Here is a 41,947-nt window from a genome sequence, read left to right as displayed (position 1 = left end):
GGCCGATATTTCATTTATCCATAATAGTACCAGCCATTTGCGATTGAACCGTATATCTCGCGCTCATCAAAAAAAGGCAGGGCCTTTGCCCTGCCTTTGCTGTTTATGCAATAATTTTCATTTTCCATAACAAGAAGAATGCGGCAACGAAGAAAATGGCGGTCGCTATCCAAATTGCTTGTTTGGCAGATTTGTTTGTTCCAATCGTGCTGCATAGTACGGCGACCAAGAAGCTGATTCCACCCAGCGTAATGAAATTGTAAAGAGCAAATTCGGCACTGCTGCTTTCTCTGGAAAATAAGCCGATGTTTGTCGTTAAAAAGGAAAACAGGGCAACAAACACAGTTAAAATCACGAGGACGTTTGCATAGATGCTATGCTCCATGTTCTTTAGATCCTCGGTCTTCTTCTCAATCTCTTCTACTTGCTCCTTGTAGATTTCTGTATAATCGGCAAGCCCTTTGAAGTCGATCTCGCTTTGGAATGTCCCGTGATACGGCTCGTCAGGCTCTCCGCTTAACTGTTCGAAGACGATCATGGCGTATTTCTGCCCCTCGGACAGTTTGATTTCTCCGTTCGATACGTTTCTCAGCCGAAAGAACACCTTTGTAAAATGCCCGGGCTGATATACGGGCGATTCCAGCGATAGCCCCTGCCTTATTCTGCTGTTTTTCAGATAAACTCGCCCCAGCAGATTATCGGGCAGCCTAACCGCTTCTTTCGAAGCAACAAACACAGATTCCCCCGGCTTTAACGTAGCGGAACATTCCTCTTTCTGGTTAACCGCGAAATACTCCGTCCTCAAGTCGTACCCGATATTTGTAAGGCAATTTGCATCAAAGTTCTCGATAAGGCTATTGCTTTCCACCATCCTTGCGATGTCGTGATCTACAAGTACCATGGCAGTCTCCTCCTTTGAATAGTCGGATTCTACACCCTTTTTTGCAGCTTGTAAATAGGCGTTATTCAAAAAAACGGCGGTATGGACAGAATTCATACCGCCGCTTTGCCTTATCTCAGTCATCCAGCGTCGGCAGGCTCAGGCCTCGCGGCCCCGCCCTTTACTGTTCCGTTGTCTTGAAGTAATATTTTACATATTCCCGTTCGAGCAATTTGAAGTCGCAGCACACCCTTGTGAGAAACGGATTGCGCCCGCCTGTTGCGCCGTCGTATGTCTTTCTTGCGTGTCGGTATACGTCCTCTTTGTGGTCGTTGCAGAATTCCAGTTGATTCCGCAGCAGGTTCTTGTAGCGCTCGTCCGGCTCTTTTTCGATATCGAACGGGACGAGGAAAAAATCTTTCGCCGGAACCATATTGTTGAATCCGAGAATGCCATATTTCCCGCCGTCAATGCGCATAATATGTACATTGCTTTTCAGCTTTTCGTGGTTCGGCTTCGGCGATTCCATCGGGACGAAGTATTTGTGCCCGTTGATTTCCAGAACAACGCCGATGTAGGGGCGGCGTTCCCTTTTGTTAAACTGCACGCGGTGGTCCTTTTCGTGCAGAAATTCGATAAATCCGTCTCTGATTCTATATATTCTCAGCTTTTCCATGGCAATCTCTTTCTGTAAAAAAGCGGGGCAACTTGCGTTGACCCGCTTTTTAGCTCCTCACTTAAGGCAGAGGCTCTCCTCTTTTTTGGCTCCCCACTCAAGGTAGGGGTTCTCCTCTTTTTTAGCTCCTCACTTAAGGCAGAGGTTTTCCTCTTTGGGGGCGGCAAGAACTGGCGACCGGGTATTGTTCTTGTCAGCAGAGCGTCGCCCATGGGTCCCACTCTGTACTGTTATTATATGCGATTGTTTCAAAAAGTCAACATTTTGCGAACATTTCTTTTCCCAGTTGTTGCCAGTTACGGCCAGTTACGGCCAGTTGTAGCCGTTTTCGGACAAAAGGGCGAGGCCTCACGGCCCCGCCCTTCTCTTAATTCCACGGCATCTCGCCAAGGTCCTTCTCGCTGTACCCTCTGCTGAGATAGAGCAAGTCTTTCTGCTTCCGGCTCAGCGGCAGCTTATTGATCGCCTCGACGACCTTTTCTTTCTTGCTTCCGCTGACGGGATTTCCGTTCTCGTCCTTGTCGGCTTCCAGATCGGCCGTCGCGTCGTTGAAGTCTCTGATGGTCTCGTATGCTTTCTTGCGGCTCATGCCGCTGTCGACGAGCTCCTGGTAGAGCGTCGTCTGCGATGCGCTCAGCGCCTTGCCGCCTTCCGCCCAATACACGCGCGATTCGTTCAGCGCATTCTTCCCGAAAAGCGCCGCGCGCAGAGCTTCAAACGGATCTTCCATCGGCGGCTCCACCGGATATTGTAGGCGCTTGCTGCCGCCTGTGCCCTGATAGGACCCGCCGCGCGCCAGCGCTTCAATGCCCTGCGCCGTCTTCTCAAGCTGGCGGCCGCCCGGAAGCGTGTCGCCCGCGAGGCCCATTAACTGGCGGCCGACCTCGCTCCAAAAGTCGCCCGGACTGTCGAATTTTCCGGTTACCTGCTTTTTGAGCGTTTTGCCGATTCCCGTCGCCGTGCCCCACAGGTCCGGCATTGGCAGCGTCTCGTCGCCGAGACCCAGCAGGCCCGCCACGTTGCGCACATACGGTACATCGTTGCTGATGTTGTATAGCGTATCTTCCGCCGCCGACCAGCCGTCAAACTCGTCGTTCATGTCGTTTGGATCGGTGTCGAAAAGGCGCTCGCCGAAGATGTTTTCGGTCACATCGTCGGTGATCATCTTGAGCATGTCGCTCGAAGTCAATCCGTTGCCGGACGCAACGGCGTTCAGCCCCATGCCGAGGACGTCAAATGGCGCAGGCGTTCCGCCGTAGGCATCCTCATCCAGTCGGTTGAGCAGGAAAGCGAGCAGCATATAGGCAATGACGTCGCTTGCGAGCTTTTTTTTGGCCTTATCCTTACCGATCTTCGCGGCCATTTCCTTGAAGCCGGGGCCGAGCCTGTCCTGCGTGACGTGCTCGAATGTGTTCGCCGCCTCGACCTGGAACATGTTCAGCATTTGTGCGATAAGGTTTTTCGACTGGAACGTCAGCGGCACCGAGCCTTTCGAGCGCGTACCCATGATATCACGCGCCCAGCGGTCCGCCGCTTTCATCGCCTCCTTCGGGCTCTTGCCCGCGTCCAGCTCCATACGGTACTTGCCGCGCACGGCGATCGTGCTGACGAGAGTATCGACCTTTTCCAGCGGGCTGAATAGCTTTTCTATCGCTTTTTCACCCTTGGTGCTCTGGATATAGTCAATGCTGCTCTTCTCCGTCAGGAAGTCGCTCTCCCCGCGAAACGCGCTCATGCCGGTCGTCTTTCCTCTCATGATGTCGCCCACAGCGCGCCACGTATATTTTTGACCGAGTTCGGTTGCGATCATCGGCAGCTGCGCCGTCTGGTTCAGTGCCGACGAGAGGTTTCCTGCCACGTTCGCGCGGGCGAACATGCGGTTGAGCTTCTTCGCGCCGTTCAGCGCTTCGCGCCCGACTTCTCGCTCCATTGCGCGGTCCTCGAAGAGTTGCTTGCCCGCGAGCTTGTTCGCGTAGTCATCCATCCACGAAACAAGGTCGCTGAATTCGGTCGCGTCCTCGATGCTGCGGTACTTCTCGTCCGTATACTGTTCCATCAGGTTTGTCAGGTCCTCATAGCTCAGGAAGGTATCACCCGTGATCTTCTTTTTATCGCGCAAGTATTCTTCCTTCACATCCGCCGGAGCGTAGCGCATGGCCTCCATTTGGTCGATGTCCGCCTTCATCTCTTCCGGTGCGAATGTCGACCTCAGGTAGTTTGCCATCTGGCGCACGCGCATGATGTCGTCCGTGTGATACAGCACGTCGCTCGCATAGTCCACGTATGTCTCGAAGCCCTTGACGATATCGTAGTCCGTCTCATTGCCTCTGCGGTGCTGGAAGAACGGATTGTACCGCTTGTTCGGCTTGAAGGATTTCGTCAGACCTGCGATGCTCGTCGGCAGCTTGCCTACGCCAGAGCCGAGGTCGACGCCGATTGCCTTGAGCGCGCTCTCGAGCTTTCCGTTTGCCTCGCTCGTCTGGAAGTGCGGCGCGTAGCCTTTGATAAAGCCGATGGGCTCGTACCCGTGCGCTACAAGGAAGTCGTTGATCGCGGCATAGAGTTTGTCGTAGAGCTCTGTGTATTTCTCGATCGCGTTCTCAACCTTCGTGCGGTCGACGTTCTTTGCCGCCGCGTAGTCATCCTGCGTTTGCAGCCAGTCGGCATACTGCCGCGCCAGATCGCGCGAACCTTTGTCGAGGCTGAAATCCCGCGCGGCGTCTTTCATCTCCGCGCCGTTTTTCAGGTTTTCCGCCGCCGCTCTGATGCTTTCCGCCGCACCGGACTTTTCAACCAGCTCCTCGACGGTTCGTCCCTCTTTCAATCTCTGCGCAAAGGCGCTCTCGTCCTTGTTCAGCCCGCTTTTCTTGCCGTCCGCACCCTCGAAGGCACGAACCTCGTCAAACATGCGGTTGATGAAGCGCTTGCGCTCCTGCTCGTTCTCGTAGACCGGCTCGAAAACGGCCTCGTTGATCTGCTGGCCCTGCTTCCAGCCAAAAAGAGCGCGCATAATGCGCTGCGGCGTGCGATGGTAAAGCACAAGTCCTTTACTTGGGTCGAAGAGCTTGTTCAGGCCCTTTCGGTTGATCTCCGGCGCTTCTGTGCCGATGAGCTCGCGCGCCTGCTCGCGCAGTGCGTCGTTGATCTCGATGCGCTGCTGCTGCAAGAGCCCCGTCTTCGTCGCCTTTTGTGCCGTGTAATAGTCCACGAGCTCAAGCACGCGCGACTTTTTCACGCTGCGAGGGATATCTGCCATCGAGCGCTCGCCGTTTACAATGTCTCGCGCGATGGTCTTTTCCTGCCGCGTCGCGCCCAAGCGCTGCTCGGCGCGCTTCGTTGCGTTCTGGATGCTCTTTGCCGCCTTGTCATTGGCGATAAGCTGTTCTGCATTATGGTAAATGCCTGCGCTGTTCGCAATCTTCACTCCCAACTCGTCGAGCGCTTTTGTGCCCTTGAATTCGTCACGGCTCTTGACGCGCAGCCGCTCAGCCCGATCCGCCGCGCGCTGCTTGTCCAGCGCATCGAGATAGGCATCGTAGCTGTCGAAGCCGGATGGCTTGATGTTGTTCGTTGCCGCCGTCCGTGCGCGTTCGAGCTTTGTCTTCCACTCCGCAGGGATTGATCTATAATCTCCACGTTTACCGTCTCGCTCCGCCTTTTCATAGGATTGTTCCTGCTGTTCGGTCGGCTCGCCGCCTTCATCTTCCGCCGAGAAACGCACGTTCTTGATGCTGTTGATCTTATCAAGGCGGTCTGCGTCGTCTCCCGCGCGGTACTCCACGACGTTCATGCCCGCATCGCGCATCTCGCTCAAGAGGTCACCCGGCGCATCATCCGGCGCGACAACAGCAAGCGCTTCATCGAAGCCGACGACGCGCTGCGGCTTCGCCTCGTAGTACCCCGTCGGGATATTGGCTGCGCGGTCAATGAGCGCAAGGATGCTCTTGGCGTGCCCGTCGGATATGGCATAACCTTCCTTGCGGAACGCCGCCTTCACCGCCGCCGCAGTCTTCTTGCCTTTGGCCGCCTCTGCAATGATGCGGCTCAGGTTCTGCTCTTCCTCGAAGGTGTTGTCGAACCGGTGTTTTGTGGTACGCAGCAGATCGTCCGTCACCCGGTCAAGGTAGATGCCGAGGTCTCGCAGCGCCTTCTCGTGTTCCTCTTCGCTCACCGTGCGCAGTCTCGCCTCGTCCGCGTGCATCTCGTCCACGTTCCGATATTCCTGCGTGGCCGTCGCCGCCAGCGTCTCCGGCGTGATGCCGTATACATTTGCGCCCTTGGCCGCGGCCATATTCATTGCCTTCACGATGTTCTCGGCCGTGTAGTCCCAATGCGTCTCCGCAAAGCTGCGCCTGCCGCGGTCCGTCACGGCGTCCTTGCCGTTGTAGATGCCGCGCTCACCCAGCAGCCCCTCCAGCTGTGGCTGCACCCAGTCTTTCACCGTCCGCAGCGCATCGTTCCAGCTTCCGCCCGGTGCGATCATCTCCATCATCTTGGCCGCCGTGGCTTCCTTGTCGATCTCGCCCGCGCTTCCGCCGCTCTCATAGAACTCCTGCGTGCTCCGGATGAAGTCCTCCACCCGGTTAGGGAACACGTTGTTCTTCATGTAGTAGTCGATGCGCTTCTCCTTGGATTCCGGTCTGCGGTTCAGGAAGTTGGCGTGTTCCTCTGCATAGACCTCCCGGATGGCCTGTTCCGCCGGTTTCATCTCTTCCGCCGTCAGGCGCTCGCCGGTCATCAGCTTCACCGCCAGTCGCGCCACTTCCTGTTCGCCCACCGTGTCAAGGTATCTCCGGATGGTCGCGTTGCTGAAGAAACGGTCGAACTGCTTGTCACGGTACACCGGTTCAAGGCTCTTGCCCTCGCTCTGAAGGAATGCCGCCTGCACCTCCGGATGGTTCGCCAGCTTGTCGGCGATCTCTTCCGGCTCCCATCTGGTCTCATTCTCCAATCCGATCTTGCCCAGCGTGCCGCTGCCTTGGAAAACGCCGCCCGCAAACTGGCTGGACAGGTTCTTGATGTTCTCATCGAACGCCCGCCGCGCCTCGTAGTTTACGCCGCGCTCCACTATGGCGTTATCGTGCGTCGGCGTCCATGCGTCGCCGCCGTAGACCTTGTTCTTGCTGCTTCTCTGCGGGTCGATGGTCTCGCGCGGGAAGACGGCGGAATACTCGCCATAGTTTGTGTGCCCGTCTTTCGCCTTGACAATGGCAATAGAGGGCGCGGGCCATGCGCCGATGTCGAGCGTACGTCGCAGCTTCTCCTCGGTCATGTTGTGCATGGCGACGAGCGTCTTCGTCTCCTCGACCGGCTCATCCAACGAAAAGCGCGTCTTCGGCTTGACGTTCCCGCCGCCGTCTGATACACTGCTGTCATCGAGCTTAGCCTTTGCTCGCAGCTCCGAGGACTTTAATACTCGGTTGCCAGGCGGCATTTGGCTTGGCTCGTTTTCTTCGCCCATGATCTGCCTGTGGATCTCGTCGCCCAACGTCGGCGACTTGACATTTTCGCTTTCATCTGCTATTCTCTTTTCGGAGAAATTGCGTGATGTTGAGCGAGCCCCTCCGGTAACGGCTGAGGGCACGACGCCGCCGGTAATTTCTCCGGCTTTTGCCTCGGATTGAGTATCACCCGCCGTCGGCTCCTGATAACGGGAGCGCTGGCTATCGCCAGCAGCGGTATGCTCGCCGGGGCTTTTTGCTTTGTCGACCAGCCGAATGTTATTGATGTCGTACAAGATCTTGCGGTCCCGTCCATCTGCAATGTTCAGCGTTGCCTCGTAAATATTTCCGGATCGGTCTTGCAGATATGTCTTTCTGTATTCCCATCCGTTTTCATCCATCCACTGATGATTATGTTCATCGGTGGAATTTTCATATCTGGACGTCGTTAGCGCTTCATCCAGGTGGACGACTGCAAGGCTGCGGATATTGTCTCCCGTGCTTCTCGCCAGCTTGTCGATAACCTTGTGGCTGTTTTTCGCGCCGTCTTTCTGCACGCGGTCGTTTGTGCGGGCAAGATAGATCGTTTCTGGCTTTCCGGCTGCATCGTATGCCGTCAGCTCCATTCCTGCCATATTGTTATAGACGTATTGGCCGAGCGTCTTGCCCCAGTCTCTCGGGCGGATTCCATCGAAGAGGTTAGTGTCGAGCATGACGCCCTTGCCGTATGTACCGTTTTCCCCTTCGACCTCTTCGAGCACGCTGAACTTCTCAGGCGGCCCTCTCCTGCGTTCCGTCGCCGCCGCGGTCTCGCGGCCCTGCTCCGCCGCGCTCGTCGCGCGTTCTCTCTGTAAGGTGCTTTTGCTTTCCTGCCCACTCTGCGACAGTGCGTCTTCTGCCTCTCGGTTGAATCGGCTCGCCTTTTCGTCATACTGGTCGATCTCGGCATAGGCGTCGCCCATGATCTCTTCCCATACGTATAGCTCGATATCGCTCTCGCTCATTCCCGCGTAGTTGTCGGTCAGCGCTGCGTAGCGCTCGAAGTAAGCGTCGTACACCTTGCCCCACTCTTCGCTGCTATACCGGCTCTGAACGTCGCGCATAAACGTCCTGACGTTCTCGCGCCTTGCCACTTCGGCCAGATAATGCGCTGTTTCATGCTCGATCGTCTCGCTCACGCTGCGCTGCACTGAACCGGCATTGACGAAAATCTCGCCCGTGTCGGCGTTGAACGCGCCGAAAATTCTGCCGGTTTTCCCGTCCTTTTCAACCTTGATGACGCCCAGCAGCGCCGTCACTTTTTTCACGCCCTTGGACTTTGCCCAGTCCGCCGCGCCGATAAGCTCCTGGTCCCAGTCCGCCTCGTCAAAGATGGTGACGGTGTTATCGCCGCTTGCGCCGTTCGGCACGTTGGCCTCCCGCGGGCTGATGAATTGTGAGATACCGGATGCCGCAAGCCGCTGTTGTACCGTTAGCGCGTTTCCGTCTTCTCCGCCGACGTTCCGTACTTCTCGAGGAATGCGCTCAGATTCTCTTCCGTTACCCCGGCGCTCTCCCCGTTCGGCAGCTCCATCAGATAGTGCACGCGCTGCGTTTGCCTCGCCTGGTGTGCCTCTTTCGGCAGCGTCGGCAAACTCAGTCCCCGCGGCATCGTTCCGTGTTTCTTGTCCTGCATTGTCAATTCCTCCGTTCTGCCCCTCCGGCATGTCATAGATCGGGAGCTCTTCGTGTGTCCGCTCGCTCATGTCCGCGCCGGGGATGGCTTTCTTTGCTGCAATGTATGCTTCGTTCGGCGCGATGCGCTGTCCGTGGATATCAGTATACCCGTTTGTCAGCATGTCGTCCAGCAGCAGCTCCACGCGCTTCGCCGCCGCGAAGTTTTCCTGCCCGTGGTTGTGGATGATCGCACTCAGCGAGCGGTCGATGTCATCGTAGCGCACGCCCTCGTCATCCAGCAGCCGTGCGATGCGCTCGCTCACGCCGCGCTTGGTGCGGATGTATTCGTCGTCGCCCGCCTCGCGGCTCGTCCGGCGGATGAGCTCGCCGCCCTTCTGGGCGAAGCTCATCTCCTCCTGCAAGACCGCCGCCGCGTCCGCGTAATAGCTGTGCAGCTCGGGGTGGTCGAACTGGAAGGCGTTCACGCTCCGCTCGCCCACGCTCGCGCTGTCGCGCCGGTCGATGTGCTGATCCTCATTCACGCGATAGATATTGTGCTCTGCATCCACGGCCAGCGTGCCGTCGTTGATCTTCTGAGATACCTGCTGCACGTTCTCCTGCGTCGTGTACTTGTCGAGCGCGACGCGCTTGCCCGCGTCCAGCGCGTCCGCTTTGCCCTCTGCCACGCCCTGTGCGGCGTTCTGCTGTGTTGGCGTCAAATGACCCTCGCCCGTGCCCTGCGCGCTCTCAGGCGTCACCGCAGACTGTGCGGGCATGGTGTTCTGCTGCCGGGCGGTTGGCGTGGCCGCAGGCGTGCTGTTCTGCATCACCGCCGCGGCACCCGGCGCGCGCGGAGAGATCGGCGCTGTCGTTTCCGGCGTTGCCGTCTTCTCCTGTGCCGCTGTGGTGTTCGGTTTGGTGCCCTCAATCTTTGGCATCTCCGTGTGGCTGTCGTAGTAACCGCGGTTCCTGATGGCGTCCACGCCGCCGCCCAGCCCGCCGAGAATGCCTCCGACAAGGAAGTCGTTCAGCACTTCCGCCGCTTCCAGCTCGCTATAGCTCCCGCCAACCGTCCTTCCGTTATAGATCGTCTGCAAGGCAGGCTGTACAAGGTCTTCAAGGACCTCTTCGCCGCCTTCTTCAAGGAACGACAGTACGAGCTTTCCCGCCGCGCTGTTGTTCAGTCCCTTCACGCTTCGTTCAATGACGTTATCCAAGAAGCCCTTGCCGAACATCTTCTTGAACGGCGTCGCCGCATTGCCGATTTTCTCCGTCGCCACGCTCAGCGCGCCGCTTAATGTGCCGTATCGGACCTGCTGCTCGTGTGTCGCGCCCTGTCGGCGCGCCTCTTGCGCGCTACTGCCCGCGCCGCGAATGAACATCGGGATAAGCGCGACCCCGCCTGTCAGGGCGCTCGCCGCAGCATCCGCGCCCATTTGCGCGCCCGCGACACTCGCATCGATGGCGAGCTGCCCGACCTTGCCGAGCCCGCTTTTCGCCTTTTCGATGTTCCTCGCGCCACTGTCGGCCATTTTGTCGGCCGCCTTATAAATTTCATTTGCAGCCTGATCTGCAACGCCGCCCTCGTTATACGCTTGCCGGTATGCCGCCTTTCTGGCTTCCAGCGTCTCGATGACGGTGCGTGCAGTCTCGCGCTCGCTTTCCGTTGCACTCGGATCGGACAAAACGCTTTTCTGTGCGGCGATGTCCTGGTCCCACAAGGCGATTTCTTTCTCCATGTCTGCGCGCTGCTGCATGTTCGCGCCGATCTGCCGCTCGCCCGCAATGTTCGCAAGCCCCGCGCCGTAGGTCTTCGCCGCGCCCTTGAGCGTATTGCCGACACGCTCGCCGAGCGTCTGTTTTTTCGGCTCTTCTGCGGCCTTTTTCATTGCCTCTGGGCTCTGGTACTTCTTCGCGCTCTGCTGCTGTAAGGCGTCCTGCATCAGCCCTTGCATGATGGCGCTCTGTACGTCCGGCGTCACGACATTCTCCTGCTGGCGGAACATCGGGCTCGACGCGCGGCGATCCGTCGCCGACGCTTTCAAAATGGCCTCGTCCAGTGCCTTTTGATATGGCGTTGTCTGAATGAAGCCCTGTTTTTTTATGCCGTTCGGAAACGCAATGCTGACGCCTCCGCCGGTCTTCTTGTTAGGGGAAACCGGCGCAGTTTTCCCCTGCGCCGGTTTATTGTTGAATGTTACCTTAACCACTGATGCTTCCTCCGTAGCTCTCGACGAGCGCCCTGACCTTCTGCTTCTGCTCATTGCTTAGCTTGTCCCAGAAGGATTGAATTCCGCCGATGGCGTTATCTGTCTTGCCCTGCTCGAGCATCGTGCGCAAACTGCTCATGGCCGCGTTGAAATAGGCTCCGTTATAGTCGCCGTCATACATCCATGCATGGTTGGGGTTGTAGCCGTAGGCATTTTTTAAATACTCATCGTTGTACCCGGCATCATAAAATGCCTGACGAACTTCTGCGCTGAAAATGCCCTGCTTTGCCATGTCTTTGGCCGTGCTCAGCTTCATCGAACTTTCGTTGCCCCCATCGTTTCCGCCGGACCGCCTCGTGGTCCCGCCGCTTCTGCCGCTCGTCTTCGCCGCGGCCTGCGCCGCCTGCTGCTTGTAGTAGTTCTCGAGCGCCTTGACGTACTCGCTCTCGTACCCGCTCTTGCCGATGAGCCCCGCGCTCGGCGACACGCCCGCTTGCAGCATCGCGTCAACCTGCGACCGGCTGAGCTCCTGGTCCTGCTGCTGCTTTTCCCTGATCTCGTCCAGCACGCCGAGATAGCGGTTGTACTCCGTGTTGTCCTGCCCCTGCAAACCGCCGAGGTAGTCCTGCAAGCGGCCGTACTCGCCGAGGTAGTTGTTGTAGTCGAAGTTCCTGTCGGTGTTGAACTGGTTCAGCCGGTCGAGATACTTTGCGTAGTCCAGCTGCTCCTGCTGGTTCACCGCGTTCAGGTCGCTCAGCTTCATCTGGTAGTCCTTGAGATACCGCTCGTATGCCTGCTGATAGAGCGTCGGGATCACGTCGGAGAGCTTCGTCGCGTAGTAGTCGCCCGCCTGCGTCGCCGCGTTCACGGCGAACGAGCTCGGCCGCCCGCCGCTCGCGGCGCTTGCTTTCGCCAGTGCGTCCGCCGTCGCCCGCTCGCCCTCGCGCAGATACGTCTTTTTGTAGCTGCTGTACTGCGGATCCGTCTCCTTGCTCCACGAGAACGGATCTCGCTTGAGCGCCGCGTCCAAAAGCTCCTGCTGCTTCTGCTGGAAGCGGTTTTCGTAGCTCGGCGCGCTGTCGTATGTAAACGGCTTGAACGAGCCGATCTTGTCGAGCGTCTCGTCGATCTTCGGCGCGTACTTGCCGTCGCTCACGTACTGGCTGCCATCCGCGCCGGCAGTGTAGTTGCCGTAGCTGCTGCGCAGCTGGTTCGCCTTGGCGTTGATGAGCGCGCGCTGCTCCGCCGTCGTCGCGCCTGCGTACTGCTTCTTGAGGTCGAGCACGCTCATGCCGAACTCAGGGTACTTTTTCGCAAGGTCGAGATCGTACTGCGAAAAATTCACATTGCTGCCGCTTGCCGCCTTTTGAAAGTCATCGTATGTATACGCCATTTTCTTCTCCTCTCTGCTTGAATTTTCACTGTGGGCCGCGCGTGCTCTTGAGCTCGCTGCCCGCGTAATACTCGCGGTTCATCGAATAGACGCGGCACTCGCCCTTGCCCTCGATGCGGATGCGGTAATGGTCCGCGCGCCGCGGCACGATGGGCAGGTAATAGCTGCGCTTTCGTTCCGGTTTCAGCGTTTGCCCGGCCTGCACCCACTTCCCGTCGGAATCAAACTGCATCAGCACCTTTGCTTCGGCCCCCGCCGCGACCTCGATGCGCACCCACAGCTTGGCGATGCTCTTCTTCACGCCGTCGTAGCTTGTTGACTGGCTCGAGCCCTTTTCCGTGAAGTCGCCCGTCTCAGCGAACCACGTGAAGTCTTCCTCGTCCGTGCAGCCCTCCGGCGCGTCGAGGATGTTGCCCGTCAGCGCGATCTCGCCCTCCGCCGTCAGGAAATAGGTGTTCCCCTGATAACGGCAGAAGTGCGTCGCGTGCGTCTTGTCCTCGATGTGCCACATGCCCTTGCGCGTGTCGTAGACGTATAGCTTCCAGTCCCCCGCCTCATCCTGCGCGCTCAGGTAGTATTTGAGGCCGTCGCTCCCCGCGCGTCCGTTCCGCAGCCTCGTCATGCCGAAGGCGTCGTGCAGGCTTTGCGGGATGCCGCCCGAGTAGATCATCACGCCGGAATTGGAGAGGTACAGCAGCCGCTCGCCCGCGATGGCGAGGCTTCCGCCGCAGCCCTTGGCGACGCCCAGCGTGGCCGAGCCCATCACCTCAAAGTTGGACGGAATACTGCCGTACACCTTGTAGATGTGGTCCTCCTTGAAGAACACCGGATAGCCGAGGAAACTCACGCACCCCGTGAAGTCACCCGCGCTGCCCGTGTCCACGGCGTAGCTGTCGGTCTCAAGGCCCTCGAACACGTTCCAGTTGAAGGGGTCGCCGAGCTTGCTTGCGTAGATCGTCCGGCCGTCGCAGCCCCACAGCCGGTTTTCGTTCTCACACAGGTATTCTAAGTCCGGCACCGTGCGCCGAACCGTCAAGTTTCCTGTCTCCGTGTACTCTGTCGTGCCGTTATCGCCGTCCAGCTTGAAGACGTTTTCGTAGAAATACATCTTGTCGCCGTCAATCTCGCGGATCACCGGCGTCTTGTTGTTCTCCGTGTGCTTCGTGCAGCCGGAGATCGTCACCGCGTCACCCGCCTTGAAGTAGTCGCTCCATGCGACGCCGCTGCACTGAATGGTGTTCGCCTCCGCGGCCTCTTCATAGAGTTTGCCGTTCGTGAACGTCAGGCTATTGCCGCTCCACGTGCTCTCAAGGCTGCCGAACTCGCCTGATACCGTGTTGTAATACGCCTTGTCCGGCAGGATGATGATATAGGCCCCGATGGCGGCGAAGCGCTTCTCGCCCGCCGTCACGTCGCCTTTTTTCGCGCCGCCGTAGTAGAAGGCCGTGCCCTCCACCCACGCCAGCGCGTCCCACGCAAAAAGCCCGCCCGGACTGACAAGATTCTTGTAAATTTTGCGTTTTGCGCGCGTCGAAAGCACAGGATAATAGTCACTCGTCAGGTTTTGCATGTCCCACAGCCCGCCGTCCCCTGCACCCAGGTTGTGGTCAAGGCCGTAGAATTGCAGCTGCCCGCGCTTGCCGATGCCGTCGGCATACGGGACCTCCGGCAGCTTCATTTGGCCTCACCGGCCTTTTTCGGCTCTGCCGCCTGCTTGTCCTGCGCGTTGCCCTGCGTCGGCTCTTCCGCCGCATCGCAGATCGTCACGATATTGCGAAGCGACTGGCGCACCGCTGCCACCACATCGACGGCGTCGCCGTTGACGTTCAAAATGCCGATCAGGCGCATCGCGTGCGCCGCTTCCTGCTTGATCTTTTCATTCATGCTCTTTACCTCCAATTGGGTTGCGAATAGCTCCCGTAATTGTTGACCGGTCGAACCGATAGCCAATTTGTGTTGTAATACGTCCCAATGTTAACGATCGCGCGGTATCTCTTCCAGTTCGGATAGGCATACGTCCCGACATTGATGACCGCCTTCGCGCTGCTTCCGCCGCCACCGCCGCCGCTGTACGTTGTGACGGTACCCTCGTCGTAGTAATCCGATACGATCCAGTCGCCGCCCCAATAATAGAGGTTACACACCCACTCGTATGTCGTCCCCGGCGATAGCCCCGTGATCGTGCCGACGAATGTGCTCTCCCCGCCGCCGACCTCGCTCGAATCGAACGAGAACGTCCCGACGCCCGTGATGCGGATGTCGATTGAGCGCTTATACGTGTAATCATCCGAGCCGCCAGTAAACCGTGCGTAGACGCTGAGCTGTGTCCCGTCTCCGTCGACCGGTGACAGCGTACAATAAAAGCTCGCCATGCCTTACTCCTCGATGAAAAACACCGTGCCATACGGCGCGTGGCTCGGCGGCGAAGCGCCGAATGTGTAGTTGCCGCTCAGCACCAGATAGCCGCCGCCGAGCGAGACGACAGGGTAGTCGCTGGCATCGTCTTTTCCGATCAATGCAAACGGCCCCAGCTCGGATTCAAGAAAGATATTTCCCGCTGCGTGCATCTTCATGCCACCATAGGTCGCCGTCAGACCGACGCCGACCTGCCCCGTGCCCGTGTAGGCAAGATCCATGCTGCCGACAGGGGTATCTCCGGCCAGCAGGCTCACGCTCCCGCCGCGCAGCGCGCCCGCCGTCAGCGTGCCATAGATGTTCACCGCATCCACGCACAGATCAATGCTGCCCGTGCTCGCCACCTGCACGCCGTTGTAATTGAGCTTGAAGATCGTTCCGTTCTCGCCGCTCGTCGCGCCCAGCGTGAAGCCGGTCGCGCTCTGGTCAAAGATGCTCTGCGCCTGCGTCGCGTCGATCTTGGTGCTCACCGTCGCGCGGATGCCGTTCACGTCCGCCGTCAGGTTCGTCACGCTGCCGTTCAGGTTCGAAATGCTCGCCGAAAGGCCCTGCGCCGTCGCTTGCAGCTGCGTGATGTTGCCCTCGGCGTCGCCGATGCGCGCCGCCAGCCCCTCAGCCACGAGCGCGACCTGCGTGATGTTTCCCTCCGCGTCCTTGATCTCGCCGTAGATGGGATCGGTGATCTGCTTGACGAACTCGTCCGTCGCCGTCTTGTTCATGTTGGAAAGGTCTAAGTTGTGCAGCGTGTAGCGCAGCTGCTCGACGAGCATGAAGAGGTAGTCCTGCATCGTCTCGACCTTGTCGTTCACGCTCTCTTTCTGCGTGAACGACGGGAAATTCGTGTCGATGTATAGCCAGTTGGAAGGCATACTTCCTCCCCTCCTTTCTTCTCGGGCGGGAGAGCTGCACGCCCTCCCGCCCCGTGCTTCACTTCATCGTCGCGAGCTTCCGGACAAGGTCGTCGCCGTACTGATACGCCGAGAGGTAATCCATCGTGCCGTCCGTCAGCCCCGCGCGCTTCTGAAGCTGCGCGCGGTAGTCCGGCCCCGCAAGCCTGCTCTTGAACTCCTTTTCCCACTTGCCCGCGTTCTCCTTGCCCGACCAGTACGCCGGGCAGAGCTTGCCCGTCACGTCGAAATGGCGGATCACGTTGCTCGCGGGGATGCTGTACTTCTTCATCAGAGCTTTCGTCAGCTCAAGTGCCTGCGCGACGGTCTTCGCGCCCGGCGCGTATACGCCGTTCTTGACCGCGTCGCACAGCTCAATGCTGATACTGTTGGCGTTCTTGCACTTTCCGTACATCGTCCCGCCGCCGGTCTGCGCGCAGCTCGGATACTTGTTGCCGCCGACCGCCCACGCGATGCGCAGGTCGTCCACGCTCTGCACGATCTCTTTCTCGTCCACGAAGTAGTGCGCGCTGGTCTTCACGACGTTGCCCGCGTAATACTTCGCGTTGTTCATCGCCGTGTCGCCGTCGTTGCCGGTGTAGTGGATGACGATGTAGCGGATGCCGCTCGCCGCGCGCGTGCCGCCGACGTTCCCCGCGTTCGCGGGATATTTGCGGATATTCACACCGCTCACTCTCCCTTCGCGCTGCCCGCGGCGTTCTGTGTGCCGAAGTAGAACGCGATCACCATGAGGTACACGGTGTTAAACTCCTGCGTGACCGCGCCGCGCACCGTCAGGATGCAGAAGGTCGCCGTCAGCGCGATCGTCACAAGGCTCTTCACGCTGAGAAGGTTCGCAATTCTTTTGTTCAGTAATTCATTCATAAAACCGTATCGTCCTTTCTGAAAATCTTGATGCCCGCCACCACGACGAGCTCCGTTGTCCACGCCTTGAACCATCGTTCCGTCAGCACGTCGGGCGGCGGAACACCGAGCGCCGTCATGGTAAGCGAGGCGACGGTGTACCACGTCAGGCTGAAAATGGCGATGGATATGTACTTGTCCCGCTTTTTCATCTTGTCCCAGCGGGCTTTCAGCGCTTTCATGCTGCCGCCCCGTTATCGAGGATGGAGTGAATTCCCCGCTCGGCCAAAAATTCTTTTTGCTTGTGCTTCACTTCGGCGGCGTAGTCCAGTGCGGCGTGCATGTCCCCGTTACAGTGCGCGTCCGGAATGCGCTGCATCGCCTTCGCCGTCGCCTCGCCCAGCGCAATGGCAGCCCAGCTGCCCTCGATGAGCTTGAGCATCAGCTGCTCCTGCATCTTCTGCTGCTCGGCAGCCTTTTCGCGCTCCTTCTTGTCGCGTCGGCGGTCGCGGGCGGCGATGGCCTCGATGAGTGCCACCACGACCGCCGCTGCGGCGGAAATCAACGCCGCCGTCATACCGTCGCCTCCTTAAAATACTGTCCAACCAGCTCGTGAGGAAGATACTGGAGAGTGATTTTGTTACCGGACTGCTCACCGATACGCTCGCACTTGTACAGCTTAGTGTCCTCGGGGTCTTTGTAATAAAGACCATAGGTGTACTCCATACCACGAGCAGCCGGAATCGGGTCATCCTGCGTGCCCGCGTGGTCGACGTTGATGATCGTCCACATGGCAGGGGTGGAGTGCGGCGGCCAGTTCTCTTGCGTGGTGTGGCCCTGACCTTTGTTGACGCGGTAGACGTGCAGCACGCCGCTTTCGTCCGTATCGCTGCGGCGGTCGCCGGGCTTGACGGTCTCGCCGATGTGATCCGCCCAGCGCGGGAACAGCTCAACCGCCGTTGCCGCGTCGCTGTCCGGCAGGCTCGTTGCCGCCGCCTCGATCATCGGTCGCAGCTTTGCCGCGCGCTGCGGCGTGATGCTCTGGCCGACCAGCGCCGTTACGGTCGCCGCCGAAAGCTCGGATTCCGTGGGCTTGCCCATCTTGATAGACACCGTACCGTCGCGATGGTCAGTGATGTCACCCGCGATGCTGTACTCGCTGTTGTCATACTCGTTGACGACCTCTTTGGTCTCGCCCGTGGGATGGCCTTGCTCGTCCAGTACATCCACCATGTCGCGCTGGACGATGATCCACGGGGTATTGTCAGGCAGCAGCGCCGCCGCCTGCGCGTAGAGCATGGTGAGCGCGATGGTCTTTGTGTCGCGCTCGCCCCACGTACGGTCTTTGGGGTTGCCGTTGATCTCTGCGGGGTATTCGGTGTTGTTGACTTTGATGTAAGTCATGTGTTATCACTCCTTTTATAATTAAAAGCAGAAGCCGAAGGCCACGCCATACGCACTGCTCGCGCCGCTGCGGGAGGCCCTGCCGTCGCTGCGGACAATGCAGAAATTCGTGGAGTCGCTGCCATACGGAGAGCGCTCCCACCAGTAGCTCGCGCTGCCGTTATACTTCTTCACCTTGCTGTTGCCCGCCTTGTAGTAGTCGTACTGCGTGCCCTCGCCTCTCTTGGAATAGCTGACTCTGCCGAAAATCTCGATCTCGCTCAGCAGAAACAGCTTGTCCGCCGTGGTGTTGATGGTCCCGCTCTGGCTGCCCGCCGAGGTCAGCTTGTTCACCTCGCGGATGCCATTCTGCACCTCCGTCGGCATCCCGGCGAGGATGATAGGCATGTACGTTTGCCGCATGTAACAGCTTTTCCAACCGCCTCCGTTGGTGCTACTATCGTTTATCCAATACTTCCTGTAGCAGTCATGCAGCTGGAAGGTTAGCGGAGCCTTACCCGATCTGTCTGAATAGTCGTCGTGGTTCTTGCCGATGATGTCGATTTGGTAGTCCACACCGCCGATAGTCATGGGCTTGCTGTTGCCCACCGCCCAAGCGCTCGGCGCGCTGCCGCTATGGCACGCCGCGATAATCTGCTCCCACGTGTTGTTGGCAAACACAGGGTCGTAGGACGGCCCAAACGTGATGTCATATCCCGTCCCACCGATAAGCGTCCTGCCCTTCTTGATGCTGTACGCAGTGCCGTTGACGAGGCATTTCCCGCCCTTCACTTCGTAGGCCGTGCCATTGACGAGGGTTTTATGGCTCATGCGCGCACCTCCACAGGCAGCCCGCGCAGCCGCGCGTACTCGGTCACGGCGTAGTGCAGCGGCGTACCTTCCTTGAAAACGTACATAGCCTTGACCCTGCGCTTCTCGCCGCGCTCGTCTTTGATGTAAATCTCCATCTTCGCCCCTCCTTAGCCGTACACCCAGTTGATCGCGTAGTTCTCAGTGGGCTGGGTCTCCGTGCTCACGAGCGTCTGCTTAACGATGTTGCCGCTTGCGATATAGTCGCTGCCACGCGTCGCCGCCACCAGTCCGCCCGAGCCATTGCCCTTGAGGATGTTGGTCGTGGATGGAACTGTCGGCACGCTCACCGTGACCGCGCCCGTCTTACCATTGACCGACGTGACAGGATACGGTGGCGGATTGCTTGCGCTGTACTGCTTGACGTTGTCCACATTGCCGAGGCCTACATCTCCCTTTGCAAGGCTCACCGCGCCTGTCTTGCTGTTGACGCTTGTAACCGGAGCGCTCTGCAACGCGCTGTCAGCCTTGCCTAAGCTCGTCTGTACGTCGCTTGCAAGGTCGGATTTTGCCACCGTCGACTTAAAGGCCAGAATGCCGAGGTCGGCGAACCACTTGGCAACCTTGCCGAACAGCACGGAGAGCTTTTCGCCCGTCGCAATGTTTGCTCTGGTGGAAGCCGCCGTGAACGCCGCCGTGACGTTGCTGCCGTCGCCGGTCTTATCCAGCTTGCCGGAGACATCGACCTTCTTCGCCGCTTCCGCCGCAATCTCGTTGACGTCGGTAGGTGTGAAGTAGTCCGTGCCCTTCACCGGCGTTTTGCCGTCTGCGCCAGCTGGACCAGTCTCTCCCTGCGGACCCCTTGGCCCCTCTGGGCCGGTATCTCCCTTCGCGCCGTCAGCACCGGCAGGCCCCCGTGCGCCCGTGTCGCCCTTCGGACCCTTGAGGTTCACGGTCTTCGGATTCGCCTTGCCGCCGTCGTTCGTCCACGACAGGTCGCCGTCGTCGCTCATGCTCGGCGTGAACGTCACGCCGTCGCGTCCGTTTGTCCCGTCTTTACCCGGCGCACCGTCTGCGCCGTCTTTCCCGGGCAGGCCGTCCGCGCCCTTTGCGCCGTCCTTTCCGGGGTCTCCCTTCGGTCCCTGAATTCCCTGCGGCCCGCGCTCGCCGGTCTCACCCTTCGCGCCCTGCAAGGGGCCGTTGTTGATGAACTCGCCGGTAATGCCGTCGAAAATGTATATGTCGTAGGGCTCTTCCGTGCCCACGCCGTAAGCATCGCCCGCCGCTGCGGTCGCTTTCTGCGCGGCATCCAGCGCAGCCTTTGTGCCGTAGTAGCCCAGCACCTTAAAGCCGCTGCCGGTCTCCCCCTTGGGGCCAGCGGGGCCCTGCTCGCCTTGCGGGCCAGTCTTCCCCTGCGGGCCCTGTTCGCCCTGCGGGCCGCGCGGGCCTTCGGGTCCGGTCGGTCCGGTCGCGCCGGTGTCACCTTTCTCTCCTTTTGGTCCGGTATCGCCCTTGTCTCCTTTCAGCGCGGCAAGCTGCGCCGCCGTAAAGTCGGAATAGGTAAAGGCATCGCCCTTGTCTCCCTTTGCACCTTTCGGACCAGCGGGGCCGGTCTCGCCTTGAATACCCTGCTCTCCCTGCGGGCCGCGGGGGCCGGTTTCACCTTTGGGGCCCTGCGGCCCCGTCGCACCGGTTGCGCCGGTCTCTCCCTTGGGTCCCTGTGCGCCGGTTGCACCCGTGTCTCCTTTGGGGCCGGTTGCGCCTGTGTCGCCCTTGGGGCCCTGCTCGCCGGTATCTCCCTTGGGGCCGACTTCACCCTGCGGCCCGGTCGCGGCAACGCCCGTGTCGGCAAAAGCGCCCGCCGTGGCGTCCCACTTGAACCAGTTGCCCGTGGTCTCGTCGACGTATGGCATCTTGGAAACCGCCGTCTCCGCATCCGCCGCCGCCTGCAAAACCTCGTCGACCCAGCTTTGATAGGCTGCGGGCGGCTCGGTCGTGCCGTTTGCGCTCAGCGACGGCTCGACCACCGTGCGCCACGTCCGGCTCTTGGCGATCGCGCCGCCCACGGTGTAGGTGAGCTCGGCCATGCCCTCGCCTGCCTTTGCGGTGTCGGCGTTGCTCAGCGTCCAGATCACGTCACCGTTCTCGCTCTTAAGGCTCGCTGGATACGGCACGCTGTCACCCTCACGCAGCACCGTCAGCGCGAAGACGCCCTCGCCGTACAGCCGCGCCCAACTGTCCGCAAGGCCGCGCCAGACGATCCTCTGCGCCTCGTTCTCGCCCTGATGGCCCAGCGGCAGATACGGCAGCTCGCGCACTTCGATCTCTCTCATACGATCTCGTACCCCCTCTCGTAGCCCTGCGCCGGTTCATGCGTCCTGCCCCAGTAGCGGGCAAAGTTGCCGTAGGCCTCGTTATAGAGCTGGCTCGAATCGGCATAGCGGCTGTACTCGCCGTTCTCCGCGTCGATCTTCGCCTTGAGGTACAGCACGTAAAGCTCGTCGTGCGGGGCCTTCACCAGCAGCTCTTCGTCCATGCCGTCCGGATAGCCGGTCGCCATGATCTGCTCGAGCTCTTCCGGCGTCGCCAGCAGCACGTCCGCCGCGATCCTGCCCTCAAGCGCCTTGAGCCATTCGAATTTTTCCTCTTCGGGAAAGGCGTTCGGCTTCGCCGTGTCGGCGTGCTGCATCGCTTTTCTCGGCGTCATGTTCTTCTCTCCTCTCTCAATGATGGATAAAGGCGGGCGCGGGTCTTGTCCCACGCCCGCCTTGGGGTTATTGCCTTAGAGCGAGTTGCCCGCCGCGATACCGCCGATGGCGGCAAAGCGCCAGTCGTTGAAGCACGCGTTGAAGCGGCTGCGGCCGCGCCAGACGTTCGCGTCGGTGTTCTCGTCGATGGTGGAGCGCACCTCGAGCTGAATGCGGTCATTCCACACCGCGCCGCCGTAGGTCTCGTTGTACTTGCTGTCCAGCAGCACCCACGGGGAAACGCCGTTTGTGATGTAGTGGTTCAGATACGGCCACACGATGACGTTCCAGCGGCCGTACTGATAGTTGAAGGCGTTGTTCGCGCTCACAGGGTCCTTGTCCGCGCCGATGGCCGCGAATACCGCCTTTTTGAGGTCGGCGTTCTCGGGGATCAGGATCGTGTCAGGGGCCACGTCAAGGATCTCGTCGTTGTCGCCGCGGAACAGGTGCATCTTGGTCTCGAGCTTGCCCAGCGCGTCCACGCTGAACGCATCCTTGAAGCAGTTGCACTGCTTGTCGCCGCTCACCTTGGGCACGTGCTCCTTGGCGAACAGGTTGCTGCCGTCCGCGCCCGTCAGGTCGAACTTGACGCCCTTAAAGGTCACGCTGCTGTTGCCCATCATGGCCGCGCCGTACAGCGCCGCGCCAAAGAGCTCGCGCGTGCGCTTGTAAGAGGTCATAAAGGCCGCAGGCTGCTTGCGCATGTCGAGCAGCTTGCCGTCCTCGATCATCTCCTTGGACACGCTGAAAGAATCCTTCCACGTCTGGTACTTGAGGAACTTCTGGTAGCCCTCCTGCATGCCGTCCAGCGGATAAGCGCCGTTCTCGCCCACGGGCTCAAAGCCGCTCATGGCCGTCAGCGTGGTCATCACGTCGCCGTAGTTCTTGGAAGAACCCGTCAGGAACAGGTTCTTCAGCACGCTGTTCTGCTCAAATTCCTCGCCGCGCTTTTCAAGGAACATCTTGATCGGCGCCTGGCAGTTGCCGTAAACGCTGTTGTTCAGGTTGCTCGATTCCGAAAAAATGATTTTCATTGCTTACTTTCTCTCCTCTCTTCCGTTTTCCTTAGACAAAGCGGCCGCGGATCATGCTGCCCGCTTCCGTGCCCTCAAGGCTCACGACCTCGAACGTGCCGGGCGCCGCCGCATCCGATCCGCCCGTGACGTACTTTGCCTTGAGGCCGCCGCTCGCCACCTGGATCTTGGTGCCGACCTTCACGGCCGCTGCGGCCGCCGCGAGCTCGGTCTCAAAGGTGTACTTGCCCTGCACGCGAGTCACCGCCAGCAGCTCGCCCGCGGCCACCGTGCCGCTCTGCATGCACACATAGGGCGGCGTGGTCGCCTGGTCGGCAGCGATCGCCGCCAGCTTGCCGTTCGTCACGTTCAGCAGCTGGCCGACCTGATACGTGCCCGCCGCCGCTTCGATGTACTCAAACGGGGTCATTGCCCCGTCCGTCGATTTGATGGGAATAAACATTGCGTTCCTCCTTGTCTCGTTAGTTTCTGTTCTTCTCGATCCACGTGCGGATCTCCTCGTCCGTTGCCGTGGGATTGAAGATGCGGAAGCTCGCCAGCTCCTCGCTCGTCACGATCTTGCCGCCCGCGCCGCGGGATGCCGCCGCGCCGGTCAGGTGGTCCTTGCCCCTCTGACCCGTCAAGGCCTGCGCTCTCGCCGCCTCGGCCAGCGCCTTCTCGCGCCGCTCGCGCGTCGAGATGAGGTAGGCGTCGTAAAACGACATGCCGCTCTTCACGCGCGCGTAGAATTCCTCGCTCTCGGGGAGCTTCAAAAGATCCTCCACGCCGTTCACCTCGGGCTCGAGCGCGTGGATCTTCTTGATCTGCTCGTCGATGGCGCGCTGCATCTTCTCCTGCTCCGCCGCGGCCTGCTCGCGCTCATGCGCCGCCACGATCTCCGCTGCCCGCTTGACGACAGGATTCTCGCTGATCGCCTCATTGAGAGATTCCTGCGTCAGCTTCCCGGCCTTGAGGTCGCTTTCGAGCTTCTGCTGCTTGAAGGACTTCGACCATTCGTCAAACTGCTCCTTCGTCGCGATGGGCTCGCCCGTGATCGTGTTCTTGAGCCCCGCACTTTCGAAAAAAGCCTTCCACTCCGCGTCCATCTTCTCGCTCTGCGCCTTGAGCGCCGCGTCCACCGCGGCCTGCTGCTCGGCTCTGCGCCGCGCCGCCGCATGAGCTCTGCGCTCGTCGAGGGTCTGCTCCTTCTTCGCGCCCTCCGCATCGTTGTTGTCTTCTGCGCCTTCCGCGCCGTCCCGGCCCTCGGGAGCGGTTACGGCGCCCTCTGCGCCCTCGCCGCCCGTCGTGCCGGTATCGCCGCCCTCCGGCGTGCCGTTGGTCTCTTCTGCGGCCGGGGCAGCGGCGCCCGGCTCGTTTGCGCCTGTGGGCTCCTGCTGCGTGCCTGCCTCGTCAGGCGGCACCGTCAGGCCCATCGCTTCAAAGACGTCTTTTTCCGTGAATTCCATGTTCTCTTCCTCTCTGGCATGTTCCCGCTATCGCCCTGCGACTGCGCAGCCGTTGGCAGTTTTACTGCCTTACGGATGCGGCGTCCCCTTTACGGGGAATATTCCTTTATTACTTGCTTCTCAGGTCGCTGCCCGTGTGGACGACGCCCTTCTTCGAGTCGGTCTGCTGGTTCGGCGCTTTCACGACCTGCGTGCCGCCGTTCTTGATTCTGCCGACGTAACCGCTCTTTTTGCTCATGCCCGCGTCCTCCTTTCCTTCGGATTCGGCATTTTCCCGCTGTTGCCCTGCGCTGTCCCCTTTGTGGGGCTCTATGCTCTGTGCGCCTTCTTTCGCGCCTTTAGCCTTTCTTACTGCTGCATGTAAAGTCCTTTCGCCTGTCCGCTCGCGGCGTTCATGGCATCCTGCTGTGCCTGCGCGTCGATCGCCGCGGCCAGCTCGTCCGGCACGCCAGCGCCGCCGCCCGGCATATCGCCCTGCATGTCCGCCTGCTGCGCCGCCTGCTGCGCGGCCATTTCTTCTTGCCGCTGCGCCTTTTCTTCGAGGTGCTTTTTCGTCTGCGCCGCGCCGGGGTAGTGCAGCTCCTCCATCTTCGCCCAGAACAGAATGAGCGTTTCAAGGTCCGTCGGGTCTCCGAAGGCCCCGCCCTCAAGGTTCTGCCGCGTCTCCTGCCACATCGCCTCGCGGTTGCTCGCCAGCGGTGCGCTCGTGTCGCACGAGAAAAGGAACTGATCGTTCCAGTGCAGCTCGCCGTCTTCGCCTTCTTCAAGGAAGTCATAGCGGTTGAACTCCTCGTACATCGTCTCGCCCGTGCTGTCCTTATACGTCACCGGCCGCGGCTCGTCCGAGTACGCCAGCCAGAACTTGAACATCGTTTCGAAGAGCTCGGCGTAGGCGGCGTTTTTCATCACGCGCTTGCTCTCGAGGCGTCCCGCCGCCTGCGCGGCAGAGAATTCCTTGGCCTTGCCGCTCGTCGCGGTCGTGTCCTGCCTGCCCTGAAAGCTGTCCGTGATGCCGATGATCTGCCGCGCCTCTTCGTACACCTGCGCCAGATACGTGAGCTCATACTGCAAATTGCCCGAAAAATCGTAGACGTCGATGAGGCTTTTAGCGCGGGGGTCTCCGATGTACCAGCGCTCGCCGTCCTCGGGATCGGTGCGCAGGTCCACCCGGTCGGGTAGCGTGATGCGCGTACCTGCCTTCATCAGTCGGTCGATGATCTTCTGCTCGATGCGGTTGCTCGTGTTCTGCTGGTCGCGGATCATGTCAACGTCGCTGTTCCCGAGCAGCTGGCCGAAGACGCTCACGCTGCGCTGCAAGATGATCGGGTAGCGGTCCGGCCGGTAATACGGGATGCGCACCGGCACCTGCACGATCTGTCCGTTTTCGTCCACCGTCTCCTGCATCCCGCCGATAAACGTGCCGTCGCTGCGCTGTACCGGCGCATAGAGCTCTTCGAAGTCCTGCGTCTTGCTCTCCCAGTCCTTGCCGCCGCACCACGGGCACGCACCGCCTGAGTAGGCCGCGCCGTTTACCTCCTGCCCCGGCAGCGGCTTTACCTTGCCGCAGCTCTTGCACACCGGCTGCCTGCGCGCCTGATAGTCCTTGAGGTTTTCGAGCTCCGTGTCGTTCACCCACGTGTAGCGGTCGATGCCGCCGCGCTCGTTGAGCTTGTAGCCGATGTAAAGCGTCAGGTTTCGGTCGCTCGTGGATCCGTCGCCGCCGCGGACATCCGGCTCGCTCTCACCCTCGTTTTCAAGCAGCACGCCGTAGCGGCGCTCGACGTAGCCCTTCGTCGTCGGCACCTTGACGATGAAATAATCCATGTCGGCAATGCCCGTGTAGACGTTTGGCTGCGGCGCGAACTGCTGCGGGTGGATGAGCGTCACGTTCACCTCGCCGACGGTCGTGCTCGTGCGCTTCGTGTTATCCCACTCGACCAAAAAGCCCACGCCGCCCTGAATGGGCACCGTACGCTCGGCCAGATCGTTCAGCGCCTCAAACGGGAGCCGGTCGAGCTCGTTGCGCAGAAAGTGCTCGATCACGTCGGCCAGGTGCTCGTCCTTCTTGCGCCGCGGCGTCACCTTCGGCTGCGGAATGCTGCTCGATACCTGGCTTTCGATGTTCTCGAACGTGATGTTGCGCACGTGGCTCGTCTTTTTCAGCGTGCCGTCGAGGTGCGTGTCGCCGGGGACGAGCGGCTGCATCGTGCGGTCCCCGTTGTAGACCGCCTCGCGCTCGTTCATTTTTTCGACTTCTTTCGACCACTTGGCGTCGCTCTCATTGAGCCTCGCCTGCCACTCGCGCAGCTCCTCGCTGATCGTGCTTGTCTTTGCTTTTTCTTCCATGTCTTTTCTCCCTCTCATCGCGGCTCGCCCCAGAGCGCCAGCATTTCTGCCCGCTCGGTCTCGCTCGCGCTGTTGTAGTCCTCCCACATGTCCGCCGTCCAGCGCGTTTTCTTCTCGCTGCCGGCGGTCTTAATTTCCATCGTCTGCTGGGGCCGCGCATAGTGCGCGATCGCCAGCGCCATCACGCAGTCGTCGTGCGCGCCCGGCTCGGCCTCGCCCTGCAAGTCTTTCTCCCGCCGCACGAATGTCAGCATCTCAAGCAGCGTGTCGCGGTCGTTCACCGTGCTCATGCTCTCGCGCAAAATGCGGATGAGCTCAGACAGGATCACCGGTCTCGTCAGCCGGTTCGTCTGGAAGCCGAAGGCGTGCTTGATCTTGCCTGTGAAGTCGTCCTCCACCTCGCGCACATACAGGTTGCGGTAGCCCATCAGGTCAAGCAGCTTCGTCGGGTACGTCGAGAAGTTCGTCTCGATGGCGAGCAGCGCGTCGTTGTAGTACTTGCCGAGGCAGTACATCTGCCGCGCATACGTGTCCTCGTCGTACTGGTGGCGCAGCGTGCAGACCTGCTTGCCCGTGATGTTGTCGAGCACCTGCCCGACGAAATAATCGCTGCCGTCGCCCGCCGTGTCGCCGCCGATGACATAGGGCCGCCCCGGCACCGGTTCTTCGTAGATCGTCACCGCGCCGTCCGGATCGTCCACCCACGCCCAGCGCTCGAGGTGTACACCGTCTTCCTTGACGACGTTTTCGAAGTAGCCGCGCCTCGGCTTCTTCGCCCGCTCGACGATAAGCAGCCGCTCGCTCACCTTTTTCGCGTCGAACACCGTCTTGCCCGTCACGCCCCACTGGCCGAGGCAATAGACCTGGTAGTAGTACTCGTCCGTCTCTTTGAAGGCCTCAAGCGTCGTGATGGCCTCCGCCGTCAGAAAGCGGTTGTCGAGATACGTGCTCTCGTGTACCGTCGCGCGTGGGTCCTTGCGGTCGAAAAACCGCTTTTTCAGCCAATGTGTGATGCTGATCGGATTGAACGTCAGGATCATTTGCAGGTAATAGGGGAAATCCGTTCTCAGTCGGATATCCAGCTGGTCGAAGTCCCCCTGCTCCAGCTCGCTCGCTTCCTCGATCCAGATGCCCGTGATGTCGTAGATCGACTTGAGCTTTTCCACGTCGTCGAGGCCCGCGAACAGGATCTTGCTGCCGTTCGCAAACGAAATGCTCATGTCACTCTTGTTGACCTTCGCCCCGCTGTCGGGGTAGAAGTCGGATATCTGCCCGCGCAGCTGCTCAAAGCAGCTCTCGCGCAGCGTCCGCGCCACCTTGCGGCACACCAGCCAGCGGTGCCCCGGCTCGCTTGTCACGCGCTCGAGCACCTTGCGCCCCGCGAAGATCGACTTGCCGCTGCCGCCGCCGCCTTTCAGGACGAGGTAGCGGTGCCGGTCGAACAGCAGCGGCAGGAAGTGCGCGTTGTTCGTCGCGCGGAAGTCCCGCCACCACAGCGCCACCTCAAGCTCTCGCTCATAGGTCCGCGTCTTCGTCGCCGCCATCGTGCTCAAACTCCTGCATCAGCTCGCGCAGCATCGCTTGCCGCTCCTCGAGCGGGATGCTCGCCGCCGTCACGGTCTTTGTCGCCCGCTCGCCGAGCTCGACCTCTTTCTTCTCGCTGTAGCCGTAGTTGTTCGTCAGGTTGAAGAGGATTCCTTTCAGGTCCTTGCCCGGCCGCGTCAGCATCTCGTGCTCGTTCCAGGCCTTCATGCGCTCGCGCACCCGCTCGCCGACGGCCGCGAATTCCTCGCTCTCGCCCATGTACCGGCTCCACGTCGCCCGGTCGATGCGAAGAAAGGTGCACAGCTCGTGCATGCTCGGCGGGATGATGTACTCCGTCACCTCGACCTCTTCGCCCAGCGTGTTTTTCACCGGCACGGGGATGAGGATCACATGGCCCTTGTCGTCGCGCTTGCCGCTGTCCACCATTTCCGTGACCTTCACGCGCCGCGTGATCGCTGCGAAATAGCGCTCGCAGGCCTTGCCCAGCGTTGCCGCCGTGTATTTCTTCTGCCGCGCCATCCGCACCCCTCCCCTCGGCGCGCTTGCCTTGTTTTCAAAAAGTGTAGCAAATGCAACAGGTCACGAACCGTCAACTTTTTGAGGGCAAAAAAGAGCCGCAAACCCTTGTCAAATCAGGGCTTGCAGCTTTTCCTCGCACGCGCACGCGCGAGAGCATGCACGCAGCGCGCCCGGGCTCCCCCGCGCGCGTCGTCGTGTTGCGTTTGCTGTATGCTGTTGTTACCGGCGCCGCCGCATCTCGAAATGGATATAATACCCCCTGTTCGTCTCGTTGCGGCATGGCTCGCAGTTTACGAGCTCATAGCCCGGGAAGCGCGATTCAAACCATTCGTTTGCCAGATGGATCTCTGCCGCCTCAAAAAGCGTGCGCACGTCCTCCATCGTCAGGTCATCGCGCGGGGGCTGCGCCTCCGGCTGGACGAGGTTCCGGCTGCCGCTCCACCGCTTGTAGCTCGCGTCATCCTTCGTGATGTAATGCGTCAGGCCGCTCACTCCCTCGTCGCCAAATTGCAGGCGCTTGCTGTTGGCGTAGCCGCGCCCCCACAGCGATTCCAGCGTGTCGCGGTCAAGCCCGCCCGAGATGATGAGATGATGGTGGACGCGTCCGCCGCGTCCGCCCTTTTCCGTGGAGAGTATGTACTTGAATTCGACCCCGATCTTGCGGTACCGCCGCTTGAGCGTGCGCAGATAGTTCTGCACGATGCGCAGCGCGTCCTCTGCGCTCTCCGGCGTGTGGTCGGGGTCGTAGGTCAGATGCAGCGCGAGGTCTCGGCTCGTGAAGTTCATGTGCACGATGCGCGTCAATCTCTTCGCCGCGTTCCTCTGGTTGAGCTTCTTCTGAATTTCGCTCGTCGGGCGGCATCTCTTTCTGCGCTCTCCCGGCTTCTGAAAGACAGGATAGATATCACCGTCCAGATAATCGCCGCACACGTACACGCGCTCACGGTTGAATGTTCTGCCCCGATACATAGCCCCGTCCTCCTGCTTCGGAATTGTTCGCTAAGTTAAGATACGTTACAAGCTCGAATCACGCGCGCGTGCGCACGCGTGATATTGAATAATGTGTGTTCGGCCTTCTGTGCGCCGTCGCTCCCTTTCGGCGGCAGCGCACACAGGGCCGAAGCCCTGTCACAGTCTCCGCGGGAAGCCCTCGTAATACTTCCGCACGATCCGCTCGAGCGTTGAGCGGGAGAGGTTGTGCTTCATGCAGATGTAGGTCGCGTTCGCGTCCGTCGTCACGAATTCGAAAAGTGCCTGGTAGTAGTCCTCGCCGCCGCACTCCATACACAGGTTGAGGATCTTCCGCTGCGCCTTCTCCGGCATTTCTCGATACAGCAGCGATGAAAAATAGATATATCCCTGCCGTTCATAGCTCACCGGCACGCTCTTTTTGTATCGGAACATCGCTCTCTCCCCTCCTCTCCCGCTCTTTGTCCGTCAGAAGCGGAAATACTCTTTCATGCAGCGCCACACGTTGCGCCACGGATGCGCCATGCACCACTTGAGGCTTTCGTGATAGTCCTCTTTGATGGCCTTCTCTTTTTTTAACGCATTCAGCGCCCCGCACAGCAGCTCTTCCTTGCGCTTTGCGTTCGCCTCCGCCTCGCTCAGCTGCGCCCTGATGCTGTTCGTCTCTACCGCGGCCTTGCGCGCGTTCTCTTCCGCGGCCTTGAGCTCCACCATGCGCTCGCCGAGCTGCTTTGCCAGCTCGCGGCTTTCGTTCTTTGCCTTCTCGATGGCCTTCATGTCCTCGCCGTGCGCCTCGAGCGCCTGGTCGCGCACCTTCTCTGCCTCATCGATGCGCGACCGCAGCATCGCCGCCGAATGGTCCGCGCTCTTAAACTTCGCGGTGACCTCTTCCAGTGCCTTTTCATTCTCCTCGAGCTTTTCCGTCAGCGTTCCGATCTGCCCGCGCAGCTCGGCCTCTCTGCTCTCCGCCGCCTCCTGCTTATCCAGCGCCTCCTCGAGCATTTTGAGCATCTGCTCCTTCGTGACCTTTTTAATGTTGATCTTCTGCATCGCTCAGCCCTCTACGATCATCCAGTCGTCAGCCAGCATATCCGCCTGAGAGGCGAGCCAGCCGAGCTGCACGCCGGACGTGCCGACAAAGGCAAGTGCCTTGTTCCCGATGGCCTCGTGCTTGGCATTGATTACCTCGTGCGCAGCGTTTTCGTAGCTGATGCGCTCCGCAAGCTCAACGTACTGGTTCTTGCCATTCCAGCCGCGGCGGGCGATCTTCATCCCCTTCTTTGCCGCCTCGATAGCAAGTCCAAAACTCAGCCCGTCAGTCGGGCGATACGCCTCGTCACAGCAGGAACGCTCGCATTCTTCATCGCAGCAGTGATTCTCCGCCGCTGCCTCGCCGTTCACGCCGCCCACCGCCGTTTGCAGCAGGAAGCCCAGCAGCTCCCAAACCTTGTTTCTGATCCGTTTCATGCAGATTTCCTCCCCCAGCTTCTCGTCGTAGTTCTCCGCGCTCACGCAGCTCGAGCTCTCCACGATCACAAAGCCGTTTTTCAGCACCGCGCGCACAACGGTCGTCTTGCCACCCATCGTCACGGTTTCGTGGTGGTCGATGAATCGCTCGACCATCTCCGCGCTGATGCTCGGTGCCTCAGTCTTGAGCATGCCGTTTACCTCGAGCGGCAGATAGGCGCTCTCGAAGACCCCCTTCGGACTGAAGGACTCGTACCCGTCCGGGTAGCGGACCTTGTAGCCGGACTTGACGGGCTCGTCCAGACGGACCGGCGCGTTGACGGGGGCAATTGTGCCGTCCGCGTAGCGAAGTGCGGGCTCCGCCTCGATAAGTTTTGTTCCGATGTACTGTTTCATGGTTCTGTTTCCTTTCTTTTTCGCCCGCAGGCGTGATTAAAGATGTAGCTGCTCGTGCTCGCGCGGCTTCTCGACGAGGATCTTCGCGACCTTTACGTCGCCGTAGCGCTCAAGGTCCATCGCCGCGCGCTCCTTGATGCCCTGAACGGCGCTCTCCGGCACGTCGGCCTGCAAAATAAGCGTCACCTTCATGCCTTTTTCTCCATTGCGCCCAGGTCGCTGAGCCCCCGCTCAATGACGCGCCACACGTGGATGTCGACCATCAGCCCGTCCACGACGATCGCGCGCAGCGTCTCGCGGCTCACGTCCCCGCCGCAGGCCGTGCTCACACGCTCTGTCCACCCCGGACCGGTCCGCACCTTGTAGCGCACCAGCGTGTCGAAGATTTTCCGCTTCTCCGCCGCGCCGTAGCCCTTGACGCTCAGCGTCGGGAGCGGTTCGGGCGGCGGCGCTTCCGCGGCCGGCCGCTTGTCCTGTCCCGCCGTCCACGCAAGGCCGTCTTTCTCGCCCTTCGGTGGCGCGATGGGCGCGGGCTTGTCCGCCTTCGCGCCCTTTTTCTCGCCCGCGCCGAGCATCGTCCGCCGCATCAGCGTGTTAATGGCCCAGTCCGCGCAGTATGTGCAGAAGTCGAGCTTCGCGATCTCTCCGCCGCCCGCGCCGCTCGCCGTCACGCTCACACACTCATGCGCGCTCATCCCAGTGATGACCCGCCCGCACCGATCGCAATATACCTGCACCATCCGTCAGCCCTCCTTGTCCTGCCACCCGCAGCTCGGGCATATGTAGGCGTCTTTCTCCGCGTTATAGAAGACGCGCGGCGAGTTGCACGTCGGGCAGATGAAGATATCGCCCGCAAAGCCCGGATTGCCCAGCGGTCCGGCAGGGTCTCTGTGCCCCTGCACGACTTCATCGCCGCGTCGCAGGAACTCTTTCAGCGTGCCGCCCTGCTTTTTCAGTCCCTCGTCTATCTTCGTCAGCGCCTCAAGGCCCTGCTGCTGGAATTCGATCAAATCAGCCGCCGCGACCATCAAGCCGTCTGCGCATGTCGTGTCCTCCGGATCGTCGTCCCACAGCGGGCACCCGTCGCAGTTGTCGCTTGCGCAGCATCGCAGCGCCGTCAAAACCTCGTCACTTGTCATCGCTCTTGCCCTCCTTCGGCTTGACGCGCCGCACGATGCTGATGCAATTTGGATTGCTGTTCTCCCACATCGGCGATTCAGGGTCGGCCGCCAGCAGTGCAAAATGAGCTTGAAATGCTTTCGCCAATCCTTCGTCGCTCCTCGCAAGCATGCCGTAAATGGCATGGGCCAGAAAAGTTGTGTCGCTCAAAAGTTCCGTGAGCGACCCTTGTGCCTCGAGTTCCGTCACCTTTCCGTCCTTGGTCTTATAACTCAACATGTCTGTGCCCTCCTTAAAATTTGAAGCTCTCGCGGATGATCACGCCGCCGACGTTCGCCTCCGCCGTAAAATACCGATGGTTTTCGTTGATGTACACGATTCTCCCGTGTACCCCGCCTTTCTTGCCGAGCGCTGAGACGATCCCGTTCGATCCCTCCCAGCTCGTCGGCACCCAGCTATACGTTTCTCCGACAAACATGCTCATTTCTCCTTTTCCGGCCGCATCAGCGGCTTAAATACCGTCTGCACGCCCTGCATCTGCGGCGTCAGCCACACGCACCACATGACGTCCATGAGCGGGCTTGCGCCCTTTTTACCGTCTCGCTCCTTGAAGAGGAAGTCCGGCCGCCATGTCAGCGGCAGAACGTAGCTCGGCGGGATCTCGCGGAAGAGCTGCGCCCGCTTCGCCGCGTGCCAATACTGCGCCTTGAGCAGCATCGCAAACGGCTTGCCAATCTCCGCCGCGTGGCGGATAAACTCGTCTGCCAGCGAAAACGGCGGATTCGTGATAATCCAGTCGGCCGCAGGCGCGTTTCCCGGCTGTCGAGTGGTCAAGAAGTCTATCCCGTCGCGGATATCCGTGCCGTAGACAGCCATCCCGCAGTCCGCCAGCGCTCGCACCATATCCCCTTGCCCACGGGCCGGTTCCCATATATCCGTCCCCGCTGGCAGCTTGAGAAAGCGCATCAGCGCCACCGTTACCTCCGGCGGCGTCGGGTACAGGTCGGACGCCTTGCGTGCCTTCGCTCCGTTCCCGCCCATGATCTGGCTCGCCTGAATGCTATTCATCGCGCGCCACCTCCTGCACCTTCCCCAGCGGGCAGTAAACCAGGCAGTTGTGCTTGCTCGCGTCCCGAAGGATCGCTCTATGTACCGCCTTGCCGCTCTTGTCGAATCGCAGCTCATAGCCCTCGGGGTAATATTCGATCCCGGCGTACAGCACTTTCGGCTTGTCCTTTTTCACCGCCGCCTGCACGCACAGGTCTAAAAATGTGCTTCGTTTCATGCGCTCACCCTTTCCCACAGCTCGCTCAGTGTGCCAATATAATGCGGCAGTGCGCAGTCTTTCAGGTTAGCGGCAACCAAGGCGCCCGCGACGGGCGGGCATACCGCATTCCCGCATCGTGCGACCTGAGCGCTGCGCTTGTACTCTTTGCCCGTATAATCGCGGTCAATAATATAGTCCGGCGGAAACCCCATCGCGTTATACAGCTCGCGCGGCGTCAGCATCCGTAACCCGATATCGCTGATAAAGTACGCCGCGCCGCTGATCCAGAGCAGGATAATCTCGTCATCGCCGAGATCGTAGCCGCAATACGTATTCAGCAGCGCCCTCACCTTCGGCCAGAAGCCCAGCCCCGCGCCGTTCTTGCAGCGCTCAATCGTTACTTTGACGGCGGCGAATTCTCCCGCCGAGGCGGTAACGGTTTGCAAAGGTTCCGCCGGGGCTTGTCCGATGTTGTCGCCCTTGAATTTGCAGATGTGCGTTATCATCAGCGCGTCGCGGTCTTTTGCTGTCTGCGTATGTATTGGCTCGCTGATGTCGATCGGCCGGCCGTTGCTGTAATATTCGATGAGGTTTGCAGACGCGAGGCCGTAGCGGTTGGATCCGTCCACCGTTTGCAGCGGAGCGTCGAGCCCTTGCACCCGTGCGCTCTCCGTTCTCTCGGTGTGATACTGAATCAGACTGGATGCAATAAGCATCTGGCCGCCCCCGCCGCTCGTGCGCGCTGTGTTCAATGGTGCACGGCAGTCCGTGCCCGCCGCGCCGGAAACATTGCTCATGGTCAGCGGCGACAGCACGGATTTGCACACGCCGCCGGTATAGCGGCCCGTTATGGTGTTGACAGGCGTTTCGATACTTCGCGTGTGCCCGTCACCGCCGTGATTGCACTCCACAAGGAATGGCTTCCCGCTTTTAATGGTGAACCTGTCCACGCCGCGGATGACGCGGCGCATCGTGTTGTCCGCCAACGGACGAACGGCTTTTAGCCCGTACCTCTCTGCGATCTCTGCTTTGCTGGCGAAAATGCTCGGGCACGGAAGTGCCCAGTCAATGACCTCTGCGGCGCTTCGCCAGCGCGGCAGGCCGTCCTTCCCGTCTTTGGCGTGAGTAGGCTCGGGAAATTTCACCGGCTGCCCATCACAGCGGAACACGGCGAACCAGCGCTTGCGGATGGTCGGCACGCCATAATCGGCGGCGCATAGAATTTTGCTGCCGAAGTCATAGCCGAGGCCTGTAATCAGCCGATTTGCCTCCGCGCCGTCTTCCGGGACGTGCAGGAACTCGCAGCATTCCTTGAGCGCCGGATGATCCGGTGCAATGCCGCTTGTCAGCATGGCAAGGAAGCCCTTGAAAGTCTCCCCCGCCCGTGCAGGGTCCGGCTGCAACCCCTTCGGCGTTTCGATGCACGGCCCCCATGTCTGGATTTCTTCGACATTCTCCATGAACATCACGCGCGGCCGCACGGCGAGCGCCCATTTGACCACAACCCACGAGAGCCCGCGAATCTCTTTCTTGACCGGCACGCCGCCGCGTGCCTTGGAGAAGTGTGTGCAGTCCGGTGAGGCCCACAGAATGCCGACCTTCTGTCCGGCGCAGACCTCTTTCGGATCTACTGCGAAAACGTCCTCCTGCAAATGCCGCGTCCAAGGGTGGTTCGTCTTATGCATCCGGATCGCATCGGCGTCATGGTTGATAGCGATGTCAACGGGCTTACCGGTCATACACGAGATTCCCGTGTCGCTGCCCCCTCCGCCCGCAAAAAGCACGACACTCAGCTCGTCGAGCGCGCTTTTCTGATAATTTCGTTCCAGCATTTCCCTTGCGCTTCTTCCCCGCCGCATGCTATAATGGCGGGGAAGGAAATCTCCTTTCATGTGTGTTTTTCTTCGTGGCGGTTGACCGGTGCCATCGGTCAGCCGCCTTTTTCATGCGTTCACGGCCTGCATGGCCCATTCCGGCATGGCGCTTTTGGCTCTCGTCCGCCGGTCCGGCACGTACAGCGGGCAGCGCACGACGCGATAACTGTCGGTCGTGTAGCGGTAGCACTTCTCGCCGTGCTCGCTTTTCGAGCCGTTGATCGTCGTTTTCTCCGCCTCCCAGCCCTTCACGGGCTCGAAGCGGATCGCGTGCGTCACGGGATCTCGCTCCGTCCACGAGCAGCCGCCGCACGCCCGCGCGCACGACCAGCACAGCGTCGGCCGCGTCTGCGGTGCGATAAATCGCTTGTCGTCCATGTGCGCTTCACTCTCCCGTCATCTCCACGGCGATCTTGCCGAGCACCGAGACGACCATCCATTCCGCCGCCAGCGCAGCGCCCGCGCGCGTCAGCTCATTCGCCAGCGCCCCGTAGGCGTCCTCGTTCTGGTCTTTGATGGCGTCCCACATCTCCTTGTGGACCTTTTCAAGGTCGCCCGTCGTCTTCTTCGCGCGCTCAATATGGGCTTTGATCTCCGCCCAGCTCTCGTTGTCGCTCGCAAAGCCGCGCCCTCGCTCCTGCATCGTCGTTTCCAGCAGCTCCGCCGCCGTGTGCTCAAGGTTGCCGAGCAGCCGCGCGCCCGAGGATAAATAGCTCATCTGCGCACCCCTCTCTTTCTCCTCGGCTCGTCCAGCTTCAGGACAAGCACCATCCCGCGCCACGTCAGCCAACCGGCGCCCACCGCCGCCAGCCACGTGACTGCCGGGTCGGTCTCCGCCGCCGCGCCCGCCGCGTCCATCGCCAGGCACCCCGGTTCCAGTAGGCACAGCAGCAGCACCGCGATCCACAGCAGCACCGTCAGCCGCAGCAGCGCCGCCGCGTAACGCAGCGCTCTTTCTTCTCTTGTGCGATTCTTTTTCATTTGTTGTTCCTCATTTCTGCAAAGGTGGTTCCCTTGCGTGTTATTGCTTGATGTAGAATTTTGCCTTGCCGCGCATCAGCTCATTGAGGTAGGTCACGCGCAGCCACGACCCCAGCTTTTCGCGCTGCTCGTCGCTGAGCGTGTCCACGTCCACCTCTCCGCCGTCCGCCGTTTTGACGTAGGCTTTCACGATGATCGGCTCCTGTTTTCGCTTCCCCATTCCTGCACGCTCCTTTCCCTCGAATGTATGCCGCCGCGGCATGTCCGCTTGCCACCGCCCTGCCGCCGTGCTATACTGGCGGCGAAAGGGGGTGAAAATATGGGCTATATCGTTCGCACATCCGACCTCTTCCAGATGGCGAAAGAGGTTCTGGATTCCGGCGCAAAGTATGTTGAACTGGAATACCTCGAAGAGGATCGCACCGACCCCGCCGATCCCATTCCATCCAGCATCAATTTCTCTGCGCTGGATGTCCTCGACCACAGCGTTTTCTATGACTTCGAGGACATTGATGTCCTCTCACCCGACCAGCTTGATTGAATACTCGATCCTCGAGCCGCCATGCCTGACCCGCTGGCGGCTCATTTTTTTAATGGCTTGTCGCAGCGCCTCAAAGGCTTCCTCGCTGCGCACTGTCGCCTCGATCTCCGGCGTCGCCCCGTGGTAAACATCCCACGTCGTCGCCATCTTCAAAACTTGCATCTGTGTCGCCCCTTTCATATTCCAGACGAAGCACCGTTTCAGGGTTTGTGAAATTCGCACTCAGCAATCTAACCAGCCTTTTCAAGGCCGGGTAGCTCTTGCGCCGCTCCCTGATCCTGATTCCGTCCTTTGTCGCTACGGTCTCGCGCTCTCCGCACCGGATCGTTACGGCATCCCGCTCGATCTGCACATCGGGCGGGATATTTTTATCGCTCTGCATCTGCTTCACGCTCCTTTCACGTGATCTCGTCCAGAATTGCGAGCGCTTTGTGCTTGTACCCGCTGAGCCGTTCCGCCGAGTTGTCGCGCGCGTCTCGGTATACTTCCCGCGCCAGCTCGCATGCGATATCCAGCTCGTTTGCATTGGCACCCACCTTTGCGGCGGTTTCGACCGTGGCTTTTGCCAGTTCCGCCGCGATAGGGTTTCTCACCGCTAACTGCCGCAGCTCTACTTTTTTGATCTTGTTCATACTGCCTCCCCCTCCCCCGATCTCATGCAAAAATAGATGCAGAAATCCTGATCTCCGATTTTGAGTAGTTCCGCGAGTTTTTCTGCCTCGTCAACCGACATGGAACGGATGTTGTTGATTTTCTGACTTGCTGTTGACTGCGCAAGGCCGAGTGCTTTTGCTGCGTCGCCCTGCGTCAACCCCAATTCTTTGATTCTTTCCTTGATCTTCTTTGAGTTAATTGGCACTTTTCTCACCTCTTCGCTGTTTGTGTTGCAAAAAAGACAAATTTAAAGGTTGCTTGCTGACTGTTGCTATCGAAATTTCGGCAAGCCTTCCCGCCCTGCTTGTCGTTTGCCGCGCCCCTGCGCGGTGCTTCTGCATGGTTCTTGCCCCTCGCTTCGCCGCCGTGCTATACTAATGGCGAAAGGGGGTGAAAATGTGGATGCTTCTCTAAAGCCCGTCGCTTCCTGGAATCCCGATATTTGGGAAGACTGGGAGCGCACTCGCTCGGACGATATTCGCCGTATGATCTTGCAGGATTGCGGCGTTCCGCCCGAGCTGACGAACATTGCGGAGCAGCTTTTCCCTGATTTGGAATCATAATCCCTCTTGTGCAGCGGTCAGGCGTCCTCCTGGCCGCTGCGCTTTTTTGATAGCTGCGCGATCAACTTCTCGGCGGCGTCCTTAGTAATATTCCTGCGGTACACGATCTTGTCGCCGCATTCTTCAACGTAGATCGTCACCCTCGTGCCGGTTTTCGGCTTTTCCTTGTCCAGCTGGTCGATTGCCGTATCAAACGGCGCCACGCCCTCGTGCATCATGGTGCGGGCCTCGTCGGCGCACGCGCGCACAAGGCGGCAGAATGCCTCCGGATAGGTCAGCATCGCTTTCTCCCGTGCATTCCCGGCCAGCTCGAAGTCGATGCCGAGATATTTTGCGATGCCGCTTGTCAAGCCTGCGCGATATCCGCCCGGCACCATCGGCAGCTCGTGATGGTCAAATTTCCATTGCTGCATTCCCTTCACGCTCCTTTCTCGCAATAATGCGAGTTAATGGATAAAAAAATGCGGTTGGCATCCTCGTTCGACAGCGGAATGGCTTCCATCATACGATGGACCTCGCCGATGGTGAATTTCTCACCACCAGCCCCCAGTTTCCTGTACAGCGTCGAGGCGTCAACCCCAATTTTCTGAGCCAATTCGGGCACACCGATGCCCTTTGACTTCATCATATCCACTAACTCTTTGACGTTAGTCTTCATTCTTTGCACTCCTTTCTTGCATAAATGCGAGTTTCTATTTTCTTTTATACCACTCGCATTTCCGCAAGTCAAGCATTATTTTCGCATTTTCGCAAATTTATGCTTGCGTTTTTGCAAATTTGCGATTATTATAGTCCCCGAGGTGATGCATATGACTACCGGAGAACGCATGAAGTCCCGCCGAAAACAACTTGGTTTCTCGGCGGAATATGTCGCCGACAAGCTCGGCTGCTCTCCTTCTACAATTTATAGATACGAAAATGGCGATATTGAAAAAATGCCCTTGGATGTTCTTGCCCCGCTGGCCTCAATCCTTTTGGTGAGCCCTGAATATCTGCTTAACGGCAGCGGGATAGAAAAAACCGCCGACCCGAAGGTCGACGGCCTTTCCCCGAAGGAGAATGAACTTCTTGCTCTCTATCGCGGTGTGAATCCTGACGGGCAACGCTACATTTTGCAGCAAGCGGAATTTGCTAATTCTCTGGAAGAATACCGTCTATCCCCCGCCCCTACCGCAAAGTCGGGCGCGTGATTCACGTCGACTTCCGTCGAAAATAATTTTCCGTTTCTCTTGACTTTATTACTTTTGTGTAATATTTTATACACAGGAAGGATATACTCATGAACAGAGATAGTATCTTGGCGTATTTGGAGGAATATCTCGGGACGTTTCGATGTCATGCAAGTCTTTTCGGCGAGATTGCGGGCATCATAGCGAAGAGCGGATATGAGCGCACCTTTTTTACCTTATTGATCGTGCAGCTCCGTGTTCTTGCCGCGCAGGGTCGAAATGCGATCCTGTTTCCCGGCTTCGAGCGGTTGAAGCATTCAAACAGCGAGCTTTACAGCATGCATCTGGACGGCCGGGATTTTAACCTCCGCATTCTGTATTCCTTCCTGCCGGATCATACACCTGTTCTGTTGACAGCTTTCTTTGAGCGCGGCGGCAAGCGAACCTCTGACTATACGCCCTATATTCCCGCCGCCAAAGAAAGACTCGACTATGAAAGGAGCCTTTTTGATAATGAGCAATTCAGGATTTAATTCTTTTGTCGATTCCATTCTGCCTGATGCTTCCGCCGAAAATCTTCAATATTCTGTCCTTTGCGGAATGATTGGCGCAGAGATCGTGATGAAGCGCCGTGAGATGGGGATGAACCAGAAGCAATTTGCCGAGTTTATGGGTGTATCGCAGGGTCTTGTTTCCCGTTGGGAACATGGTGAAACGAACTTTACGTTAGAGACGCTGGTAAATATTGCTTCAAAGCTCGGCCTTGAAATGCAGTCGCCCATCAAGCCGACCCCCGCCAAAGTACCTTATCTTTCGAAGGGAAAAGTTGTCTGCCTTTCTCCAAAAAAGAATTGGTCGGCGCAGAGCTACAGCGAATCCAGCGGTTATACCGAGTTTGACGAATTTAAGGAAATGTGAGGATAACATAATGGTTGTTTACGCAAATGGCTTTCGCATCGCACTTAACGATGAGCAAACAGAAGCGGTCCTGCACCTGACGCAGAATGCCCCGGCTTATTCGGATGCCGGCGATATGATCGTAACGGATGAATGTGTTGGCGCGTTTGTCCTGCCTGCCCCTGTCGCAAAGGCGCTCGCCGAAAAGCTGGGCGCGATTTTTGATGGTTCCGCCAATTGATAAAAAATGCAGCCTCCGCATGTGCGGCAGGCTGCATTTCCATAATGAAAGGTTATTGTAATGACAACTATTGATCTTCGCATCGCCGCGGCCTATATCCGCGTCTCCACCGATGACCAGGTGGAGCTCTCCCCCGCCTCGCAGCTTGTCGAGATCCGCAAGTGGGCCTCTCGTAATGGCTATATCGTGCCGGATGAATTCGTCTTCATGGACGAGGGCATTTCCGGCCGCGGCGTGAAAAAGCGTGACGAATTCCGCCGCATGATCGGCGTCGCCAAGACGAAGCCGAAGCCTTTCGACGCGATCCTGCTCTGGAAGTTTTCGCGCTTTGCCCGCAACCGCGATGATGCGGTCATGTATAAGTCGATCCTGCGCAAGCAGCTCGGCATTGATGTCATCTCCATTTCCGAGCCTGTGGCCGAGGGCGGCATGGGCCTCATTACCGAAGCGCTCATCGAGGCGATGGACGAATACTACAGCATCAACCTTGCCCAGGAGGTCAAGCGCGGTATGGAGGAAAAGCACCGCCGCGGCGAGGTGCAGAGCAATCCGCCGTATGGCTACGGCATCGAGGATCACGTTTTCGTGCCGAAGCCGCCCGAGGATGGCTTTGTGAAAGAGCTGTTCCGCCGCTACCTCGCTGGCGAAGGCTGCTTTCCGCTCGCGCGCTGGATGAACGAATGCGGCCAGCGCACGCACCGCGGCGGCAGGTTTGAAAACCGGACCATCGAATATATCCTGCGCAACCCCGTCTATATCGGCAAGCTGCGCTGGAATCCGGCCGGCCGCACCCGCCGCGACTTTGCAAATGAGAATGTCGTTCTCGTTGACGGCAAGCACGAGCCGCTGATCGACGAAGAGACTTTCAATGCCGTTCAGCGCCGCATCGACGAGCAGAAGCTTTTGTACCCGCGCTATGCCCGCGCGTCCGGAACGCAGAAGCATTGGATCTCCGGCCTTGTCCGCTGTGCCGCCTGCGGCGGTGGCCTCATCGTGAATACGCCGGATTATATGGCTTGCAACAATTACGTGCGTGGCTCCTGCCGCGTCCGGCAGACGGTGCGCCGCGACGCGCTGGAGGCTGCACTGATCTCCCGCCTGCGGGAGGACGCCGCCCGCGGTTCGTCTCTGACCTTCGATGTGGTCCGTTCCAGCGACGGCTCCGCATCTTCCCTATCTGCCGTCGAGGCCGCGCGCGATTCCGCCGTCCGCATGCTCGACCGCCTGCGCGACGCTTACCTCACCGGCGCCGATACCGTCGAAGAGTACAAGGCCAGCAAGGCCGCCGTGCAGAAGCGCATCGCCGATCTCGACGCGCAGATCGCCGCTATGCAGAAAGAGGACCGGGCCGCCGCCGATCCGAAGCTGCTGCGCTCCGCTCTCCGCGCCGTCGTCAAAACGCTGGAATCCCCCGACACCACCGTTGCCGAAAAGAACGCCGCCGTCCGCAGCGTCGCCGACAATATCACCTGGAACAAAGCCGCCAACACCCTCACCATCCACTACCGCCTCGTCCTTTAATCGTGCTCATTTTATGGTTAATTGGTATATGGAGGCC

52 protein-coding genes are annotated in these 41,947 nt (G+C 59.6%); 7 read left to right on the top strand and 45 right to left on the bottom strand.

The features are described from left to right. Window positions 1-103: 103 nt before the first annotated feature. From NI20_RS0110095 to NI20_RS0109905, 40 genes are all read right to left on the bottom strand, one after another. Entirely contained in the window at window positions 104-901 is a 798-nt protein-coding gene (locus NI20_RS0110095; protein ID WP_033121267.1) for a hypothetical protein, read from the bottom strand. 160 nt (window positions 902-1,061) lie between these two features. Continuing rightward, on the bottom strand, window positions 1,062-1,556 hold the full coding sequence (locus tag NI20_RS0110090) for a type III toxin-antitoxin system ToxN/AbiQ family toxin (RefSeq protein ID WP_033121266.1): 495 nt from the start codon (window positions 1,554-1,556) through the stop codon (window positions 1,062-1,064). 367 nt (window positions 1,557-1,923) lie between these two features. Then, a complete protein-coding gene (locus NI20_RS0110085) occupies window positions 1,924-10,863 on the bottom strand; it encodes a hypothetical protein (RefSeq protein ID WP_033121265.1) in 8,940 nt (2,979 codons plus the stop codon). Further along, window positions 10,856-12,256 (bottom strand): hypothetical protein, encoded by a 1,401-nt coding sequence (locus NI20_RS0110080; RefSeq protein ID WP_033121264.1) that lies wholly within the window; start codon window positions 12,254-12,256, stop codon window positions 10,856-10,858. The genes NI20_RS0110085 and NI20_RS0110080 overlap by 8 nt, the downstream gene beginning before the upstream one ends. A gap of 25 nt (window positions 12,257-12,281) precedes the next feature. Beyond that, window positions 12,282-13,934 carry a hypothetical protein gene (locus NI20_RS0110075; protein WP_033121263.1) on the bottom strand — a complete coding sequence of 551 codons (1,653 nt, stop codon included), beginning with the start codon at window positions 13,932-13,934 and terminating at the stop codon, window positions 12,282-12,284. Further along, window positions 13,931-14,140, bottom strand: coding sequence for a hypothetical protein (locus tag NI20_RS0110070; protein WP_033121262.1), 210 nt, complete (start codon window positions 14,138-14,140; stop codon window positions 13,931-13,933). Before NI20_RS0110070 ends, NI20_RS0110075 begins: the two co-directional genes overlap by 4 nt. Before the next feature lie 5 nt (window positions 14,141-14,145). Continuing rightward, window positions 14,146-14,628 carry a hypothetical protein gene (locus tag NI20_RS0110065; RefSeq protein ID WP_033121261.1) on the bottom strand — a complete coding sequence of 161 codons (483 nt, stop codon included), beginning with the start codon at window positions 14,626-14,628 and terminating at the stop codon, window positions 14,146-14,148. 3 nt (window positions 14,629-14,631) lie between these two features. Then, window positions 14,632-15,540 (bottom strand): hypothetical protein, encoded by a 909-nt coding sequence (locus NI20_RS0110060; protein ID WP_033121260.1) that lies wholly within the window; start codon window positions 15,538-15,540, stop codon window positions 14,632-14,634. Window positions 15,541-15,598: 58 nt separating this feature from the next. Then, window positions 15,599-16,243, bottom strand: a complete 645-nt coding sequence (locus tag NI20_RS0110055) for an N-acetylmuramoyl-L-alanine amidase family protein (RefSeq protein WP_052084583.1) — start codon at window positions 16,241-16,243, stop codon at window positions 15,599-15,601. A 5-nt stretch (window positions 16,244-16,248) separates the two neighbouring features. Further along, window positions 16,249-16,443, bottom strand: a complete 195-nt coding sequence (locus NI20_RS0110050) for a hypothetical protein (RefSeq protein WP_033121259.1) — start codon at window positions 16,441-16,443, stop codon at window positions 16,249-16,251. Then, window positions 16,440-16,664 (bottom strand): hypothetical protein, encoded by a 225-nt coding sequence (locus tag NI20_RS0110045; protein WP_033121258.1) that lies wholly within the window; start codon window positions 16,662-16,664, stop codon window positions 16,440-16,442. Before NI20_RS0110045 ends, NI20_RS0110050 begins: the two co-directional genes overlap by 4 nt. Beyond that, window positions 16,661-16,999, bottom strand: a complete 339-nt coding sequence (locus tag NI20_RS15420) for a hypothetical protein (RefSeq protein ID WP_033121257.1) — start codon at window positions 16,997-16,999, stop codon at window positions 16,661-16,663. Before NI20_RS15420 ends, NI20_RS0110045 begins: the two co-directional genes overlap by 4 nt. Continuing rightward, a complete protein-coding gene (locus tag NI20_RS0110035) occupies window positions 16,996-17,826 on the bottom strand; it encodes a hypothetical protein (RefSeq protein ID WP_033121256.1) in 831 nt (276 codons plus the stop codon). The genes NI20_RS15420 and NI20_RS0110035 overlap by 4 nt, the downstream gene beginning before the upstream one ends. Before the next feature lie 21 nt (window positions 17,827-17,847). Beyond that, window positions 17,848-18,636, bottom strand: coding sequence for a DUF6273 domain-containing protein (locus NI20_RS0110030; protein WP_033121255.1), 789 nt, complete (start codon window positions 18,634-18,636; stop codon window positions 17,848-17,850). Next, window positions 18,633-18,773 carry a hypothetical protein gene (locus NI20_RS15150; protein WP_156108622.1) on the bottom strand — a complete coding sequence of 47 codons (141 nt, stop codon included), beginning with the start codon at window positions 18,771-18,773 and terminating at the stop codon, window positions 18,633-18,635. Before NI20_RS15150 ends, NI20_RS0110030 begins: the two co-directional genes overlap by 4 nt. Before the next feature lie 12 nt (window positions 18,774-18,785). Continuing rightward, entirely contained in the window at window positions 18,786-20,948 is a 2,163-nt protein-coding gene (locus NI20_RS15900) for a collagen-like protein (protein WP_052084582.1), read from the bottom strand. Further along, a complete protein-coding gene (locus tag NI20_RS0110015) occupies window positions 20,945-21,322 on the bottom strand; it encodes a hypothetical protein (protein WP_033121254.1) in 378 nt (125 codons plus the stop codon). Before NI20_RS0110015 ends, NI20_RS15900 begins: the two co-directional genes overlap by 4 nt. Before the next feature lie 75 nt (window positions 21,323-21,397). Next, a complete protein-coding gene (locus NI20_RS0110010) occupies window positions 21,398-22,396 on the bottom strand; it encodes a hypothetical protein (protein ID WP_033121253.1) in 999 nt (332 codons plus the stop codon). Between the two features lie 31 nt (window positions 22,397-22,427). Then, window positions 22,428-22,838 carry a hypothetical protein gene (locus NI20_RS0110005; RefSeq protein ID WP_033121252.1) on the bottom strand — a complete coding sequence of 137 codons (411 nt, stop codon included), beginning with the start codon at window positions 22,836-22,838 and terminating at the stop codon, window positions 22,428-22,430. 19 nt (window positions 22,839-22,857) lie between these two features. Next, entirely contained in the window at window positions 22,858-23,841 is a 984-nt protein-coding gene (locus NI20_RS0110000) for a hypothetical protein (protein ID WP_033121251.1), read from the bottom strand. Window positions 23,842-23,950: 109 nt separating this feature from the next. Beyond that, window positions 23,951-24,079 carry a hypothetical protein gene (locus NI20_RS15875; protein WP_255358019.1) on the bottom strand — a complete coding sequence of 43 codons (129 nt, stop codon included), beginning with the start codon at window positions 24,077-24,079 and terminating at the stop codon, window positions 23,951-23,953. 110 nt (window positions 24,080-24,189) lie between these two features. Beyond that, complete coding sequence (locus tag NI20_RS0109995; protein WP_033121250.1) at window positions 24,190-26,187, bottom strand: hypothetical protein; 1,998 nt, start codon at window positions 26,185-26,187, stop codon at window positions 24,190-24,192. A gap of 14 nt (window positions 26,188-26,201) precedes the next feature. Beyond that, a complete protein-coding gene (locus NI20_RS14250; RefSeq protein ID WP_052084581.1) occupies window positions 26,202-27,731 on the bottom strand; it encodes a PBSX family phage terminase large subunit in 1,530 nt (509 codons plus the stop codon). Next, complete coding sequence (locus tag NI20_RS0109985; RefSeq protein WP_033121249.1) at window positions 27,703-28,251, bottom strand: terminase small subunit; 549 nt, start codon at window positions 28,249-28,251, stop codon at window positions 27,703-27,705. Before NI20_RS0109985 ends, NI20_RS14250 begins: the two co-directional genes overlap by 29 nt. Window positions 28,252-28,470: 219 nt before the next feature. Then, complete coding sequence (locus NI20_RS0109980) at window positions 28,471-29,220, bottom strand: hypothetical protein (protein WP_052084580.1); 750 nt, start codon at window positions 29,218-29,220, stop codon at window positions 28,471-28,473. A 159-nt stretch (window positions 29,221-29,379) separates the two neighbouring features. Continuing rightward, complete coding sequence (locus tag NI20_RS0109975; RefSeq protein ID WP_033121248.1) at window positions 29,380-29,655, bottom strand: hypothetical protein; 276 nt, start codon at window positions 29,653-29,655, stop codon at window positions 29,380-29,382. Between the two features lie 33 nt (window positions 29,656-29,688). Beyond that, complete coding sequence (locus NI20_RS0109970) at window positions 29,689-30,270, bottom strand: hypothetical protein (RefSeq protein WP_033121247.1); 582 nt, start codon at window positions 30,268-30,270, stop codon at window positions 29,689-29,691. A gap of 3 nt (window positions 30,271-30,273) precedes the next feature. Beyond that, window positions 30,274-31,083 (bottom strand): Gp49 family protein, encoded by an 810-nt coding sequence (locus NI20_RS15725; RefSeq protein WP_242842979.1) that lies wholly within the window; start codon window positions 31,081-31,083, stop codon window positions 30,274-30,276. A gap of 36 nt (window positions 31,084-31,119) precedes the next feature. After that, complete coding sequence (locus NI20_RS15145; RefSeq protein WP_156108621.1) at window positions 31,120-31,275, bottom strand: hypothetical protein; 156 nt, start codon at window positions 31,273-31,275, stop codon at window positions 31,120-31,122. Continuing rightward, a complete protein-coding gene (locus NI20_RS0109955) occupies window positions 31,272-31,823 on the bottom strand; it encodes a hypothetical protein (protein WP_033121246.1) in 552 nt (183 codons plus the stop codon). The genes NI20_RS15145 and NI20_RS0109955 overlap by 4 nt, the downstream gene beginning before the upstream one ends. 3 nt (window positions 31,824-31,826) lie before the next feature. Continuing rightward, window positions 31,827-32,222, bottom strand: a complete 396-nt coding sequence (locus tag NI20_RS0109950; protein WP_033121245.1) for a hypothetical protein — start codon at window positions 32,220-32,222, stop codon at window positions 31,827-31,829. Then, window positions 32,212-32,481 carry a hypothetical protein gene (locus NI20_RS0109945; RefSeq protein WP_033121244.1) on the bottom strand — a complete coding sequence of 90 codons (270 nt, stop codon included), beginning with the start codon at window positions 32,479-32,481 and terminating at the stop codon, window positions 32,212-32,214. Before NI20_RS0109945 ends, NI20_RS0109950 begins: the two co-directional genes overlap by 11 nt. 13 nt (window positions 32,482-32,494) lie before the next feature. Next, on the bottom strand, window positions 32,495-32,680 hold the full coding sequence (locus NI20_RS0109940) for a hypothetical protein (RefSeq protein WP_033121243.1): 186 nt from the start codon (window positions 32,678-32,680) through the stop codon (window positions 32,495-32,497). A 2-nt stretch (window positions 32,681-32,682) separates the two neighbouring features. Next, a complete protein-coding gene (locus NI20_RS0109935) occupies window positions 32,683-33,270 on the bottom strand; it encodes an SAM-dependent DNA methyltransferase (protein ID WP_197055380.1) in 588 nt (195 codons plus the stop codon). Next, on the bottom strand, window positions 33,263-33,487 hold the full coding sequence (locus NI20_RS0109930; RefSeq protein WP_033121242.1) for a hypothetical protein: 225 nt from the start codon (window positions 33,485-33,487) through the stop codon (window positions 33,263-33,265). The genes NI20_RS0109935 and NI20_RS0109930 overlap by 8 nt, the downstream gene beginning before the upstream one ends. Continuing rightward, window positions 33,484-35,301, bottom strand: a complete 1,818-nt coding sequence (locus NI20_RS0109925; protein WP_033121241.1) for a DNA cytosine methyltransferase — start codon at window positions 35,299-35,301, stop codon at window positions 33,484-33,486. The genes NI20_RS0109930 and NI20_RS0109925 overlap by 4 nt, the downstream gene beginning before the upstream one ends. 111 nt (window positions 35,302-35,412) lie before the next feature. Continuing rightward, a complete protein-coding gene (locus NI20_RS0109920) occupies window positions 35,413-35,721 on the bottom strand; it encodes a hypothetical protein (protein WP_033121240.1) in 309 nt (102 codons plus the stop codon). 7 nt (window positions 35,722-35,728) lie between these two features. Continuing rightward, window positions 35,729-36,061, bottom strand: a complete 333-nt coding sequence (locus tag NI20_RS0109915) for a hypothetical protein (RefSeq protein WP_033121239.1) — start codon at window positions 36,059-36,061, stop codon at window positions 35,729-35,731. Further along, on the bottom strand, window positions 36,058-36,324 hold the full coding sequence (locus tag NI20_RS0109910; RefSeq protein ID WP_033121238.1) for a hypothetical protein: 267 nt from the start codon (window positions 36,322-36,324) through the stop codon (window positions 36,058-36,060). The genes NI20_RS0109915 and NI20_RS0109910 overlap by 4 nt, the downstream gene beginning before the upstream one ends. Window positions 36,325-36,364: 40 nt before the next feature. Next, the gene (locus NI20_RS0109905; RefSeq protein WP_033121237.1) at window positions 36,365-36,544 is read right to left on the bottom strand and encodes a hypothetical protein; all 180 of its coding nucleotides are present in this window, start codon (window positions 36,542-36,544) and stop codon (window positions 36,365-36,367) included. Between the two features lie 99 nt (window positions 36,545-36,643). On the opposite strand from NI20_RS0109905, the gene NI20_RS0109900 reads away from it, so the two are divergent. Beyond that, complete coding sequence (locus tag NI20_RS0109900) at window positions 36,644-36,865, top strand: hypothetical protein (protein WP_033121236.1); 222 nt, start codon at window positions 36,644-36,646, stop codon at window positions 36,863-36,865. Here NI20_RS0109900 and NI20_RS15140 read toward each other — a convergent pair. The 3 genes from NI20_RS15140 to NI20_RS0109885 all read right to left on the bottom strand — a co-directional run bounded on the left by NI20_RS15140 (window position 36,845) and on the right by NI20_RS0109885 (window position 37,724). Beyond that, window positions 36,845-37,027, bottom strand: a complete 183-nt coding sequence (locus NI20_RS15140; RefSeq protein ID WP_156108620.1) for a hypothetical protein — start codon at window positions 37,025-37,027, stop codon at window positions 36,845-36,847. The genes NI20_RS0109900 and NI20_RS15140 overlap by 21 nt on opposite strands. A 236-nt stretch (window positions 37,028-37,263) precedes the next feature. Next, window positions 37,264-37,497, bottom strand: coding sequence for a hypothetical protein (locus NI20_RS0109890; RefSeq protein ID WP_033121234.1), 234 nt, complete (start codon window positions 37,495-37,497; stop codon window positions 37,264-37,266). Continuing rightward, window positions 37,494-37,724 (bottom strand): helix-turn-helix transcriptional regulator, encoded by a 231-nt coding sequence (locus NI20_RS0109885; protein WP_242842978.1) that lies wholly within the window; start codon window positions 37,722-37,724, stop codon window positions 37,494-37,496. Before NI20_RS0109885 ends, NI20_RS0109890 begins: the two co-directional genes overlap by 4 nt. Before the next feature lie 193 nt (window positions 37,725-37,917). Between NI20_RS0109885 and NI20_RS15135 the strand changes: the two genes are divergently transcribed. Beyond that, window positions 37,918-38,082, top strand: coding sequence for a hypothetical protein (locus tag NI20_RS15135; RefSeq protein ID WP_156108619.1), 165 nt, complete (start codon window positions 37,918-37,920; stop codon window positions 38,080-38,082). 17 nt (window positions 38,083-38,099) lie between these two features. Here NI20_RS15135 and NI20_RS0109880 read toward each other — a convergent pair whose 3' ends face one another. Together NI20_RS0109880 and NI20_RS0109875 are read right to left on the bottom strand one after the other, a co-directional pair. Continuing rightward, window positions 38,100-38,495 carry a hypothetical protein gene (locus tag NI20_RS0109880; RefSeq protein WP_033121233.1) on the bottom strand — a complete coding sequence of 132 codons (396 nt, stop codon included), beginning with the start codon at window positions 38,493-38,495 and terminating at the stop codon, window positions 38,100-38,102. Window positions 38,496-38,500: 5 nt separating this feature from the next. Beyond that, complete coding sequence (locus NI20_RS0109875) at window positions 38,501-38,740, bottom strand: hypothetical protein (RefSeq protein ID WP_052084579.1); 240 nt, start codon at window positions 38,738-38,740, stop codon at window positions 38,501-38,503. A gap of 151 nt (window positions 38,741-38,891) precedes the next feature. Between NI20_RS0109875 and NI20_RS0109870 the strand changes: the two genes are divergently transcribed. The 5 genes from NI20_RS0109870 to NI20_RS0109850 all read left to right on the top strand — a co-directional run bounded on the left by NI20_RS0109870 (window position 38,892) and on the right by NI20_RS0109850 (window position 41,910). After that, complete coding sequence (locus NI20_RS0109870) at window positions 38,892-39,272, top strand: helix-turn-helix domain-containing protein (RefSeq protein WP_081958459.1); 381 nt, start codon at window positions 38,892-38,894, stop codon at window positions 39,270-39,272. 89 nt (window positions 39,273-39,361) lie between these two features. Then, window positions 39,362-39,784, top strand: coding sequence for a hypothetical protein (locus tag NI20_RS0109865; RefSeq protein WP_033121232.1), 423 nt, complete (start codon window positions 39,362-39,364; stop codon window positions 39,782-39,784). Beyond that, window positions 39,765-40,169: a helix-turn-helix domain-containing protein gene (locus NI20_RS0109860; RefSeq protein ID WP_033121231.1), complete on the top strand. Its 405-nt coding sequence runs from the start codon at window positions 39,765-39,767 to the stop codon at window positions 40,167-40,169. Before NI20_RS0109865 ends, NI20_RS0109860 begins: the two co-directional genes overlap by 20 nt. Window positions 40,170-40,179: 10 nt before the next feature. Further along, window positions 40,180-40,389, top strand: a complete 210-nt coding sequence (locus NI20_RS0109855) for a hypothetical protein (RefSeq protein ID WP_033121230.1) — start codon at window positions 40,180-40,182, stop codon at window positions 40,387-40,389. Between the two features lie 60 nt (window positions 40,390-40,449). Beyond that, window positions 40,450-41,910, top strand: coding sequence for a recombinase family protein (locus NI20_RS0109850; RefSeq protein ID WP_033121229.1), 1,461 nt, complete (start codon window positions 40,450-40,452; stop codon window positions 41,908-41,910). Window positions 41,911-41,947 lie beyond the last annotated feature (37 nt).

It is taken from the genome of Oscillibacter sp. ER4, assembly GCF_000765235.1.
Classification (GTDB): domain Bacteria; phylum Bacillota; class Clostridia; order Oscillospirales; family Oscillospiraceae; genus Hominicoprocola; species Hominicoprocola fusiformis.
The sequence above is the reverse complement of the archived record's forward strand: the minus strand, read 5'-3'. Positions and strand labels throughout refer to the sequence as shown.

Bases quoted from the DNA above. Each gene is read 5' to 3' on its own strand.
- NI20_RS0110095 (WP_033121267.1), bottom strand. From the start codon at position 901: ATGGTACTTGTAGATCACGACATCGCAAGGATGGTGGAAAGCAATAGC.
- NI20_RS0110090 (WP_033121266.1), bottom strand. From the start codon at position 1,556: ATGGAAAAGCTGAGAATATATAGAATCAGAGACGGATTTATCGAATTT.
- NI20_RS0110080 (WP_033121264.1), bottom strand. From the start codon at position 12,256: ATGGCGTATACATACGATGACTTTCAAAAGGCGGCAAGCGGCAGCAAT.
- NI20_RS0110075 (WP_033121263.1), bottom strand. From the start codon at position 13,934: ATGAAGCTGCCGGAGGTCCCGTATGCCGACGGCATCGGCAAGCGCGGG.
- NI20_RS0110070 (WP_033121262.1), bottom strand. From the start codon at position 14,140: ATGAATGAAAAGATCAAGCAGGAAGCGGCGCACGCGATGCGCCTGATC.
- NI20_RS0110065 (WP_033121261.1), bottom strand. From the start codon at position 14,628: ATGGCGAGCTTTTATTGTACGCTGTCACCGGTCGACGGAGACGGGACA.
- NI20_RS0110060 (WP_033121260.1), bottom strand. From the start codon at position 15,540: ATGCCTTCCAACTGGCTATACATCGACACGAATTTCCCGTCGTTCACG.
- NI20_RS0110050 (WP_033121259.1), bottom strand. From the start codon at position 16,443: ATGAATGAATTACTGAACAAAAGAATTGCGAACCTTCTCAGCGTGAAG.
- NI20_RS0110045 (WP_033121258.1), bottom strand. From the start codon at position 16,664: ATGAAAGCGCTGAAAGCCCGCTGGGACAAGATGAAAAAGCGGGACAAG.
- NI20_RS15420 (WP_033121257.1), bottom strand. From the start codon at position 16,999: ATGACGGCGGCGTTGATTTCCGCCGCAGCGGCGGTCGTGGTGGCACTC.
- NI20_RS0110035 (WP_033121256.1), bottom strand. From the start codon at position 17,826: ATGACTTACATCAAAGTCAACAACACCGAATACCCCGCAGAGATCAAC.
- NI20_RS0110030 (WP_033121255.1), bottom strand. From the start codon at position 18,636: ATGAGCCATAAAACCCTCGTCAATGGCACGGCCTACGAAGTGAAGGGC.
- NI20_RS15150 (WP_156108622.1), bottom strand. From the start codon at position 18,773: ATGGAGATTTACATCAAAGACGAGCGCGGCGAGAAGCGCAGGGTCAAG.
- NI20_RS15900 (WP_052084582.1), bottom strand. From the start codon at position 20,948: ATGAGAGAGATCGAAGTGCGCGAGCTGCCGTATCTGCCGCTGGGCCAT.
- NI20_RS0110015 (WP_033121254.1), bottom strand. From the start codon at position 21,322: ATGACGCCGAGAAAAGCGATGCAGCACGCCGACACGGCGAAGCCGAAC.
- NI20_RS0110010 (WP_033121253.1), bottom strand. From the start codon at position 22,396: ATGAAAATCATTTTTTCGGAATCGAGCAACCTGAACAACAGCGTTTAC.
- NI20_RS0110005 (WP_033121252.1), bottom strand. From the start codon at position 22,838: ATGTTTATTCCCATCAAATCGACGGACGGGGCAATGACCCCGTTTGAG.
- NI20_RS0110000 (WP_033121251.1), bottom strand. From the start codon at position 23,841: ATGGAATTCACGGAAAAAGACGTCTTTGAAGCGATGGGCCTGACGGTG.
- NI20_RS15875 (WP_255358019.1), bottom strand. From the start codon at position 24,079: ATGAGCAAAAAGAGCGGTTACGTCGGCAGAATCAAGAACGGCGGCACG.
- NI20_RS0109995 (WP_033121250.1), bottom strand. From the start codon at position 26,187: ATGGAAGAAAAAGCAAAGACAAGCACGATCAGCGAGGAGCTGCGCGAG.
- NI20_RS14250 (WP_052084581.1), bottom strand. From the start codon at position 27,731: ATGGCGGCGACGAAGACGCGGACCTATGAGCGAGAGCTTGAGGTGGCG.
- NI20_RS0109985 (WP_033121249.1), bottom strand. From the start codon at position 28,251: ATGGCGCGGCAGAAGAAATACACGGCGGCAACGCTGGGCAAGGCCTGC.
- NI20_RS0109980 (WP_052084580.1), bottom strand. From the start codon at position 29,220: ATGTATCGGGGCAGAACATTCAACCGTGAGCGCGTGTACGTGTGCGGC.
- NI20_RS0109975 (WP_033121248.1), bottom strand. From the start codon at position 29,655: ATGTTCCGATACAAAAAGAGCGTGCCGGTGAGCTATGAACGGCAGGGA.
- NI20_RS0109970 (WP_033121247.1), bottom strand. From the start codon at position 30,270: ATGCAGAAGATCAACATTAAAAAGGTCACGAAGGAGCAGATGCTCAAA.
- NI20_RS15725 (WP_242842979.1), bottom strand. From the start codon at position 31,083: ATGAAACAGTACATCGGAACAAAACTTATCGAGGCGGAGCCCGCACTT.
- NI20_RS15145 (WP_156108621.1), bottom strand. From the start codon at position 31,275: ATGAAGGTGACGCTTATTTTGCAGGCCGACGTGCCGGAGAGCGCCGTT.
- NI20_RS0109955 (WP_033121246.1), bottom strand. From the start codon at position 31,823: ATGGTGCAGGTATATTGCGATCGGTGCGGGCGGGTCATCACTGGGATG.
- NI20_RS0109950 (WP_033121245.1), bottom strand. From the start codon at position 32,222: ATGACAAGTGACGAGGTTTTGACGGCGCTGCGATGCTGCGCAAGCGAC.
- NI20_RS0109945 (WP_033121244.1), bottom strand. From the start codon at position 32,481: ATGTTGAGTTATAAGACCAAGGACGGAAAGGTGACGGAACTCGAGGCA.
- NI20_RS0109940 (WP_033121243.1), bottom strand. From the start codon at position 32,680: ATGTTTGTCGGAGAAACGTATAGCTGGGTGCCGACGAGCTGGGAGGGA.
- NI20_RS0109935 (WP_197055380.1), bottom strand. From the start codon at position 33,270: ATGAATAGCATTCAGGCGAGCCAGATCATGGGCGGGAACGGAGCGAAG.
- NI20_RS0109930 (WP_033121242.1), bottom strand. From the start codon at position 33,487: ATGAAACGAAGCACATTTTTAGACCTGTGCGTGCAGGCGGCGGTGAAA.
- NI20_RS0109925 (WP_033121241.1), bottom strand. From the start codon at position 35,301: ATGCTGGAACGAAATTATCAGAAAAGCGCGCTCGACGAGCTGAGTGTC.
- NI20_RS0109920 (WP_033121240.1), bottom strand. From the start codon at position 35,721: ATGGACGACAAGCGATTTATCGCACCGCAGACGCGGCCGACGCTGTGC.
- NI20_RS0109915 (WP_033121239.1), bottom strand. From the start codon at position 36,061: ATGAGCTATTTATCCTCGGGCGCGCGGCTGCTCGGCAACCTTGAGCAC.
- NI20_RS0109910 (WP_033121238.1), bottom strand. From the start codon at position 36,324: ATGAAAAAGAATCGCACAAGAGAAGAAAGAGCGCTGCGTTACGCGGCG.
- NI20_RS0109905 (WP_033121237.1), bottom strand. From the start codon at position 36,544: ATGGGGAAGCGAAAACAGGAGCCGATCATCGTGAAAGCCTACGTCAAA.
- NI20_RS0109900 (WP_033121236.1), top strand. From the start codon at position 36,644: ATGGGCTATATCGTTCGCACATCCGACCTCTTCCAGATGGCGAAAGAG.
- NI20_RS15140 (WP_156108620.1), bottom strand. From the start codon at position 37,027: ATGCAAGTTTTGAAGATGGCGACGACGTGGGATGTTTACCACGGGGCG.
- NI20_RS0109890 (WP_033121234.1), bottom strand. From the start codon at position 37,497: ATGAACAAGATCAAAAAAGTAGAGCTGCGGCAGTTAGCGGTGAGAAAC.
- NI20_RS0109880 (WP_033121233.1), bottom strand. From the start codon at position 38,495: ATGCAGCAATGGAAATTTGACCATCACGAGCTGCCGATGGTGCCGGGC.
- NI20_RS0109875 (WP_052084579.1), bottom strand. From the start codon at position 38,740: ATGAAGACTAACGTCAAAGAGTTAGTGGATATGATGAAGTCAAAGGGC.
- NI20_RS0109870 (WP_081958459.1), top strand. From the start codon at position 38,892: ATGACTACCGGAGAACGCATGAAGTCCCGCCGAAAACAACTTGGTTTC.
- NI20_RS0109865 (WP_033121232.1), top strand. From the start codon at position 39,362: ATGAACAGAGATAGTATCTTGGCGTATTTGGAGGAATATCTCGGGACG.
- NI20_RS0109860 (WP_033121231.1), top strand. From the start codon at position 39,765: ATGAGCAATTCAGGATTTAATTCTTTTGTCGATTCCATTCTGCCTGAT.
- NI20_RS0109855 (WP_033121230.1), top strand. From the start codon at position 40,180: ATGGTTGTTTACGCAAATGGCTTTCGCATCGCACTTAACGATGAGCAA.
- NI20_RS0109850 (WP_033121229.1), top strand. From the start codon at position 40,450: ATGACAACTATTGATCTTCGCATCGCCGCGGCCTATATCCGCGTCTCC.